The following is a 56,565-nucleotide window of genomic DNA, read 5'->3' as shown; positions in this document are numbered from 1 at the left end:
AGACGCGGGTTTCCAGTTCCATGCGCGGCACGACCGCCGGCGACGCTTCCATCAGCGACTGCAGGATCTTCAGCGCCGTCGGGTTGAGCTGCAGCAGCTTGCCGCCGCGATGCACTTCCAGCGTATCGAGGTTGTATTCGAGGTCGGCCACGGTCAGCACGCGCGGCTGCGCGGCCTTGCCGCGGCGGACCAGTACGGCCAGGCGTGCTTCGACTTCCTGCAGGGCGAAGGGCTTGACCAGGTAGTCGTCGGCGCCGGAGTCGAAACCGGCCAGTTTGTGCTCGAGCGAATCGCGCGCGGTCAGCATCAGCACCGGCGTCTGCTTGCGGCCGTCGGCGCGCAGCTTGCGGCAGACCTCGAGGCCGTCCATGCCGGGCAGGTTCAGGTCGAGCACGATGGCGTCGAAATCGTTCACGACCGCGAGGTGCAGGCCGGTGATGCCGTCGGCCGCGTAGTCCACGGTGTGCCCGCGGTCCTCAAGGTAGTCGCCGAGGTTGGCGGCGATGTCGCGATTGTCTTCGACGACCAGGATTCGCATGGGCATGACGTCTCGGGAGTTGGACGTTCGATTCTGCCAGACGAGATTCGTTCCGGCGAAAGAAATCAGGCGCGCAAAAAGAAAAGGACCCGGCAAGACGCCATTGGGGAGACGCCTTGACCGGGTCGAAGTTTGCTACTGCCCCGATTGCCGTAATCCGCGGATTTCCACGAGGAGGAGGCCACGGATCAGGCCTGATCAGCCTAGGGGCCGAGAGATTAAAAGTCCGTTAATTTCAGGCAAGAAGGCGGTTATTTTTTCGCCCGTTTTCGGGGGGGCCGGCTAAGCCCTTGTTTCGCCGAAACCCGTTCAGCTATGTGAACAATTATGGCCCCGGCGACGTCCACCCCCGTGGTCGTTTCGATGCCCTCCAGGCCGGGGAAGAGTTGACCTCCAGGACCAGCGGACCCTTGCGCGAACGCAGCAGATCCACGCCCGCGACTTCCAGTCCCATCACTTTCGCCGCACGCAAAGCGGTGTCGCGTTCGGCCTTCGTCAAGCGGATGCGACTGGCCTGTCCGCCGCGATGCAGGTTCGAACGGAACTCGCCCGGTTCGGCCTGGCGCCGCATCGCCGCGACGACGCGATCGCCGACCACGAAGCAGCGAATGTCGGCGCCTTCGGCTTCGGCGACGAATTCCTGCACGAGGAAATTCGCGTACAGGCCACGGAAGGCTTCGACCACGCTGCGCGAAGCCGACAAGCGTTCGGCCAATACGACGCCGGCGCCCTGCGAACCTTCGTTGAGCTTGATGACGTGCGGCGGCTTGCCGAGCAGGGACAGCAGGTCGGCCGTGTCGTCGGGATTGTCGCCGGACACGGTCGTCGGCAGGCAGATGCCCTGGCCGGCCAGCAACTGGTGGCAACGCAGCTTGTCGCGCGCGCGCAGGATGGCGTCGGACGAGTTCGGCGTGTAGGCGCCCATCAGCTCGAACTGGCGCAGCACCGCCGTGCCGTACCGCGTGATCGAGGCGCCGATGCGCGGCAGCACCGCATCCTGGGGACCGAGCACCTTGCCCTTGTAGTTGAGCTGGAACTGCCGCGGCGCGATCTTCATGTAGCAGCGCAGCGGGTCGAGCACGCGCACGGTGTGGCCACGCTCGCGCGCCGCCTGCACCAGGCGCTGGGTCGAGTAGAGCTTGGCGTTGCGCGACAGGATCGCGAGCTTCATGGCGCCGCCCTAAGGTGAAAGAGCCAGCGTCGCGAGAATCGCGGTCGCTGGCTCCGTGGATGGAGCGGGTGATGGGAATCGAACCCACGCTAGCAGCTTGGGAAGCTGCAGTTCTACCATTGAACTACACCCGCATGACCGGATTATGCCGGCCGCCCCGGGACCCCGCAACGCGATAAAATCGCCGCATGCAGATCCTCCTCAACGGCGAAAATCGCGACCTCCCCTCCCCCCTGACGGTGTCCGGCCTGCTGGTGGCGATCGGCCTCGGCGAAAAGCGCGTGGCCGTCGAGGTGAACCGCGAAGTCGTGCCGCGCAGCCGGCATGAATCGCGCACGCTGGCCGAGGGCGACCGGGTCGAGATCATCCAGGCGATAGGCGGGGGCTGAAACCTGGTTGATGGTGTGTGGTTCGTGGTTGGTAGTGGAGCGATCGGACCCTGGCAGCCTCCCATCAACCACCAACGACGAACCACCAACCTGCTCAAAGGCTTATCAGCCCCGCGCAATCGCGCCATAATTGCGCAATGAATCGTTCCGTCCTTTCCGACGACCCGTTGATCATCGCGGGCAAGACCTATCGTTCCCGCCTGCTGACCGGTACCGGAAAGTTCAAGGATTTCGAAGAAACCCGCCTGGCCACCGAAGCGGCCGGGGCCGAGATCGTCACCGTCGCGCTGCGCCGGATGAACCTCGGCCAGAACCCAGACGAGCCCAACTTGCTCGACGTGCTGCCGCCCGATCGTTACACCCTGCTGCCGAACACGGCCGGCTGTTACAACGCCGACGATGCGGTGCGCACCTGCCAACTGGCGCGCGAACTGCTGGACGGCCACAAGCTGGTCAAGCTCGAAGTGCTCGGCGATCCGCGCACGCTGTTCCCCGATGTCGTGCAGACGTTGGCGGCGGCCGAGACGCTGGTGAAGGACGGTTTCGACGTGATGGTGTACACCTCGGACGATCCGATCCTGGCCAAGCGCCTGGAACAGATCGGCTGCGTGGCGGTGATGCCGCTGGCCGCGCCGATCGGTTCGGGCCTTGGCGTGCAGAATCGCTGGAACCTGCTCGAGATCGTCGACAACGCGAAAGTACCGATCCTGGTCGATGCCGGTGTCGGCACCGCGTCGGACGCGGCCATCGCGATGGAGCTCGGCTGCGACGGCGTGCTGATGAACACCGCCATCGCCGGCGCGAAGAATCCGATCCTGATGGCCAGCGCAATGCGCAAGGCGATCGAAGCCGGGCGCGAGGCCTTCCTCGCCGGGCGCATCCCGAAAAAACGCAACGCCAACGCCTCATCGCCGATCGACGGCCTGTTCTTCTGATCGATGAACGAAGAACGCGCCCCCCCGCCGCAGGACGAATCACCGACGCGGCGGCGCGCGATCCGTAGTTTCGTCCTGCGTCAGGGCCGTCAGACCGACGCGCAGAAGCGCGCCTTCGTCGAGCACTGGCCGAGGTTCGGGGTCGACTACCGCGGTGAGCGGCGCGACTTCGAACAGGTATTCGGGCGGTCGAACCCACTCGTCATGGAAATTGGTTTCGGCAACGGCGAACAACTGCTGTTCGCCGCCGAACATGAGCCCGGGAAAGATTTCCTCGGCATCGAGGTGCACGGCCCCGGCGTCGGCCGTCTGCTCAACGGCCTGGCCGAACTCGACGCAGGCAACGTGCGCGTGTACCAGCGCGATGCGGTCGAAGTGCTGAAACACGAAGTGGCGGATGGCGCCCTGGCCGAGGCACGGATCTATTTCCCCGACCCCTGGCACAAGAAACGGCATCACAAGCGCCGCCTGGTCCAGCCCGAATTCGTCGGCCTGCTCTGCGAGCGGCTGGCGGTCGGCGGTCGCCTGCACCTGGCGACCGACTGGGAGAACTACGCCGAACACATGTGGGACGTGCTCGACGCCGAGCCGCGACTGCGCAATGTCGCCGGCGCGCGCGGCAGCGTGCCCCGTCCCGAATGGCGACGGCAGACGCATTTCGAAACCCGCGGCCAGAAACTCGGCCACGGCGTCTGGGACCTGATCTACCAACGGCAGTGAGGTAAGCCCGCGCGCGATGGAAACCGGCCTGACACTGACTCGCGAGATGATCGTCGTGCTCGGCCTGATGGGCTTCACCATCGCGATGTTCATGTTCGAGCGACTGCGCGCCGACGTGACCGCCTTCGTCGTGTTGATCGCGCTCGGCCTGTTCGGACTGGTCGCACCGGACGAACTGTTCTCCGGCTTCTCCGGCAACGCGACCATCTGCGTGATCGCCACGATGATCCTCAGCGCCGGCCTCGACCGCACCGGCGCCTTGAATCGCCTCGCGGCCTGGATCCTGCGCCGCTCCAAGGGCGACGAGGAGCGCATGGTCGGCATCGCCTCGCTGGTGTCCGGCGTCGTTTCGTCGACGATGCAGAATCCCTCCGTGGTGACATTGTTCCTGCCGGTGGCCTCGCGATTGTCGGCGCGCACCGGCGTGGCGCTGGGTCGCCTGCTGATGCCGATCGCCGCCGCGGTGGTGATGGGCGGCTGCCTGACCATGGTGGGCAGCTCGCCGCTGATCCTGCTCAACGACTTGATGGCCTCGGCCAATCGCAACCTGCCCTCGGGCGTGGCGACCCTGCATTCGTTCAACATGTTCGCGCCCTTCCCGATCGGCGTGGCCCTGTTGTTGCTGTCGTTGGCCTACTTCCGCTGGTACGGCGGCAAGCGCCTGCTCGGCAGCGACGAGAAGAACGTGACGCCGGCGCGCACCGAGAGTTACTTCGCCAGCGCCTACGGCATCCAGGGCGATGTGTTCGAACTCACCGTCACCGCCGACAGCCCGTTGGTCGGCATGTCGATCGGCGAAGCCGAAGCGCAGTCCGGCGCACCGCTCTTCCTCGCGCTGCAGACCGGCAACGATGCGCGCCTGTCGCCACCGGCCGACCAAATGATCTGGGTCGGCAGCGTGATCGGCGCGCTCGGCCCGCGCGAACAGGTGGAGGACTATGCGAAGCAGAACGGCCTGCGCCTGTCGGCGCGCCTGCGTCGCTTCGCCGACCTGTTCGATCCCAACCGCGCCGGCATTTCCGAAGCGGTGATTCCGCCGACCTCCACCTTCATCGGCCATGCGCAGGCCGAACTGCGCCTGCGCAAGCGTTACGGCATCAGCCTGCTGGCGATCAATCGCGACCGCCATGTCTATCGCGAAGACATCCGCCAGTTGCCGCTCAAGGCCGGCGACATGCTGGTGCTGCACAGCGACTGGCAGGACCTGACGCAGGCGGCGAAGGACAAGAACTTCGTCGTCGTCACCGACTATCCGAAAGGCGAGCAGCGCCCGCACAAGTTTCGCCTGGCGATGGCGATCTTCGCGCTGGCGCTGACCCTCGCGCTGACGGCGGAATTGCCGGCGACGCTGGCCCTGATGGCGGGTGCCGCCGGCATGCTGATCACCGGCGTGCTGAACATGGACGAGGCTTATGGCGCCATCAACTGGAAGACCGTCTTCGTGATGGCCTGCCTGCTGCCGCTGGGTTGGGCGATGGACAGCACCGGAACGGCCGCCTGGCTGGCGCAGCAGGCGCTGGAGATCTTGCCCGACGCCGTCCCCATCTTCGTGCTGCAACTGCTGGTCGCCCTGCTCGCGACCGGCTTCAGCCTCGTCATCAGCCAGGTCGGCGCGACGGTGGTGACGGTGCCGATGGCGATCAACATCGCCGTCGCCGCCGGCGCCGATCCCGCCGCGTTCGCATTGATCGCGGCCTTGTCGGCCTCGAACAATTTCGTGACCTTGTCGAATCCCGTGCTGCCGATCATCACCGGCCCGGCCGGATACACGGTGAAGGACCTGTGGCGCATCGGCGGCCCTTTGAGCCTGGCCTACCTGCTGGTGGTGCTGGTGATGGCGAACCTGCTGATCTGGTGGCAGCGCTTCAGCTTCTCTTCGCTCTGGCAGTAACGATCAGTCGCCGCTCGCCGCACCCTGCGCACTGCCGAAGTGCAGCGCGCCTTCCGCACCGATGCGCACCGGCACCGCACGCAGGCTCGCCCCGCGACACGGACCGCCGACGCACTCACCCTCCTCCAACTCGAAACTCGCGCCATGCGCGGCGCAGACCAGCAGCCCGTCGCTGAGCAAAAAACGACCAGGCGCATAGTCCAGCCGGCGTCCGGCATGCGGGCAGATATTCAACCAGGCCTGCACGGAGGCACCGCGTCGACGCAGGATGATCGACTCCATTTCGCCGTCGATCTCGGCATTTATGCTGGTGATCGCACCGTCCTCGAGATCCCCGAGCAGGGTTAACGAACTGCTTACACTTTCGCTGTCCGGCATGGCCATACTCCCTTCCCCGGGTAGTTTGACAGAGCCACATGCCGATCTTCATGCACCGCCTTTTCGCCTTCCGTCCGCACAAGCCGCGTAATCCGCTGCTGCGTCTGGGGCTGGGCCTGCTGGGCGTGGCGCTGCTGGCATTGTTCATCGTCTTCGGACTGTTCATCGGCCTGGGCATGCTGTTGTTCGCCGCGGTGCGTCGCCTGATGCGTCCGCATGCGCCCGCAGCCGCCGCGCCGGTCGATCCCTCCGTGATCGAAGGCGAATACCAGGTCGTTCGCAAGCAGCCTTCGCTTTCGCTGCGCTGATCGATCCACAGTGCGCCTCGCGCGCACGTTCAACTCATTCACGCCCCTCGCTAGACTAGGCGTCTTCCGCTTTTCGGGATCGCCATGAGCGCCTACGTCCTGCCCGTTCCGCCCGTCGCCAGCCTGCGCATCGAAGGCCGCGACGAGCGTTTCCCCGTGCATCGCATCTATTGCGTCGGCCGCAATTTCGCCGAACACGCGAAGGAAATGGGCGCCGAAGTCTCGCGCGGCACACCGGTGTTCTTCATGAAGCCGGCCGATGCGGTCGTGCCCGATGGCGGCGACGTGCCCTATCCGACGGCGACGCAGGACCTGCACCACGAGGTCGAACTGGTCGTCGCGCTGGGCGCGGGCAGCGATGACATCGTGCCGATCGATCGGGCGTCAGCGATGATCTTCGGCCATGGCGTCGGCCTGGACCTGACGCGGCGCGATCTGCAGGCGCAGGCCAAGGAAAAGCGCCTGCCCTGGGACATCTCCAAGGGCTTCGATCATTCCGCGCCGGTCAGCGCGCTCGTGCCGCTCGCCGGCCGCGCGCATCCGGGCGGCGGCGATCTGCTCTGGCTCGAGATCAACGGGGAACGCCGCCAGCAGGCACCGCTGTCCGAGATGGTCTTCGCGGTCGCCGACATCATTCACGAACTCTCGAAACTCTTCGCACTCAGGCCCGGCGACCTGATCTTCATGGGCACCCCTGCGGGCGTCGCGGCGCTGAAACCGGGCGATGCCTTCCGCGCCGGCGTGGACGGACTGACCGAGTTCTCGGGCCGCATCGTCGGCTGAGAGCTTGCGGTAAAGTCTGCCTTGGGGGTCCGCCAACCTGGGAGAGTCGCATGGGCATGGTTTCGGAGTTCAAGGAATTCGCGATGCGCGGCAACGTCATCGACCTCGCCGTCGGCGTGGTCATCGGCGGCGCTTTCGGCAAGATCGTTTCCGCGTTGGTGGACAAGGTCATCATGCCGCCGCTGGGCCTGCTGATCGGCGGCGTGGATTTCTCCGCCTGGGCGATCACCCTCAAGGCCGCCTCGGTCGATGCCGCCGGCAAGGAAGTCCCGGCCGTCGCGATCGGCATCGGCGACTTCCTCAACGCGCTGGTGCAGTTCGTCATCGTCGCCTTCGCGATCTTCCTGATGATCAAGGCGCTCAACGCCGCGCAACGCAAGAAGGAAGCCGCCCCGGCGCCGCCGCCGGAGCCGAGCGAGGAAGTGAAACTGCTGACCGAAATCCGCGACGCGCTCAAAGCGCGCTGAGTGACCGATTTCGATCCCGCGCAGGGGCTGCGCCGGCACATCAGGGCCGGCTTCGTCTTCATCGCGATCGGCCTGTTCCCGATCTGGGTGGGCTGGCACATCGTCGACCTCGCGCTAGGCACTTGGAAGGCGGGCGCCACGCGCGCCGACGTGCTGCGCATCGAACCGGCCAATGCCGAAAAGAATCTGCCCGAAGGCGTATGGCTGCGTTTCACCGACGAAGCGGGCGAGACGAAGACCGAGTTGCTGTATCCGGACGAGGACGATCCGCCGGAAACGCGCCAGGTCGGCGCAAGACCGTGGATCTGGTACGTCAGCGGGCGACCGAACATGACGCAATTCACCCAGGGCGAAGTGATGGTGCGCTGGATCTTCGGCAGCATCGGCCTCCCGCCGATCCTGGGCGGACTCGGTCTGTGGTTCTGGGCATGGCGTACGCATGCGATGCGCAAACGCGCCTTGGCTTCATGGCCGCGGCAGGAAGCCAGTCTGCCGCGAGTGGAGTTCAGTCGCCTGGACCAGATCGTGCCCTCGCCGGTGCGTCGATGGCGACTCGCTGCCCGGGTCTTCCACGAAGCCGCGTGGCACGACGTGCATAGCGCCTACGTGATGAGCCTGCAGGTACCCGAGTTTGCGCCCGAAGCGAAACTCGTCGTGCTGGTGGATCCGGCGAACCCACGCCGCCACTGGCTGCCGATCCCGGCGGGCATCCCGCTGAAGTGACGACCAGCATACGTTCCCGAGCGACCCCAGCGGCTAAACTCGACCGTTGAATGCGACGCCCTTCCCTGGAGTTTCCATGCGCCACGCTCTGCTTGCCTCGTTGATCCTCGCCGCCCTGCCATCGTTCGCGGCCGCCCAGGCTTTCGACTCCGCCGCACTCGCCGACGCGGCGAAGCTGCGAACGCAGGCCGACAGCGACAGTGGCGCCTACGGGCTGGTCGAATCCTTGACCACGGAAGTGGGGCCGCGCATGGCCGGTTCGCCGGCTTTCGATCGCGCGGTCGAATGGGCGCAGGGAAAATTCAAATCGCTCGGTTACGACCGCGTGTATCTCGAACCGGTGACCTATCCGGTCTGGCGCCGTGGCCACGAGCGCGCCGAAGTGCTGGGCCCGTTCCCGCAGCGATTGATCATCACCGCGTTGGGCGGAAGCGTCGGCACCGGCGGCAAGCCGCTCGATGCCGAGGTCGTCGAATTCGCCACGCTCGATGCGTTGAAAGCGGCGCCGGACGGTAGCCTGAAAGGCAAGATCGCCTACATCAGCAATCGCATGGAGCGTTTCAAGGACGGGCATGGTTATGGCCCGGCCGTCGCCGCGCGCGGCGGCGGCGCCAATGAAGCGTCGAAGAAAGGCGCGGTCGCCGTGGTCATCCGCTCGATCGGCACCGATTCCGACCGCATGCCGCATACCGGCATGATGCGTTATGCCGAGGGCGTGGCGAAGATCCCGGCGGCGGCGCTGTCGAATCCCGACGCCGACCTGTTGTCGAACATGATCCGTCGCGGCAAGCCGGTGAAGATCCGCCTCGACATCGATGCCGGCCTCGATGGGCAGAAGAGCACCTATAACGTCATCGGCGAAATCCGCGGACGCGAACTGCCCGACGAGGTCGTCGTGATCGGCGGCCACCTCGATTCCTGGGATCTCGGCACCGGCGCGATCGACGATGGCGCCGGCGTCGCCATCACGATGGCGGCGGGCGCATTGATCGGCAAACTCGATCGCGCGCCGCGTCGCACGATCCGCGTGATCGCCTTCGCCAACGAAGAACAGGGCCTGTTCGGCGGCCGTGCCTACGCCCAGGCGCATGCCGCGCAGGTCGACGCGCACCAGGTGGGCGCCGAAAGCGATTTCGGCGCGGGCCGCATCTATGCCTTCAGCGCCGGCGTCGATCCGGCGGCGCGCGCGACGGTGGACGAGATCGCCAAGCAGCTGCAGCCGCTCGGCATCGAATACCGCGTCGACAAGGGCGGCGCTGGCCCGGATATCGGGCCGATGGCGAAGCTGGGCATGCCCTGGGCGCAGTTGGCGCAGGACGGCACCGACTATTTCGACTACCACCACACCGCGAACGACACGCTCGACAAGATCGAGCCGAAGGCGATGGACCAGCAGGCCGCGGCGTATGCGGTATTCGCCTATCTGTCGGCGGAGAGCGCTGCCGATTTCGGGCGCAGCCCGAATGGCGAAGGCCAGGAATAACCCTCTTCGGCGCTGCGCGCGACGCTCAGGCGGTCTTTTCGATCCAGAAGCTGCCGCCGCCGAAGGCGGCGCCGGACGGAAGCGCCAGTGCCGCGCGTACCTCGTCCGGGAATCGGTGGAAGGCGTAGCTGCAACCGAAGACGACGCGGAATGCCGTGCTGTGCATCAACAACGCACGCAACAGGTACTGCTCGTTCCAGCTCCGGTTGTCCGCGATGGCCCAGTCCTGCGGGTAGTCGTTCGGCAGGAAGATGTCGTGCACGTGGATGCGCACGCCCGCCGTCAGTCGCGGCAGCACCTCGAAGTAGAGATGGTTGACGTCGCTGCCGGTCTTGGCGACATGCGAGGAGTCGATGAACAGCACGTCTCCCGCCTCGAGGCGGGCGAACTCTTCCATCGGCACGTCCTGCACGCGCCGCACCAGCAGGCGCGCGATGCCCGGCACGGCAGCTTGCAGGAAGGGCCGGGGATACGGTTCGATGCAGCTGATCTCGCAGGCGCCCCCCAGGAATCGTCGGTTCACATCCGCCATCAGCAAGGACGAATAACCCGAGCCGACCTCGATCACGCGGCGCGGGCGCCATTCGTGCAACAGGGCGAACAGGGCACGCGCGTCGAGCCAGCTGAACTGCGAATTGCGCGTGTAGAACGAGGACAGCGTATCGCTGTCGGGCAACGTCTCCGGATAGTCGTAGGCCGGCAGCAGCCGAGGCATGACGTCCTGCAGCACATGCAAGTGCGAAGCATCGTCGAAATCGATGCCGACGATCGTCGGGGCGCCCGGCCAGACGCGCAACCGATCCTGCGCCAGCGCTTCCGTGTCGACGATGGGCGAATAGAAATGCCCGGGTGGAAAAGGCAGCTTCATCCCGCGTCGCGTTGACGCAACCACTCGCCGAGGCAGACGGCCGTCGCCGATGCGACGTTCAGGCTTTCGACCCGACCGCTGCCCGGAATACCGAGCTTCAGTGCGGCCGCATCGGACATATCGGCGCCGACGCCGATCTGCTCGGCACCCATCACCAGCACGAGGCGCTCCGGCAGTTGCAACGAATACAGCGAGCGCCCGCCGCGCACGACGGTGGCGGCGAGTTCGAAGCCGGCCGATTTCAGCTGCGCGATCGCGTTGTCGCTGCGTCCCAATCGCACCATCGGCACCTGCTCGGCACCGCCTTCGGCCACGCGCGCCGCCGCACCGGACACGGCGAGCTCGGAGTGTTTCGGCAGCAATACGCCAGCGGCGCCGAAATGCGCGGCGCTGCGCAGGATGGCGCCGAGGTTATGCGGATTGCCGACGCCGTCGAGCCAGAGCGCGATCGCCGGCCCGCGCGGCAGTTCGCGCAACCACGCCGACAGCGACTGCTCTTCGCGCGGCATCGCGCTGAAGCAAACGCCTTCGTGGTGCGCGCTGCCGCTGAGCTTTTCCAGATCGAGATCTTCGACGATCGTATAGCCGAGGCGATGCTTCACGCAGAAGGCGAGCACGCCCTTCAGTTTCGGGATGCGCGATTCGAGCAACCAGACTTTGCGGATATCCTGCGGCCGCTGCGCGAACAGCGCCAGGCAGGCGTTGAGCCCGTAGACGCGTTGCTCTCGGGCCGAATGCGATTCGGACTGCGCCGCGTCCAGGCGCTCGCGCAGGGGCGCGCGTTCGCGGGCAGGCGGCGACGCCGGACGCGCCGAACGATCGCGCTCGCGCTCGCGTTCGCGCTTGTCGCGTGGCGCGGCAGGGCCGCGGTACAGGGATTCGCCACGCGGCGGCTTGCGGTCGGACATCGGCGGACTCCGTCAAAGCGCAGAGTATAGGGCGCTGGCGAGCCCGCCGCCCCGGCTCAGCCCCCGTGGGCGCTGTCGACCGAGGCCACGTCCTGGTCGAGTTTCTCCAGCATGCGCGTGCGTTCTTCCGGCGCCTTCGTGTAACGCGCCAGCAGCAGGTAGAAAGCCGGCACCACGAACAAGGACAACAGCGTCGACAGCAGCACGCCGAATACCACGACCACACCGATGGCCTGCCGACTGGCCGAACCCGCGCCGCTGGCGAACATCAGCGGCAGGGCGCCGGTCACCGTCGCGACCGAGGTCATCAGGATGGGCCTTAGGCGGGTGGCGGCGGCATCGAGGATGGCGTCGCGCAACCCCAGGCCTTCGTCGCGTCGCTGGTTGGCGAATTCGACGATCAGGATGCCATTCTTCGCCGCCAGGCCGACCAGCATCACGATGCCGATCTGACTGAAGAGATTGATGCTGTTGCCGGTCAGTTTCAGGCCGAGCAAGGCGCCGAGCACGGCCAGCGGCACCGTCAGCATGATCACCAGCGGATGCAGGAAGCTCTCGAACTGCGCCGCCAGCACCAGGAAAACGATCAGCAGGGCCATGCTGAAAGTGAAGATCGCGGCACCGCCGGCGGCGAGATATTCGCGCGACTGCCCGCCGAACTGGATCTGCGCGGTTTCCGGCAGCTCTTCGCGGGCGGCCTGGCGCGCGAACTCGATCGCTTCGCCGAGCGGATAGCCGTCGGCCAGCCGCGCCGAGACGGTGATCGAACGCAGGCGGTTGAAGCGGTTCAGCGTGCCGGGCTCGGCGAGCTCGTTGATGCGTACCAGGCTCGACAAGGGAACGAGCCGGTCGTCGCGGGCGCGCACATACAGATTCTCGAGATCGTCCAGTCCGGCGCGATCGGCGCGATCGGCCTGCACCAACACGTCGTACTCCTTGCCTTCCTCGACGAAAGTGGTGACCTGGCTGGACCCGAACATCGTCTGCAGCGTATTGCCGATCTCGGTGACCGAGACGCCGAGGTCGGCGGCGCGATCGCGATCGATCACGACGCGGATCTGCGGCCGCGTTTCCTTGTAGTCGGAATCGACGCCGGACAGGCCCTTGTTCTTCTCGAAACGGGCCTGCAGTCGATCGCGCCATTCGACAAGCTGCGCGTAATCGGGACCACCGAGCACGACCTGCAACGGCTGGCCACCGCCGCGCACGAGGCCCTGGCGCACGTTCGGAATCGCGCGCACGCCGGGGATCTTCGCCAGATCGCGGGAGACCTGCTCGACGACTTCGCCGGTCGTCTGCTCGCGATCGTCCCAGTGCTTCAGGATGACGATGGCCTGGCCGTTCTGCATCTCGCCGCCGCCGCCGAAACCGCCGGGCACGCGCGAGTTGATCATCTGCACCGGCTTGTCGCCGCCTTCGTACTTGCCCAGCGCCCGCTCGACCTGCGCCATCTGCTTGACGGTGTAGTCGTAGCTGCCGCCTTCCGGACCGTTGGCCATCACGAAGAAGGCGCCACGGTCTTCGGTCGGCGCCAGTTCGCGCGGTGTCGTCGTGAACAGGAAAGCGCTGGCCGCGAATGCGATCAGCATCACCAGGCCGAACAGCCAGCCCTGGCCGACGCGACGCGCCAGCGTCCGCTTGTAGCCATCGGCCAGCGCATTGAATCGCCGGTCCACCCAGGCGTTGAAACCGGTGGCCTCGCGCTTGTGCGGTTTCAGCAGCAGCGAGCACATCATCGGCGTCAGGCTCAGCGCGACGAAGGCCGAGATCGCCACGGCGCCCGCCAGCACGACGGCGAGCTCGCGGAACAAACGACCGTTGTTGCCTTCCTGGAAGGCCATCGGCACGAAGACGGCGATCAGCACCGCCGTCGTCGCGATCACCGCGAACGCGACCTGGCGCGTACCGCGCAGGGCCGCCAACGGGGCCGGCTCGCCCAGATCGGTGCGGCGCTGGCCGTTCTCCAGCACGACGATGGCATCGTCGACGACCAGACCGATCGACAACACCAGCGCCAGCAGGGTCAGCAGGTTGATCGAGTAGTCGAAGACCCACAGGGCGATGAAGGCCGCGACCACGCAGACGGGCACGGTGACGGCAGGAATGAGCGCAGCGCGGGCACTGCCGAGGAACAGCCAGATCACCACCAGGACGAGCACGATGGCTTCGGCCAGGGTCTTGTAGACCTCGTCCACGGCGACGTCGATATATTCGGTCGAGTCGTAGGTGATGCCCATCTTCATGCCTTGCGGCAGGGTCTGGTTCACCTTCTCGATTTCTTCCTTGACGGCGCGGGCGACGTCGAGGCTGTTCGCGGTCGAGGTCTTGACGATGCCGAGGCCGAGCATGGCTTCGCCGTTGCCGCGGAAATAGCTGCGGCGCTCGGCCGAGTCCAGCGCCACGCGCGCGACTTCGCCCAGGCGGACCACATGGCCGTCGTCGCCGCGCGACAGCGGCAGTTGGGCGAACTGGTCGGCATCGCGGAATCCGCGCTCGATGCGCACGATGAACTCGCGATCGGTCGATTCGAGGCTGCCGCCCGGCAGCTCGACGTTCTCGCGGCGCAAAGCCGCCGTGATGTCGGCGATGGTCAGGTTGCGCGCGGCCAGCGCGGCCGGGTTCGGCCAGATGCGCATGGCATACGTCTGGCCACCGCCGAGATTGACCTGGGAAACGCCGTCGATGCTGGAGAAGCGGTCGACGAGGTAACGGTCGGCGTAGTCGGTCAGGGCGAGCGGATCGAGCTTGGGCGCGATCACGTTCGCCCACAAGATCACGTCGGAGTCCGAATCGGCCTTCGCCACCTGCGGCGTGTCCACGTCTTCGGGCAGACGATCGATCACGCGACTCACCGCATCGCGCACGTCGTTCGCTGCGCTTTCGATGTCGCGGCTCAGCGAGAATTCGATGTTGAGGCTGGAGCGGCCGTTGCGGCTGTTCGAGGTCAGCAGGTCCACGCCCTCGATACCGCTGACGGCGTCTTCCAGTACCTGGGTGATGCGCGTTTCGACGACCGAAGCCGAGGCGCCGGTATAGGTCGTCGTGATCGACACGACCGGCGGATCGATGTTCGGCAGTTCGCGCAGGGGCAGGCGCGTGAACGCGATCGTGCCGAGCACGATTAGCATCAGGCTCACGACGGTGGCGAAGACCGGGCGACGGATCGACAGATCGGAAATCACCACGGCTCAGGCCCCCGCGGCCGGCTTGGCGTCGGCGGCGGGCTTCGCATCCTCCGCCTTGGCTTCCTCGATCTGGCTACCGCCGCGCAGTTTCACCGTGCCTTCGACAACGATGCGATCGCCGGCCTTGACGCCCTCGAGGATCTCGACGGCACCGGGTTTGCGCTGACCGATGCGCACCGCAACCTGTTCGACCTTGTTGTCGGCGCCGACAACGAACAGGAAGGCCTGCTGGCCGACTTGCTGCAGGGCGATCTCGGGCACCTGCAGGGCCGTTCGGCCCGGCAATGCGACGCTGACGCGCAACAGCATGCCCGGACGCAGGCGGCCGTCGGGGTTGGCGATTTCGGCGCGGACGGTAATGGCGCGACTCACCGGATCGATGCGCGGATCGAGCGAACCGATGCGCCCGGAGAACGTCTCGTCGGCGTAAGCGTCGGTCCTGGCGCTGATGTCCTGTCCCACGGTGAGCGCCGGCAGGAATCGCTCGGGCACGGAGAAATCGAGTTCCATCGTCGACAGATCGTCGAGCGTGGTAATCACCGTACCCGGCGTGACCAGCGAGCCGGGGCTGACCTGGCGCAGGCCGAGCGTGCCGGCGAAGGGCGCCACGATCGCGTGATCCGACAGCTGTGCGCGCATCTGGTCGAGACGCGCTTTCGATGCATCGCGCGCCGCGCGCTGCATGTCGAACTGGCTGGCGGCGATCAGCTGGCGCTTGGCCAGGTCCTGCTGGCGTTCGAACAGTCGCTGCGCCTCGGCGTACTGCGCCTGCGCTTCGGCCAGCTCGGCGCGCTGCGCCTTGCCCGACAGCACGACCAATGGCTGGCCGGCGCGCACCATCTCGCCGCTGTCGAACTTCACCTGTTCGACGGTTTCGCTCACTTTGGCCGTGATCGTGATCGACTCGCGTGCACGCGCGGTGCCGAGCGCATCGATGCTGTCCTGCCACTGCGAAGGCTGCAGCACGCTCGTCGTGACGACCGCCGGCGGGCCGCCGCCGCCCTTCTGTTCGCTGGCGCCGCACGCCGCCAGCAGCATGGCCATCGCGGATGCCAACATGATTCCCTGCAAACGCATCAGTCCGATTCCTTCAGCTTGTTGTGGCGACCATCGCAGAACGGGGCATGTTGGCTGGCCTTGCAGACGCAAAGCCAGGCCCGTTCGTCACGCCTGGCGGTGAATCTCATCGGCTCGATGCCGGTGCCCCGATGGGACCCGTCGCAGAACGGCTGAGTTCCGCTGCGCCCGCAGGCGCACCACAGATACTCCCGTCCCTTTTCCAGGGCGACCACGACGGGTTGCTTGGTCATGCGCGGCACTCGCAGCATTCTCGGCAATGAATCCAGTTTATGTCAGGCGGATGTCGCTGGCATGTCGTCAGTGATCCGGCGGCGGCGCGGGACCTGTCGGCACGGACCGGCCGGCACGCAGGAAATACACCAGCGGCAGGGCCGCCACGGTCAGCAGCATAAGCAGCCAGAAATCGTTGACGTAGGCGATCGTGGCGGCCTGCCGGCTGATCTCGGCATTCAACGCCACTGCACCGGTCGCCGTCGCCGGATCCCAGGCGCCGGGCAAAATGCCCTGTTCCGCCCCGTACATGGGCACGCGCGCCGCGATCTCGGCATGGTTGATCTGGGTGGAACGGGCCAGCATGGTCATCACCGCCGAAATGCCGATGCTCGAGCCGATGTTGCGCACCAGGCTGAAAAGCCCGGCCGCTTCGGTGCGCTGGTTCGCCGGCAGCGTCGAGTAAGCCACGCTCGATATCGGCACGAAGACGAGACCGAGGCCGAGCCCCTGCATCACGCCGATCCAGACCACGTCGAAACGCGAAACCTGCACGCCGAACTGCGTCATGAAATGCAGCGAGCCCGCGGTCAGCAGCATGCCGATGGCGATCGGCCAGCGCGCGTCGATCCGCCCGATCAGGCGCCCGACCAGCATCATGCCGAGCATGGTGCCGATGCCGCGCGGCGCCAGCAGCAGGCCGATGTCGAACACCGGGTAGTGCATCAACTGGCTCAGATAGGGCGGTAACAGGGCGAGCGTCGAGAACAGCACGATGCCGATCACGAAGATCAATAAACAGCCGACGGCGAAATTGGTGTTGCGCCACAGGCCGAAGTCGAGCATCGCGTCGTCGCGGCTGCGCCAATGCAGCAGGTAGAGATAGGCGCCGAGAAAGGCGAGCGCGGCTTCGATCTGTATCTCGATCGAACCGAACCAGTCCTCCGACTGGCCGCGATCGAGCGCGAGCTGCAAGGCGCCGATGCCGAGCGCGAGCAGCCCGAAACCGGTCCAGTCGAACCGGCGCGCGCGCGTCTCTTCCTTCGGCACGCTGGCCAGGATGCCGAACAGCGCGAGAATGCCCACCGGCACGTTGATCAGGAAGACCCAGCGCCAGCTGAAGTCTTCGGTCAGCCAGCCGCCCAGCGGTGGGCCCAGGATAGGCCCGACCATGATGCCCATGCCCCAGAGCGCCATCGCGGCGCCGTGTTTTTCGCGCGGGAAGACATCGAGCAGCAACGATTGCGAGATCGGCACGAGGGCCGCGCCGAACACGCCTTGCATCACGCGGAACAGCACCATTTCGCCGATGCCGGTGGCGATGCCGCAAAGCACCGAGGCGATGGTGAAACCGCCGACGGCCAGCACCAGCAACCGCCGCCGGCCGAGCGTCGAAGCGAGCCAGCCGGTGACCGGCGTCAAAATCGCCGCTGCGACGATATACGAAGTCAGTACCCAGGCGACCTGGTCCTGCGTCGCCGACAGCGAGCCCTGCATGTCGGGCAGGGCCACGTTCGCGATCGTCGTGTCGATCGCCTGCATCAGCGTGGCCAGCATGATCGAACCGATCAGCAGGCCGCGCCGCGCCGAAGCGCGTTCGCCGAATTCCTGCATGTCCGTCGCGGCCGCCGTCATCGCGAGTGCTCCGGCAGGCTCAGTGCGCGACAGTCGCCGTCGCGCTCGGCGCGGTACCGGTCAACTCGACCTTGACTTCCGCGCTCATGCCCGCGCGCAACACCGGCGCATCGCTCGGCGACGTGACGATGTCCAGGCGTACGGGAATGCGTTGCACGACCTTCACCCAATTGCCGGTCGCATTCTGCGGCGGCAACACGCTGAACTCGGAACCCGAGGCCGGGCTGATCGAAGCGACGCGCGCCCGCCAGCGAAATCCGGGATAGCTGTCGATGCGGATCTCGGCGTCCTGGCCGACGCGCATGCGCGCCAGGTCCGTTTCCTTGAAGTTGGCTTCGATCCAGACCGGCGCCGTCGCGACCAGCGGCATCGCGGCCTGGCCGATGTTGAGGTATTCGCCAGCTTGCAGATCGTGATTGCCGACGACGCCGTCGATCGGCGCGCGCACCTCGGCATGCGCCAGGTCTAGTCGTGCGCGATCGCGCTCGGCCAGTGCCTCGCGATAGTCCGGCAGTTTCTCCAGCGGCGAATCCAGTCCGCCACCGAGGCTGGAGCGCGCCTTGTCGCGCGCGGCCCGCGCGCTGTCGCGCTGCGCGCGGGCGTTGGCGAGCGCATGCCCGGCGTCGTCGAGGGCTTTCTGCGCCACCAGTTCGCGTGCGCGCAGCTCCTTCTGTCGCGCGTACTCCTGCTCGGCCCAATGCAGCGTCTCTTCGGCGGCGCGCAGCGAGGCGTCCGCTTCCTGCACGCCGGCCTTGCTGGCGCCGGATTCGTCCGCGACCTTGTCCAGGCGCGCTTCGGCTTCGGCCAATGCGATGCGCAGCGGTTCGGCATCGAGGCGGAACAGCAACTGGCCCTTGCGCACGAACTGATTCTGGCCGACCGATACGTCGACCACGCGGCCTCCGACCTGACTGGAGATCATCACGCGATCCGCTTTCACGTAGGCGTTGTCGGTCTCGACGGCGCGGCGGCTGAGCGCCCATTCGCCGGCGAACAACGCGATCACCAAAGCTGGGCCGGCGATCCAGAGCCAGCGCGGCACACGGCGTTTCGCGGCAGGCGGCGGCGCGCCGGTATTGTTCTCGGTGGGTTGGCGACTGGTCACGGCTGCGTCTTCCTTCGCGCCTGCTGGCGCGCACGGTCCTCGCGATCGAGTTCGGCGAGGTTGTTCTTGACGGCGACGAGCAAACGCATGACGCGCTCGAAATCCTCGTCGCTCACATCGGCGGTGGCTTCGTCGCGCAGGGTGGCGGCGATGCGTTTCATCTTCCCCATCACGTCGTCCGAGCGCGCCGTCAGGTGTAGGCGCCAGCAGCGGCGATCGGCGGGGTCGGCACGACGCTCGACGAAGCCCGCCTGCACGAGACGGTCGACGACGCGGCCGACGGCCATCGGTTCCATCTCGAGGTCTTCGGCCAGTTCGGCCTGCGTCAGGCCCTGCGCGCGCTGGATACGGCTGAGCGCGCGCCACTGGGCGCGGGTCAGGTCCAGATGGGCGGCGCGTCGGTCGAATACCCGGCGGAACAAACGGGTGATATCCGCGACGGTGTAGCCGAAGGCGGACTTGTCGAGGGCGGGGTCGGTAGCCATAGCCGAGAATATAATATCTTAGGATACTAATTTCAAGCCATGGCCTGAATCCGGCCCGAATGGCAGACTCGGGGCTGCTTCGAAGGCGGCCCATGAACAAGGCATCCGGCAGCGACCCCACCCTGGCCCTGATCGGCGCGAACGCGCTGACGCTGGCCTTCGCGCTGGCCCTGGACTGGTCGGCGGGCATGTTGCTGTGGCCGTACTTCCTGCAAAACCTGGTCATCGGCTGGTACGCGACCAAACGCATGGGCGCCTTGCGTCGCTTCAGCACCGAAGGCTTCACCTCGAACGACCAGCCGGTGCCGGAGAACCGGGAGGGAAAACGATCGACGGTGAACTTCTTCGTCCTGCACTTCGGTCTTTTCCATCTGTTCTACCTGGTGTTCCTGTGCGCGATGGCGCCGTTCAGGGGCATGCTGGACTTCCTGTTGATCCTGGCCGGCGGCGTGTCCTTCGTGTTCGCGCAGCGCAAGACCTGCGCGGCGCAGATCGAAGCCGATGCGCAAGGACGACCGAACCTCGGCGCGATGATGTTCATGCCCTACATGCGCGTACTGCCGATTCATATCGCCATCGCTTTCGGCGCGATCGCGCTCGGCACTGCCGGGACCATCGGATTCGTCGTACTCAAGACGCTGGCGGACATCGGGCTGGATCGCATCGATCGGCGCATCGCCGAACAGGCGATCGCCGACGCCTGAGGCGGCAAGAAAAAACGCCGGCTTTCGCCGGCGTTCTTCCTGTTCAACGATGGGCAGCGACGATCAGGCGGCCTTGGTCCACTTGCCCAGCGCCGCAAGACCATTGTCCTTGGCGCGCGCATAGACGGTCTTCTGCGCGGCAGCGATGTTGCTGGCGATATCCTGCGACCACAGCTTCAGCGCCGCCGACTGCATCGCGCGGCCGTAGCTGAAACTCAGCGGCCAGGGCTTGGCGCCCATCTGGTTCATCGCATTCAGATGCGCGGTGGCCGCTTCGTCGCTCTGACCGCCGGACAGGAAAACGATGCCCGGCAAGGTCGCCGGCACGGTGCTCTTCAGGCAGCGCAGCGTCATCTCGGCGACTTCCTCGACACTGGCCTGTTCCGGGCAGTCCTTGCCGGAGATGACCATGGACGCCTTCAGGATGGTGCCTTCGAGCATGACGTTATGGTCGTACAGCGAAGCGAACAGCGAACGCAGCACGACCTCGGTGACTTCGTAGCAGGTATCGATATCGTGGTCGCCGTCCATGATCACTTCGGGCTCGACCATCGGCACGATGCCCGCTTCCTGGCAGAGCGCGGCGTAACGCGCCAGCGCATGGCTGTTGGCCTCGATGCCGGTGCCGGAGGGCATGTCTTCGCCGATGTTGATGACCGCGCGCCACTTGGCGAAACGGGCGCCGAGCTGGGCGTACTCCTTCAGGCGGTCGCGCAGGCCGTCGAGACCTTCGGTGACGACTTCACCCGGGAAACCGGCCAGGGGCTGCGGGCCCTTGTCGACCTTGATGCCGGGGATGATGCCGTTGCGTCGCATCACCTCGGCGAAGGGCACGCCGTCGCGCGTCTTCTGGCGCAGCGTTTCGTCGTACAGGATCGCGCCCGAGATGTAGTCGCTCAGCTGCGGCGTGGTCAGCAGCAATTCGCGATAGGCACGACGATTCTCTTCCGTGCACTCGATGCCGACGCCGTCGAAACGCTTCTTGATGGTGGTATTGGACTCATCGATGGCGATGATGCCCTTGCCCGCGGCCACCATGGCCTGGGCGGTTTCGGCGAGTTGGTCGATGCTCATGGGGCGGATTCCGGACAAGGGGACAAGACCCGGAATTATACCGTGCGCGACCCCGCCCCGCCCTCAGTCGCACCAGCCCGCGTGCCGGGTACAGCCGTCGGGGATTTGCCAGGGATACTGCTGGCGGTTGTGCTCGAGCTGGCCCTTGCCGAGGTTGCCGCGCCGGTAATTGCGGCCGTAGGCCTGCTCGACGTAGGAACGCAGGTCGCCCACATCGCACCGGGCGCGCACCGCCGCTGCGTCGCCGCCGGCATCGGCCAGGAATACGAAGCTGGCATGGGTGTAGACCGGCCGGCGCTTGCCGTTGCTGTCGGCGGCCTGGAAGCGCCAGCTCTGCACGGCCGCGGCCGAATGGCGCATGTATTCGTCCAGTCGCCCGGTATCGGCGCTCCAGCCGCGCAGCAAGGCGAAGGAGGACGTCGCGCCGTTGCGATCGACCAGGAAGCCGAGGTTCACGCAGGTGTCGACGGCGTCCCCCGGCGGAGCAGGCGGGGCGGCGAGCTTGCCGATCGGCTGCCAGCGCTGCAGCGCCTCCCCGGTAGGAAGTATGTCGACATCGGCGGCGCCCGCCGCACCGGCGAGCAGGAAGATCGGCAACAGGGCGCGTAGGGGCATGGCGGCGTTCCGGGACGGCCAGCTTCCCGCTTTACGCCGACCGGGACGATCGCGCCACCGCGGCGGGACGAATGCCGTCGACCGTGGGACGAACGCGCTCAGAGCACGCCGAGGCCTTCGGCGGCGCCGTCCGTGCCCACCTGCAACAGGCGCAGCGTATTGGTCGCGCCGTGCAACTCCATGTGGTCGCCGCTGGTGATCAGCACGCGATCGCCGTTGGCGAGCAGGCCGAGGTCGTGCAGGCGCTTGATGGCGCTGCGCGCCGCTTCGCGGGTGCTCTGGCCCATGGAATCGAAATCCACCGGATAGACGTCGCGCATGAGTGCCATGCGGCGCCGGGCGCCGGCGTGGCGGGACAGGCCATAGATCGGCGCGGCCGAGCGGAAACGCGACAGGTAGCGGCAGGTCCCGCCCGATTCGGTGAGGGCGATGATGGCGCGCACGCGGATGTGCTCGGCGATGAACATGCCCGCCATGGCGATGGCCTGGTCGGCTGCCTGCAGGTTGCGCGGCGCTTTCTCGAAATCGGTGTCGTGGTCGAACTGGCGTTCGGCGCCGAGGCAGATGCGCACCATCGCCTCGACCGCTTTCACCGGATACTGGCCCGACGCCGTTTCGGCCGAAAGCATCACGGCGTCGGTGCCGTCGATCACCGCGTTGGCGACATCGAGCACTTCCGCCCGCGTCGGGATCGGGTTGTCCACCATCGACTGCAGCATCTGCGTCGCGGTGATCACCACGCGATTGTGTTCGAGCGCGGTGCGGATGATCTTTTTCTGCAGGCCCGGCAGTTCGGCGTCGCCGATTTCCACGCCGAGGTCGCCACGCGCCACCATCAGGGCATCGGAGGCCTCGGCGATCTCGTCGAGGCGATCGATGGCTTCGGCGCGCTCGATCTTGGCCACCAGCGCCGCATCGCTGCCGGCGGCCCGGGCGAGCCGTCGAGCCTCGTCCATGTCGGCGGCCGAACGGCAGAAGGACACGGCGAGGAAATCCACTTCGAGTTTCGCGGCGATGACGATGTGCTCGCGATCCTGCGCGGTCAGCGCGCCCAGCGACAAGCCGCCGCCGAGGCGATTGAGTCCCTTGCGATCGGACAGCACGCCATCGGTCAGCACTTCCGTCCCGATGGTGTCGCCGGCCACCTTCAATACCTTCAGCGCGATCAAGCCATCGTCGAGCAGCAGGGTATCGCCGACGCCCACGTCGTTCACCAGGCCGAGATAACTGACGCCGACGCGACTGGAATCGCCCGGCGCCGCATCGGCGCGGCAGACCAGGTCGAAGGCTTGCCCCGCCTTCAGCGCGACCTTGCCCTCGGCGAATTTCTCGATGCGGATCTTCGGACCCTGCAGGTCGGCGAGGATGCCGACTTCGCGGCCCTGTCGTTCGGCGGCGGCACGCACGTGTTCGACGCGTTTGGCGTGATGCGCGGCATCGCCGTGGGAAAAGTTCAGGCGTACGACATTGACGCCGGCGCGGATCAGATCGTCGAGCACGCCGGGACCATCGGTGGCCGGCCCGAGTGTGGCGAGAATCTTGGTACGTCGAAGATCGAATGCCATGCGCGCGTTTCCCTTGAATCGGGACAAGCTACCACAGCCGCGCGACGATCGGACTAACGGAAAAGCCCGATCAATTGCCCTGTCTCGTGGACAATGCGCGTGGCACCGGCCGCGCGCAGTTCATCCTCGCCGCCGAAACCCCAGGCGACGCCGACGCTGTTCATGCCATGGCTGTTGGCGCCTTCCATGTCCATGCGCCTGTCACCGATCATCCAGCAGTCGCCGGCCGACACGCGCAGGCGCTCGAGCGCGACGGCGATGAGCTCCGGCTTGTGGCTGATGCTGCCGTCCGCGGTCGCGCCAGAAACGGTTTCGAAAAGATGGCCGAAAGGCAGATGATCGATGATGCGACGCGCATGCGGTTCGTTCTTCGCCGTCACCACGGCGAGACGATGACCGTCGCGATGCAGGGATTCGATCGCCGCACCGATGCCCGGATAGATCTCGTGTTCGGCCCAACCATGCAGGTCGAAGCGTTCGCGATACAACTCGACGGCCTGTTCGGTGCGCACAGGGTCGTTCAATAGCGGCCCGAAGCTGTCGCGCAACGACGGTCCGATCCACAGTCGCAACTCCCGTTGCGGCGGCACCGGTTCGCCGAGCTTTTCCAGCGCATACGCGACGCAGCGGGTGATGCCGACGGCCGAATCGATCAAGGTACCGTCGAGGTCGAAGAACAGGATGGACATCCGCTCAGGACTTCGCCGGCTCGATGTAGGGCTTGCGCTGCCGATACAACTCGAGACGCTCGCGCATGCCCGCCAGGCTCTCGTCGCCATCGCCGAACTCGAGCCGCAGCTTGATGACGAGCTCCTGCAACTGCACGGCCCGCGCGTAGTCGCCGTTCGCCGCGTGGCAGGCGGCGATCGTGTCGATCGTGCTGGAGTCGTTGTCTTCGGCCTTGCCCAGCTTGGCGGCGACCTTGAGCCCCTCGGCAGGATTGCGCATGTCGTCGAACGAGGACGTGCACAGAACCCAGGCGAAATTGTTCATCGCCATCTCGCTATCGGGCTGATCGATCGCCTTTCGCCACAGGGCGATCGATTCGGCGCGCTTCGCGGCGTCCGGCTTGCCGTAGTACAACCGGAACGCATTGGAGTCGAGTACGAGCGGGGCGCCGCCGGCGACGCCCTTGCGGAACCATTCTTCGCCCTCCGCCTCGCGACCCGGGCCGAAACGCCCTTCGAGCAAGCCGTTGGCCAGCAAGACCAGCGATTCGGCGTCGCCACGCTGGGCATCACGCTCAAGCAGGCGCAATGCCGCGTCCGTATCGCCCTTGTCATTGCGCTCCAGGTAGTACCCGGCGAGGTCGCGGCGCGCGGGTGCGTAGTCGGAACTCTCGTCCAGTTCGCGATAGACCCGGACGGCCAACTCCTTGTCGCCCTGCCATCCGTCCATCGTCCTCAAATGCATGCCGGCGAACCGGCGCGCGCCTTCCAAATCGCCGTACATCGCCGCGCTGCGATACCACTCGGCCGCGTCGGCCCATTTCTTTTCGCCGCCCGCATCGTCGCCCAGCGACAGCATCGATCCGCTTCTGCCGCCGGCCGCCGCCTCGCGCCACCAGCGCCGCCCCTCCACTTTGTCTTTCGGAGTCTGGTCCTGACCGAAGTACAACGCATCGCCGAGCAGATCTTGCGAGTATTCGTCGCCGTCTTCGGCCGCCATCTTCAGCCAGGGCAAATAGGCTGCGGAATCGTCGCGAAAATAGGTCTCCCGGCCGAGCAACCAGGCTCCGGCGCGATAGCCGCCACGCACGGCGCGGACCAGGGGCTCCATCTCGGCGTCGGTCAGATGACGATCCTCGCGCGAATCGCGCAGACGCTCGAGCTTGAGCGCCAGTGCCGCATGGTTGCCGGCCGCGCTCGCCGCGTCCAAGCGCTTGAGCAGTTCGGGTGGGAAGGCGTCGTCATGCCGACCGATCCAGAAGCGCGCATAGGTGTAAGCCGCGCGCCCACCGCCCAGCTGCTTTTCGGCTGCGTCCAGCAAGGCCATCGCCGAGGCTTCGCTCTTCGGAACGCCAATGCCATCGGCGTGGATCAACGCCAGCAACAGCATCGGATAAGCGTGCTTCGCCTCGGCGGAAGGCAGCAGGGCGTCGACCAACCCCTCGCCGCAACCGGGATAGGGGGATTCGGCGCAGGCTTCCATCCACGCATTGGCCGCCTGGAACCCGCCGCGCTCGGCGACCGGTCGCAGACGCGCGACCTTTTCCTGCGCCGTTTTCAGGTCGCCCGATTCCTGCGCCGCCAGGAAATCGATGCCCGGCACCTGGTTGCTGCGCGCCATCTGCTTGAGGAGTTCTTGAGCCATGTCTCGGCGGAAGGACGGAAACAAGGCACCCGGTTTGTCGCGCGACAGGCGCACCATCGTATCGAGGTAGTCGAAACGCAGATGACGTTCCAGCTTCGCCTGCGGGTCCCAGACCGCGATATGCGCGACCTGGCGGCCGGCGCCGGCCTCGATGTACTGGTAGCGGAACTCGAATCCACCGGCCTGCATGAAGGCGTTGATATCGGCCCCGACCACGACGCGGATCGGGCGACCATTCCACTCGTCCGACGAATACGACAACGCGTGCCGCACGAGCGCACCGAAACGCTTGAATCCCTCCTCTGCCGCCGCCTGGTCGCCGCGCGCTTCCGCGCAAACGTAAGCCGCATGCTGCAGGGCGAAGCTCACCGGAACCTGGGCGACCGATTTCTCCAGCGCCTCACGCTGATCTTCGCAGGCCGTAGTGTCGATCGTTCCGTCCGCCCCGCGCAGCTTGGACAACACGCCGAATGCTGCCGTCGTCTCGTCCACCTTCGCGCTTGCAAGAAACGCCTGCCATTGCGCCGCCACCGGATCCGGCGCTCCATCGGCGGCGACTGCCGCCGTGGCGGCAACGAGGGCCAGCGCGGCCAGCGCGGAAGACATGCAACGATTCATCGCGAACCTCCTTTCGATCCGTCATCCATGGCGTCCCGCAGCAAGTCGCGCAAGCGGCGGTCGCGGTCCTGGTTGCGCACCGGCACCGGCAGCCCGAGGTGCAGGCTGGTACCGAGGGCGTTCTTGATGTCGCGCAACTTGACCAGGTAACGGCCGACGGCCTGCGCGCCGACGTGGTCCTCGCGCACCTCCAGCCGGTGCACGAGGGAAACCACGTTGCCTTGTTGCGACAGGGTGCGGTCGTAGAAAACAGGTGCGCCGTCGATGGCGACGCGTTCGGGCAAGTCGGACAACACCCATTGATCGGGAAGCTCGATGCGGATCTCGTGCCGGAGGTTGGTGCGCGCCGACAAGCCCATCGGCTCGTCGCGCGACATCGCTTCCGGCAACTCGGCGTCCTTGGCCAGGGCTTCGGCGTAGAAATCGATCGTCCGCGCATTGCCGCCGGACTTGCCCCAGGGATCGGCCAACAAGTAGTGCTCGGTAAAAATCAGCGTGTCGGCGGCATCGTCCTCGCGCGACGTCATCGGTGCCGCTACCGTCACCTGTCCATAGCGCCTGCGATAGTACTCGGTGAATTCTTCCGACGTCTTGTCCAGACGCTTGGCGCGCAGCCGCTGGCGCGCTGTCATCGCGCGGAAACCGCTGTACCGCGTCTCGATGTAGAGATTCACCTTCTTGCCGTCCTTGTCGGGCACGAAACGCTCGACCACCACCAGACTGTTGCTCGCCTCCCCGGGCGCTTCGACCGGCACCAGCGCGGACGCGCCGGCGAGGACCGGCAGGGCCATGCCGTAGGGCGGCAGGTCGCGCTTGAGCAGAGGGCCGCGCTGCTCTGACATGGTCGGATCGAGCCACAACGTGTGCTTGCCGATGCGCGCCCGAACGATCACGTGGTTGAACGCGGTGGCCGCCGGCAGCCAGTCGGCGACGCCGCGGCCCAGCGAGGTCGATACCAGCGCCGGCTCGGCGTCGATGCCCAGCCGTCGCAGCAGGATCGTCGTCAGGTAGGTCTTGTCCTTGCAGTCGCCGTAACGCCGCGACCAGGTCAGCGCGGGCGGATTGGGTCGATGCGTGTTCTCGCCCATTTCCGCGCCGAAATAACGCACCTCGTCCTGCACCAGTCGCAGGACCGCTTCCGCCTGTTGGTATCGGTCGGGCAACTTCGCCCATTCCTGCAGCTTCGCCTCGAGATCGGCGGGCAGCGCCGCGGTCTCCGGATAAAGCGGCAACGCCCAGTCGACGATATCGGCCCATGAGCGCTTAGCTCCGATCTGCACGAGCGGATAGGGGTCGTACCAGACGGGATAGTCGCCGCGGTCCTGGATCGCCTTCGTATAAGGCACGTCGAAGGCAACCTCAAGGGCATCGGCGGTACGAACCTGCTTGACGTCGGCATCGGATTCGAAGCGCTGGATGGCCGGATTGGCTTGCGGATCGAACAACACGCGGCCATGGCTTTCCAGGATCGGATCGATCCAGCCGATGCGGAAGGACTGTGCCGTGTTGCCGGCCATGATCGGGTTGCTGCCGTCGATCGTGTAGGAAATGCGCACCACGTCGCGCGGGCGAATGTCTTCGAGCACGATCAGCGCGGTCACGCTGCCGTCGGCCATGTTCTCCTCGAAGCCAGTCTCGCGTCGCGCCAGGGAAACGTTTTCGGCGTTCAGTCGGTTCTGCCAGCGGCCATCGCGCCGCAATTCGACGCGATGCAGCGTCAGCGACTGATACAGCGGAACGAAGTCGGTGTCGAACTTCGCGGCATTGTCCACCGTGGCGGCGCTGAGCGGCTCGTACACGCGGTCGACAAACACGGTTTCGCGTCCGGCACGGAGATCAACCTGCTTGTCGAGCAACCAATTGCGCCAGCGATCGGCCGTGCCGATCTCGCCGCCGCCGGGCCAACTGGCCGCCACCTCGCGCACCTCGACGAACCCGGGCGCGGGCCCGACCAGGAAACTGAATTCGCCGCGCTGGTGCTTGACCGCTTGCGCATCGGCCGATGCGGCGAACAGCGATGAAGACAACGCCAACAGCAACAACAGGATCGAACGACCAAGGCCTTGCATCAACTTTCCGCTCCGCGCTTTTTCAATGCCGCCACCGCAGGCAGCTCCTTGCCTTCGCAGAATTCGAGGAAGGCGCCACCGCCGGTGGAGATGTAGCTGATGCCCGATTCGACGCCATACTTGTCCACGGCCGCCAGCGTGTCGCCGCCACCGGCGATCGAGAACGCATCGGAGGCGGCGATGGCTTTCGCCAGCGCCTCGGTACCCTTGCCGAACGCATCGAACTCGAACACGCCGACCGGCCCGTTCCAGATGACGCTGCCGGCCCTGGCGATCATGTTCGCGTAGCGCGCGGCGGTTTGCGGGCCGATGTCGAGGATCATGTCGTCGGCCGCGACTTCCGAGACGGATTTCACCGTAGCCGGCGCATCGGCGGCGAACGCCGGCGCCACCACCACGTCGTCCGGGATCGGGATATCGGCGCCGCGCGCCTTGGCGTCGGCCAGGATCTTGCGCGCGATGTCGAGCAGGTCGTTCTCGCACAGCGACTTGCCCACCGGGTGCCCCATCGCGGCGATGAAGGTATTGGCGATGCCGCCACCGACGATCAACTGGTCGACCTTGCCGACGAGATTGCCCAGCAATTCGAGTTTGGTGCTGACCTTGCTGCCGGCGACGATCGCCAGCAAGGGGCGCGCCGGGTTTTCCAGCGCTTTGGCCAGCGCGTCGAGTTCGGCCATCAGCAGCGGGCCGCCGCAGGCGAGTTTGGCGAAACGGATGGCGCCATGCGTGGACGCCTGCGCGCGATGCGCGGTGCCGAAGGCATCCATGACGAAGACATCGCACAGTGCGGCGTACTTCTTCGACAGGGCCTCGTCGTCCTTGCCCTCACCGACGTTCATGCGGCAATTTTCCAGCAGCACGACGTCGCCCGGCGAAACCTGCACGCCATCGACCCAGTCCTTCACCAGCGGCACGTCGCGACCCAGCAACTCGGACAGTCGCGCAGCGACCGGCGCCAACGAATCCTCCTCGCTCCAGACGCCTTCCTTCGGTCGGCCCAGGTGCGAGGTCACCATCACTGCCGCGCCCTTTTTCATCGCCAGGCGAATCGTTGGCAGGGCCGCCTTGATGCGTTGATCGGAGGTCACGCGACCGTCCTTGACCGGCACATTGAGGTCTTCGCGGATCAGCACGCGCTTGCCGGCCAAGTCGAGGTCGGTCATGCGGAGGATGGTCATGGGAGCTCCGGGAGCGGGAAAAGCGTCATTTTCCCCTGTCCGGCACCCCGCCGACAAACCGGGGGCTGCGTCACAGGAGCGCGCAAACCGCCCGACGCCCGAATGGCGCGACCGGGCGGCAGCGGTTCAGGCGCCGGCGCCCGTCGGCGCGTCCCCTTCGTGCAATGCGCTGCCGTCGCTCCAGGCGCTGTCGCCTTCGACGTAGTGCTCCTGCTTCCAGATCGGCGTCGAATGTTTCACCGCCTCGATGGCCAGCCGGCAGGCGCGGAAAGCCTCGTCGCGATGCGGCGACCCGGCGGCCACGATCACGGCCAGGTCGCCGATGACCAGGCGTCCGTGCGCATGCGCGATGTAGAGCTTCAGGCGCGGACCGAACTGCGACTCCGCCTGCGCGGCGATCTCGGCGAATCGCGCCAACACCAACGGGGCGTAAGCGTCGTAGCTGATGCCGGTAACGGCTCGGCCCTGATTGTGGTCGCGCACGCGCCCGACAAACAGCGCGATTCCGCCGAAGGCGGGATCGGCGACGAACTCCTGTGCCGCCGCCGGATCGAGCGGAGATACGGCGCGGTCGACGAGCAGAAAGCGATGCGCTTCCATCTCAACCCCCGCTGACCGGGGGCAGGATGGCCATGCGCCCGTCGGGCGGCAAGGGCTCGGCATCGCGCAGCACCTGCGTAGGGGTGGCGAATGCGCAGCGCTGCAGAAGGCCCGGTGCGATGCCCGGCCAATTCGCCGCTGCATGCGTCGCCACAGCGCGGCGCAAGTCCGCGACGCAGGCGCCGTCCACTTCGAGAACAAGACGATCGTGCGGCTCGACGCCACGCAGTGCGCCGAACAGTTCCAGTTCAATGCGCATTCGTTCCTCCTTGCGGGCGATCCGCCGTCAATACGATGCCCTCGCCTTCCAGGCCGAAGACGTCGATCGACATGCCCGCCGGCAGCGCTTCCGCCGCGACGGGCAATACGGCCCAGGCGTTGGCGGCGATCAGAGACTGGATGCGGAACGATTCCTGCCCCTGCAGCAGCCGGACGCGCGCGACGCCACTGGCGTCGAGGAATACGCGCGCCTTTTGCAGCATCGTGAAACCCGCCTTCTTGCGCGCGGGTTCGGCCAGCGGCAGGCGAATCGAAGATTCCGGCGCGCGGCCCTGGCGGGCGCGTAACCAGGGTTCGATGAAGAAACGCAACCCCACCGCGCCGGAAATGGGATTCCCCGGCAACCCGAAATAGGCGCTGCCATCCGGCAAGCGGGCATGCAGCAGAGGTTTTCCCGGCCGCATCGCGATCTTGTGGAAGACCAGCTCGGCGCCGATGGAGCGCAAGGCCTCCGGTACGAAATCATGCCGCCCCATGGAAACGGCACCGGTGCTGACCACCAGGCGCGCGCCGGCATCCTGTGCGCGTCGTAACGCCGCGAGAAATGCCGCCGCCTCGTCCGCGACGGTTTCGCGGTGCGCGAGCACGGCGCCGATATCCGCCAGACGCTGCGCGAGATAAGGGCCGTTGCTGTTGCGGATCTGGCCGGGCCGCAAGGCCTGCGCCGGATCGTCGACGAGTTCGGCGCCGGTGCAGATCAGCGCCGCCGGCAACCGTGCGCGCACTCCGATCTCGGCCACGCCCATCGCCGCCAGCAGCATGCGCGCGGACGCATCCAGCACCGTACCCGCGGGCAAGACAGGCTGCCCCGCAGACACGTCGCTGCCGCGCCGTCGGACGTGCGCGCCCGGCTCGACCGCCGACAGCAGCGCGATGCGGGTCGGACGACCTTGCCCATCGCACGAAAGCACGCGCGCCTGTTCCACCGGCAATACGGCATCGAGTCCGGGCGGCATCGGCGCGCCGGTCATGATCTCGCAAGCCCCCCTGGCTTCGCTGCCATCATCGCCAGCGGCGATCGAGGCGACGATGTCGAACTCGCACCCGATGGGCATCGGTTCCGCGCCGACCGGCAATGCGAAACCATCCATCGCGCTGTTGTCGAAAGGCGGTAGGTCGCTCGGGCTATGCAGGTCTTCACCCAACACGCGGCCGCAGCAGTCCGCCAGGCCAACGCGCTCGGACGGCAATGGCTGCGCTCCCGCTAGCGCCAGGCGCCTGGCTTCGTCGAATCCGATCATCCCGGCATTGTAGCTGCGCAGGCACGGGTCACGCGGCGACTTGACGCCAGCATCGGCGCCGTCATGATCATCCCATGCAGGCCAAACTGATTCGCGCGTTCTGGTTGGGAGCGGGATTCCTGTCGCTGGCGCTCGGCGCCATCGGCATTTTCCTGCCCCTGCTGCCGACGGTGCCCTTCGTCCTGCTGGCTGCCTACTGTTTCAGTCGCGGCAGCCGGCGCTGGGAACGCTGGATGCTCGAACACCCGAAACTCGGACCCATCATCAAGGATTGGCGGGCGCATCATGCCGTGCCATTGCGCGCCAAGCAGTTGGCCACCGTGATGATGGCCGGCAGTTCGGCCGGCGCGTGGTGGTTGCTGCCGCCACGCGTGGGCTGGATTCCCGGCGCCTGCTGCCTGCTGGTGGCGATCTGGCTCTGGTCCCTGCCCACGCGCGAGAAGATCGTCCGGAAGGAATGAACCGCCATTGGGCGCATCCTGCGCCCATGCCAGAATGCGGCATGGCCGACACCCCGACCGCTCGCCGACTGCCCGTGCTGGAAAGCGCGCGCCTGCGCCTGCGCGCTTTCCGCGACGACGACGCCGACGACTTGTTCGCCATCTACAGCGACCCGCGCGTGATGCGCTACTGGAGCTTCGACGCTTGGACCGAGCGTCGGCAGGCGGAGGAGAAACTGGCGTTGATCGCCAAGCAGATGCGCGAAACCGACGTGCATCCCTGGGCGATGGCGGACAGGCAGGACGACCGCCTGATCGGCGGCGTGACCTTGTTCGCGATCGATCAGGTGAATCGGCGCGGCGAAATCGGCTACAACCTGCATCCTGATCGACAGGGGCGGGGCCTGGCCCGGGAAGCGGTCCGGCTCGCGCTCGCTTACGCCTTCGAACGATTGGGGCTCGAACGCATCGAGGCCGACATCGATCCGCGCAACGAGGCTTCCTGCCGTTTGGTCGAGAAGCTCGGCTTCGTTCGCGAAGGGCTGCTGCGCGGCCGTTGGCGCGTCGCCGGCGAGGTCTGCGATACCGCGTTGTACGGCCTGCTGCGCGAGGAGTACGCGACGTGAACGCGAACGAGGCGATCGATGCCGCGATCGAGGCGCTGCGCCGCGGCGAAGTCATCGGCTTGCCGACAGAAACGGTCTACGGCCTCGCGGCCGACGCGGGCAATACGGCAGCGGTGCTGCGCATTTTCGCCATCAAGGGGCGTCCTGCCGACCATCCGCTGATCGTGCATATCGCCGAGGCCGAAGCGCTGGCGCACTGGGCGCTCAATGTCCCGGCGACGGCGCATCGCCTCGCGGAAGCGTTCTGGCCCGGCCCGCTGACGCTGATCCTGCGCAAACAGGCGTCCGTTCCGGATGTCGTGACCGGCGGACAGGACACGGTGGGCCTGCGCTGCCCCGCGCACCCCTTGGCGCGCGATCTGCTGCGTCGTTTCGGCGGCGGGCTCGCCGCACCCTCGGCGAACCGCTTCGGACGCATCTCACCGACCTCGGCGCAACACGTGCGCGACGAATTCGGCGCCGCCGTACCCCTGGTGCTCGACGGCGGCGACAGCGATGTCGGCATCGAAAGCACGATTGTCGATTTGTCCGGCGAAACGCCGCGGATCCTGCGCCCGGGCGGCATCTCCCGCGAGCAGATCGAACAGGTCATCGGACCGGTCGCGGTCGGCAGCGGTGCGCACAGTCCGCGGGCCTCGGGCACGCTGGAAGCGCATTACGCGCCGCGCACGCCGATGTTGCTGCTCGCGCGCGACGCGCTTGAACGCGAGGCGGGTCAGCAGCGCGCGTTCGGCAAACGCGTCGGGCTGCTGGCAATCGGGGCACTGCCCGAAGACGGCGATGGCCTGGTCCTGCCCGTCGACGCGCGCGCTTATGCGCATGGCCTGTATGCGGCGCTGCGATTGCTGGATGCACGGGGAGACAACCTGCTGCTGGTCGAGCGCCCGCCCGATACGGAAGCCTGGTTGGCCGTGCACGACCGCCTGCGCCGCGCGGCCGCCGGCGCGAGTCCGGACGACGACGCGCCATGACGGCGAGCGCGCCCGCCGAGCAGGTCTCGTCGGCGATCGCGCGCTGGATCTCGGTCCTGCCCGACGCCCTGACCTCGCTCGCCTACCTGGTCACCTGGTTCTCGCCGCTGCTGTGGAAACACGATGCGGTGAACTTCCTGATGCTGGTGATGCTGCTCGAATTCCTCGTCGTGCATTCGGGCGCCTTCATCGGCGCGGTCGTGCTCTCCGACAAAGCCAGTCGCCGCTACAAGACCGTGGCCATGCTCGGCTTCGGGGCCTTCTACATGTTGTTCGCCGGCGCGTTCTCGCTCGCCTTCGACAGCTGGTGGCCGGTGCTGACTTTCGGCTGGCTGATGTTGGCGAAGTTCGCGCTGATCTGGCTCGCGCCCGTGCCGAAAACGGAGGAAGCGCAACGACAGATGACCCTGTGGGCGTTTTCGGTGGCCGCCTACCTGGCCGCGGTGTTCATGGGCGTCATCCTGCCGCTGCCGCGATTCGGTCTCGGCGCCGAGCTCGTTGCGCAACTGCAGTTGCCGGGCAGCGGCCTGTGGATCGAGAAGCCGCATACCGTCATCGCCGGCGGCTTCGTCTACTTCGGCCTGCTGGCTTGGATGAAATGGAAGTACCGGCCCGAGTGGGCCAGGAACTTGCCCGCGGGTCGTCGTTCCTGATGCGATCGGCGAAGACCGCGGCGACCGAAACGCCGGTGGCGATCGGCTATTGGGCCGCCCTGCCCGACATCTGCACGGCACTGGCTTTCGCGCTGGTCTGGGCCTCGCCGCTGCGCTTCGGACCGTTCTCGGTCAAGACGGCGATGCTGACCATGCTGCTGGAATTCTTCCTGATCCACGCCACCGGATTCTTCACCGTTTTCGCCAACACGCCGGATGCTTCGCGTCTCAAGCGCATCGGCAGCCTGCTCGGCCTGTCCTCGTTCTACGTCCTGATGATCGGCGCATTCTGCATGGGTTTCGGCACGTGGTGGCCCCTGCTCGGTTTCCTCTGGTTGCTGATCGGCAAGATCCTCTGGGTACGCGCGCATCCGGTCGTGGACCCGGACGACACGATGTTCTGGCAGATGGCCGCCTGGGCGGGATCGGTCGTGGCTTATCTGTTCGGTTGCTTCGCGACGATCGTTCCCGATATTCCGCGCTGGGGCATGACCGAAGCGCTGCAACCGCGCTTCGGACTCACCGGCGGTGGCGTCTGGATCGACGAGCCGCATCGTGTCGTGGCGTTCGGCGTCGTCTATTTCGGCGCGCTGGCGGCCGGCAAACTGCTCGCCGCCGCCATCGTGCAATGGCGTTCGCGGCGCTGAAGCGCGACGATACGATCCAGCTCGCCCAGAAGAAAAACCCCGGCCGGAGCCGGGGTTTCGTTCGAACCGAATCTGCGAACGCTTACTTCGCGGCCATCAAGGCCAGCGTCGTGTCGAGCATGCGGTTGGAGAAGCCCCATTCGTTGTCGTACCACGAGCAGACCTTGACCAGCGTGCCTTCCATGACCTGGGTCAGGGTGCTGTCGTAGACCGAGCTGCGCGGGTCGTGGTTGAAGTCGACCGAGACCAGCGGCTTGTCGTTGAAGCCGAGAATGCCCTTCAGCGCGCCTTCGCTGGCTTCGCGGATGGCGGCGTCGATCTCGGCCTTGCTGGTCTCGCGCTTGGCGACGAAGCTCAGGTCGACGACCGAAACGTTAATCGTCGGCACGCGCATCGAGAAACCGGTCAGCTTGCCGTTGAGCTCCGGCAGCACCAGGCCGACCGCGGCGGCGGCGCCGGTCTTGGTCGGGATCTGCGACATGGTCGCGCTGCGGGCGCGGCGCAGGTCGGAGTGATAGACGTCGGTCAGCACCTGATCGTTCGTGTAGGCGTGGATGGTGGTCATCAGGCCATGCACGATGCCGATCTTCTCGTGCAGCACCTTGGCCAGCGGCGCCAGGCAGTTGGTGGTGCAGGAGGCGTTCGAGATGACGGTGTCGGATGCCTTCAAGGTCTGGTGGTTGACGCCGAACACGATCGTGTTGTCGACGTCGTTGCCGCCCGGCGCCGAGATCACGACCTTCTTCGCGCCCGCCGCGATGTGCGCGCCGGCCTTCGCCTTGGAGGTGAACAGGCCGGTGCACTCGAACACCACGTCCACGCCCAGCTCGCCCCAGGGCAGCTTGGCCGGATCGCGCTCGGCGCAGACCTTGATGCGGTCGCCGTTGACGACCAGATGGTCCCCATCCACCACGACCTCGCCGTTGAAGCGGCCATGCGCCGTGTCGTAGCGGGTCAGGTGCGCATTCGTCTCGGCATCGCCGAGGTCGTTGATCGCGACGATGCGGATCTCGTTCGTGCGGCCCGACTCGTACAGCGCGCGGAGGACATTGCGGCCGATGCGGCCATAACCATTGATCGCGACCTTGATCGCCATGAGTAGCTCCCGGGAGGACGGAAAGCGGCTATTTTATCGCCTGGAGCCCCTCTGGCGACAGACCCCGGACGCACGCATGCCCTTGATCCGTCGTGGCATTTCCATGTTCTTGTTGCTCCTGACGCCTGCCCTGGCCTGCGCCTGGGGCAAGGACGGGCACCGGATCGTCGGTGAACTGGCCCAACGCCAGCTCAAACCCGCCGCCCAGGCCGAGGTTTCGCGGCTGCTGGCGGGCGAGCCCGAGCCGAGCCTCGCGGGCATCGCCAATTGGGCCGACGAACTGCGCGAGCAGGACCCGGAGCGCACGCAACCGAGTTCGAAGTGGCACTACGTCAATTTCCCGCGCAACGATTGCAACTACACGCCGCCTCGCGACTGCCCGGACGGCAACTGCGCGGTGAACGCGATCAACCGCCAGTTCCTGATCCTGTCCGACAAGGCGCGCAGCGATACCGAGCGACGCGAAGCGCTGAAATTCCTCGTGCATATCGTCGGCGACGTGCACCAGCCGTTCCATGCCGGCTATCGCGACGATCGCGGCGGCAACAACTACCAGATCCAGTACGCCGGCGAAGGCACCGACCTGCATCACATCTGGGATCGCAGCCTGATCAAGTCGCGAGGTTTGACGCCCGGCGAATACGTGCTGGCGCTGGAGAAACAGGAGCCCCTGCCCTACGACCGCACGCGGATGTCCGACCGCCCCGCCGTCGACTGGGTGACCGAATCCTGCAAGCTGGTGCAGCAGGGCGTGCTGTACCCGCCCAAGCATTCGATCGGCGAAGCCTATATCGCAAAGCACCGTCCGCTGGCAGAACAGCGACTGCGCCAGGCCGGCGCGCGCCTGGCCGACATGATCAACTACGCCCTGGCCCGATAAGGCACGCGAGGGAATCGCCATGTCCGTGATCGTGCAAGCTTTCTTCCATCAGGACAGCAATACCTGGTCCTACCTGGTGTCCGATCCGGCGACGAAACACGCGCTGGTGATCGACCCGGTGCTCGACTACGACCCGAAATCAGGCCGCACCGGCACCAGCTCGATCGGCAAGATCGCCGATGCCATCGCCGAGGGCGGGCTGCGGCTGCAATGGATACTGGAAACCCATGCGCATGCCGATCACCTCAGTGCCGCGCCATGGCTGCAGGCGCGATGCGGCGGCCGTGTCGGCATCGGCGAGGGCATCCGGCTCGTGCAAGCGGCCTTCAAGCCGATCTTCAACCTGGAGGCGGACTTCGCTACCGACGGCTCGCAGTTCGATCACCTGTTCGCCGATGGCGAGGCTTTCGCGCTCGGCACGATCGAAGCCCGCGTGATCGCGGTGCCCGGCCACACCAGCGACAGCGTCGCCTACCTGGTCGGCGACGCGCTATTCGTCGGGGATTCCATCTTCATGCCCGATGGCGGTACCGCCCGCTGCGATTTCCCGGGCGGCGACGCCGCGATGCTCTACCGCTCGATCCAGCGTCTGCTGCAACTGCCCGATGCGACGCGATTGTTCGTTTGCCACGATTACGGCCCCGGAGGCCGGGCGGTTGCCCACGAGACCACGATCGGCGAACAACGCCGCGCCAACATCCATGTGCGCGACGGCGTCGACGAGGCTTCTTTCGTGGCCATGCGGGAAGCACGCGATGCCGGCCTCGCGGTACCGGTACTGATGCTGCCGGCCGTGCAGGTGAATATTCGCGCCGGCCGCCTGCCGCCACCCGACGAGAACGGCGTGCGTTACCTGAAGATCCCGCTGGACGCCCTGTGACGCCGCGCGAACTCGCCTCGCTGGACGAGGCCATCGCGGAGATCCTGCGCCATACCGGCGGACGGCTGCGCGTGGCCGCTCCGTTGGGCATCGGCAAGCCGCATCGCTTGCTCAACGCGATCTACGACGCCGTCGCCGATCATGCCGATCGCTCCCTGCAGGTCTACACGGCGCTTTCGCTGACTCCACCCTCGGCCGGCAGCGACCTGGAGCGCCGCTTCCTGCAGCCTTTCGTCGACCGTCATTTCGGCGAGGACTTCCCGCGGCTGAAGTACGCGTTGGCGCAACGCGCCGACGCCTTGCCGCCGAACGTGCGGGTGGAGGAGTTCTACCTGCAATCCGGCGCACAGCTCGATTCGGCGCAATCGCAGCAGGACTACGCCAGCCTGAACTACACCCATGTCGCCCGTACCGTCGCTGCGCACGGCATCAACGTGCTGGTGCAGAAGGTGGCGCGCGAGCCCGGCGGTTCGCGCCTGAGCCTGAGCAGCAATCCGGACCTGACGTTCGATCTTCTCGACGAAATCGCCGGTCTCGGCAAGCCCCGCCCGTTGATGGTGGCCGAAATCGATCCGCAGTTGCCGTGGTTGGGCGGCAGCGCCCGCACGCCGGATGGTTTTTTCGATCTCGTGATCGACCTGCCGGGCCCCGCACCCAAGCTTTTCGCCCTGCCCCGGCAACCGGTCAGCGACGCCGACTACGCCATCGGCTTGCGTGCCAGCGCCCTCGTGCGCGACGGCGGTACCCTGCAGATCGGCATCGGCTCGCTCTCCGATGCGATCTGCCATGGGCTAATACTTCGCCACACGCGCAACGAGGAGTATCGGCTGCTGCTCGCGGCGCTCGCACCCGGCTTCGCCGAGAGCGAGCTGGTGCATCGCGTCGGCGGCACCGAACCTTTCCGTCTCGGCTTGTACGGCGCCAGCGAACTGGTCAACGACGGCTTCATGCGCCTCGCACAGGCGGGCATCCTGCGGCGGCGCGTGCTGGACGATGCCGAAGCGATGCGACGCATCGCGGACAACGAGGCGACGGAAGAGGATCGCCAACGTCTCGACATGGAAGGGCGCTGGCTGGATGGCGGCTTCTATCTGGGCTCGAACGAACTGTACGAATGGCTGCGTTCGCTGCCGGACAACCAGCGTCGCGGCATCGGCATGACGCGCATTTCGCACATCAACGAGCTCTACGGCGGCAACGAGGCGCTCGAGCGCCTGCAGCGTCGCGATGCCCGTTTCTTCAACAGTTGCATGATGATGACCGCGCTGGGCGCGGCGGTGTCGGATGCGCTCGCCGACGGCCGCGTGGTGTCCGGCGTCGGCGGCCAATACAACTTCGTGGCGATGGCGCATGCCCTGCGCGATGGCCGCTCGATACTGATGTTCCGCGCCGTGCGCGAGGCGCGTGGCGTCGCCGCTTCCAGCGTGCTGTGGAACTACGGGCATTGCACGATCCCCCGGCATCTGCGCGACATCGCCATCACCGAATACGGCGCCGCGGACCTGCGCGGCGCCAGCGACAGCGAATGCGTACAGCGCATGCTTTCCGTGTGCGACGCGCGTTTCCAGGGGCAACTGCTGTCGCGGGCGAAAGCGGCGAAGAAGTTGCCGGCGGCGTTCGGTCTCGCGAAACGGCTGGCGACGAACACGCCCGAACGCCTGGCCGCGACCTTGCGACCCTACCGGCAGATGGGCCTGTTGCCCGATTACCCGCTGGGCAGCGACTTCACCGACACCGAGCAGCGCCTGGTACGAGCCCTGGGTTGGCTGAAATCAGCGACATCGACCCGCCGCGGCAAACTGCGTACGGCGATCTCCGCGCTGCTGCACGGCCGCAGCCGCGACGCGCAGGCCATGGCGCGCATGCAGCTGGCTTCGCCCAAGGGACTCGGCGAAAGACTGAGCGCGCGCCTGGTCGGACTCGCGCTGTCGAAGACTTCCGCGTAGGGACTGATGGCCCGTGATAGGTGGTTGATGGTGCTGCAAACCAGCAACCAACGACTACAAACCACCCACCATCAACCGTTTCAGGCCAGCGCTTTCGCCGCTGCTACCACGGCATCGGCGGTAATGCCGAAATGCGGATACAAATGTTCTGCCGGCGCCGACGCGCCGAAGCTGTCGATGCCGATCACCGCGCCCTCGAGGCCGACGTACTTGCGCCAGAAATCGGTGACGCCCGCCTCGACGGCGACGCGCTTGCGGCACGACGACGGCAGTACCGATTCGCGGTATTCCGCGGGCTGCCGATCGAAACGATTGCTCGATGGCATCGACACGACACGCGCGCGCAAGCCTTCGCTTTCCAGGCGCTTGGCGGCCTGCATCGCCAGATCGACTTCGGAACCCGTGCCGATGAGCAGGATGTCCTTGCCGGGCTCGAAACCGCTCGCCGGTTCATGCAGCACGTAAGCGCCGCGAGCGATGTCGCCAAGCTGCTTCGCATCGCGTGCCTGGTGCGCCAGGTTCTGACGGCTGAATACCAGGCAGGTCGGTCCATCACGGCGTTCGACGGCGCGCTGCCACGCGGCCGCGGATTCCACCGCATCGCAGGGGCGCCAGACTTCGTTGTTCGGGATGTAGCGCAGCGAGGCGAGGTGCTCGACCGGTTGGTGCGTCGGGCCGTCTTCGCCCAGGCCGATCGAATCGTGCGTGAAGACATGCACGACATTGGCCGGGATCAGGGCCGACATGCGCAGCGCATTGCGCGAATAGTCGGAGAACACCAGGAAGGTGGCGTCGTAGGGCAGGAAGCCGCCATGCAAGGCCAAGCCGTTGCAGATCGCGCTCATGCCGAACTCGCGCACGCCGAAATAGACGTAGTTGGCGTTGGCGTCGTTCGAGGTCACCGACTTGCTGCCCTTCCACAGCGTCAGGTTCGAATGCGCCAGGTCGGCCGAGCCGCCGATCAGTTCCGGCAACAAGGGGCCGAAAGCCTCCAAGGCCATCTGCGAAGCCTTGCGCGAGGCAACGACCGGTCCGTCGGCCTGCAGCTTTTCGAGATAGGCCTGCGCGGCCTCGGCGAAGCCTTCGGGCAACTCGCCGCTCAGGCGACGCGTCAATTCGGCGGCTTGCGTCGGATACTGCCCGGCGTAGGCGTCGAACAAGGCGTTCCATTCCGTTTCGCGCGAAGCCGTGCCGTTCTTGCGCCAGCCCTCGTAGATCGCGGCGGGAATCTCGAAGGGCGTATGCGGCCAGCCCAGTTGTGTGCGCGCGGCGGCGATCTCGTCCTTGCCCAGCGGCGCGCCATGCGCCGATTCCTTGCCCTGTTTCGTGGGCGCGCCGAAGCCGATGACGGTGCGGCAGCAGATCAGCGTCGGCTTGTTCGTTTCGGCCACCGCCGTCTTGATCGCCTGCTGGATTTCCACCGCATCGTGGCCGTCGACCTTGCGGATGACCTGCCAGCCATAGGCTTCGAAGCGCGCGGCGGTGTCGTCGGTGAACCAGCCATCGGTGTTGCCGTCGATCGAGATGTGGTTGTCGTCCCAGAAGCAGATCAGCTTGCCCAGGCCCCAGGTGCCGGCGAGCGAGGCGGCCTCGTGCGAGATGCCTTCCATCAGGCAGCCGTCGCCGAGAAAAACCCAGGTGCGGTGGTCGATGAGGTCGAAGCCTTCGCGATTGAAACGCTGCGCGAGGAGCTTTTCCGCCAGCGCGAAACCCACGGCATTCGCGAGGCCTTGCCCGAGCGGGCCGGTCGTCGTCTCGACGCCCGGCGTTTCGTGGCGCTCGGGATGGCCGGCGGTCTTCGAGTGCAACTGACGGAAACGCTTGATCTCGTCCATCGGCAGGTCGTAACCGGCCAGATGCAGCAGCGCGTACTGCAGCATGGAGCCGTGACCGTTCGATAGCACGAAGCGGTCGCGGTTGGCCCAATGCGGGTTGTTCGGGTTGTGCCGGAGGAAATCGTTCCAGAGCACCTCGGCAATATCGGCCATGCCCATCGGCATGCCGGGATGACCGGACTTGGCCTGCTCGACGGCATCGGCAGCGAGGAAACGGACGGCGTTCGCGAGATCGCGACGGGAAGGCTGGCTCATGGGCGGCTCGGGAATGGCGACGGGCTGCCCGGCGGGCCGGGCAGCCTATTGTCCCAAACTCGTCCGGCGCTGTCGCCGTTGCGATGTCCCCCCGGCCTTGTTAGGCCTGGCGGCGGTCGAACTCAGGCCGCGGCGGCATCCGACGGCAGCGAGGCGTCGCTCTCGCCGCGGCTGACCACCACCGCACCCACGAGGTCGCCGGTGACGTTGACCGTGGTCCGGCACATATCCAGAAAACGGTCGACGCCGAGGATCAGGCCGATGCCTTCGGGTGGGACGCCGACCATGCCGCAGATCAGCGCGACGACCGGCAGCGAGCCGGCCGGCACGCCGGCCGTGCCTATGCCGCCGAGGATGCAGACGAACATCACCATCAGCTGCTGGCCGAGGTCGAGCTCGATGCCGAAGAACTGCGCCAGGAACAGTACGGTGACGCCTTCGAACAGGGCCGTGCCGTTCTGGTTCGCCGTGGCGCCGACGGTCAGCACGAAGCGCGAAACGCGGCGCGGCAGATTGAGTTTGTCGTCGGCGACGCGCAGCGCCGTCGGCAAGGTGGCATTCGACGAAGCGGTCGCGAAGGCCATCAGCATCGCTTCCTGCGAACCGCGGAAGAAACGCAGCGGCGACCAGCCGCCGAATACGCGCAGCAGCACGGGATACACGACGAACATGTGCAGGCCCAGCGCCAGCACGACCACGCCGGCGTACTGGCCGAGGCGCAGCAGCAGGTCCCATCCGAACACCGCCGCGAGATTGAACATCAGACAGGCGACCGCGTAAGGCGCGGCGCGGATGACGCCGTTGATCAGCGTCATCGACACATCGAACAGGCCTTCGATCGCCTGCTGCAGGCGCTTGGCCGATTCGGTCCGCGTCAGCACCAGGCCGACGCCCAGCGCGACGGCGAAGAACATCACCGCCAGCACATCGAAATCGGCGGCGGACTTGATGACGTTGCGCGGCACGATGCCGATCAGCATCTGCATGCCGGTGGCCGAACTCTTGCTCGAGGCGATGATCTCCTGCGCGCTGCCGGATTTCTCGGCTATCAACTGCTGCGCCAGCTGCGGGTCCATGCCGGCGCCAGGCTTGAAGGCGTTGACCAGCACCAGCCCGATCAGGACCGCCATCGCCGATACGCTGACGGTATACAGCAGCGTCTTCCAGCCGACCCGGCCCAGGGCGCGGATATCGCCCATTTCCGCCACGCCCATGACCAGGGCCGAGAAAAGCAGTGGCAACACCAGCATGAACAACAGCGCCAGGAAGATCTTGCCGATGGGTTCGGTGACGTAGGCGATGAAGCCGGGCAGCCAGGCCGCATCGCCGGCGAAGAAGTGCGCGATCAGGCCGAAGCCCGTGCCGATCACGAAGGCCAGCAGCATCTTCAGGTGCAGCGGCATGCCGGCGTGCGATGCGCCGGCGTCGTTCTGATTGCTCATAGCGAACCCATCGGCGCTTCCGGCGCCTCGCGTGTCGGTCGGATCTCGCCCGCCTTCAAGCGAGCGAGATAGGTGTCGAGCTCGCGCTTGACCACCGGCGCAAGCAGGTACAGGCCGATGACGTTAGGTACCGCCATCAGGAAGAAGATCGAATCGGAGAAGTCCACCAGCTTGTTGAAATCCATCGTGCAGCCGACCACGATCAACGCGAGGAAGACGAACTTGTAGATCGCCTCGACGATCTTGCTCTCGCCGAACAGATAGGTCGTCGCCTTCAGGCCGTAGTACGAATAGGCGATCATCGTCGCGAACGCGAACAGGAAGACCGCGACCGCAAGCACGTTGGGGAACCAGGGCAGCACGGTCGCGAAGGCATTGGCGGTGAGTTCGACGCCGCTGGCGCTGGTGCCCGGTCCGGCCACGCCGGAGACGACGATGATCAAGGCCGTCATCGTGCACATCACGACGGTATCGATGAACGGTTCCCAGAGCGATACCAGGCCCTCGGTGATGGGTTGCTGGGTCTTGACGCCGGAATGGGCGATCGCCGCCGTGCCCACGCCCGCTTCGTTCGAGAACGCCGCGCGACGGAAGCCGACGAGCATCACGCCTACGGCGCCGCCAGCGACGCCCTCCGGCGAGAAAGCGCCGACGATGATCGAAGCGAATGCCGCCGGCAGGCGATCGTAGTGCGCGATCAGTACCACGATGCCGGCCAGCATGAAGATGGCGGCCATCAGCGGCACCAGCTTGTCGGTCACGCGGGCGATTCCGCGCAGACCGCCGATCGTCACCAGGCCCACCAGCACGGCGACCACCACGCCGAACAGCGCGGCGTGCCCGGACAAGGGACTGGCTCCGGCACCGCTGATGAAAACGAGTTGCTGGTAGGCCGCATTGGCCTGGAACATGTTGCCGGCGCCGATCGCGCCACCGATGCAGAAGATCGCGAATGCCGCCCCCAACAGCTTTCCCAGCGGCGCCAGGGCCGGATAGTGTTCGGCGATGCCTTTGCGCAGGTAGTACATCGGCCCACCGGACACGGTGCCGTCCGGATTCTGGTTGCGATACATCACGCCGAGCGTGCACTCGCAGAACTTCGCCGACATGCCGATGATGCCCGCGAAGATCATCCAGAACGTCGCGCCCGGACCACCCAGCGCGACCGCCAGCGCGACGCCGGAGATATTGCCGAGGCCGACCGTGCCGGACAGCGCGGTGGCCAGCGCCTGGAAATGGCTCACTTCGCCCGGCCCGCGCGGGTCGCTGTAGTCGCCGCGGATGATGCGGAAGCCCTGCACGAATCCGCGTACGTTGATGAAGCGGAAATAGAAGGTGCAGAAGATCGACGCCGCGATCAGCCAGAACAGTATCCAGGGAATCTGCAGGTCGCCGACCGGGATCGGAAACAGGACGATCTTGGCGACGACGGCCGCGAAAGGTTCCATCGCGCGCGATATGCGTTCATCGATTCCCGGCGGCGTTGCCGCTGCTGCAAGCGCGGCGAGGAGGACTTGGCTCATGCAGGGGGCTCCGGGAATCCGCTGGCAAGCATACACCAGCGCTTCCGCGGCGACGGTCATTGCCTGGCCAGCAGCTCCTCGATGGTCTGCGGCTTACCGATCAGATAACCCTGGGCATAGTCGCAATCGAGACGACGCAAGGCATCGAGCATCTCCTGCGTCTCGATGCCCTCGACGACGATGTCGGCTTCGATCGCCTTGCCCATGCGTACGATGGCTTCGACGATCGCCATCGAGCGGGGATCGACGAGCATGCTGCGGGTGAACGCCTGGTCGACCTTCATCGTGTCGAAGGCGAGCTTGTGCAGGTGCGTCAAGTGCGAATAACCGGTGCCGAAGTCGTCGAGCGCGACCTGGATGCCGTGTTGATGGCAGAGCGCGATCACGCCGGCGACGAGTTCATAGTTCAACGCCTGGCTCTCGGTGATCTCCACCTTCAGGCTGTTGCGCGGCAAGCCCGCCTTATCCACGCGTTCCACGATGCGTTCGATGAGTTCGGGCTGGCCGAGCTGGCGCGCCGAGACATTGACGGCGATGAAAGGCTGCGGATCGGCACCGGCGGCGATGAAACGACTCACCGCCTTGCAGGCGGCGTCGAAGACGTACTCGCCGATCGGCACGATCAACGAGGTCTCTTCGGCCAATGCGACGAATTCGGCCGGCGAAATCGGACCGCGCTCGGGATGCGTCCAACGCACCAGTGCCTCGTAACCGGCGATCTTGCCGCTGCGCACGTGCAACAGGGGCTGATAGCGCACGTCGAGCCCTTCGTTGTTCAGGGCTTCGCGCAGCTGCGACTCCAGGCGGATCTTGCTGACGCCGAGCTGCTCGGAGGGGGTTTCGCCGGAACTCGGCTCGTGGCGCTTGCCTTGCAGCGCTGCCAGGGCGCCGCGGTAGCGCTTGAGCTGCCCTTCCAGCAGGGAGCGGATGATCGGATCGGTCTCGGCCAGGCGCTCGCTGATCTGCGTGCGATCGATCGGGATTAGCACGCTCTCGCTGATGGCGGTGGCGGTGGCGGTGCGCGGCGCGTCGTCGATCACCGCCATCTCGCCGAGCAGATCGCCCGACCCGAGATGGCTCAAGACCACCCTCTGCCCGTGTTGCAGGGCGCTGACTTCCACTTGTCCCTGTTCGATCAGGAACGCCGTCGTGGGTTCGTCGCCTTCGTGGAAGAGCACATCACCCGCTTTGAGCGTGATTCGCATGGAAAGCCCCCTGACTCGCCACTACCCGGAAAAAACACGGGGCCGCATCGCGGCCCCGTGCTATCGCTACAACCGACTGTTCAGCGCCGCGCGGTCTGCAGCACGCGTGGCGTCACGAAGATGAGCAGCTCGGCCTTCGTGTGGCCGCGCTCGCGCTTCTTGAACAGATTGCCGAGGAAGGGCACGTCGCCGAGCCACGGCACCTTGTTCACGTCGTCGCGCGACTTGAACTCGTACACGCCGCCCACCACGACCGTATTGCCGTTGTCGACCAGCACCGCCGTGCTGACTTCGCGACGGCTCAGGGACGGCACGCCGCCGGCCTCGATCGCCTTCACGTCGTCCTTCTTGATCGCCAGGGTCAGGTAGACGCGGCCGTCCTGGGTGATCGTCGGGGTGACTTTCAGCTCGAGCAGCGCTTCCTTGAACTGCGCCTGCTGAGTCTGGCCGTTGTTGTTGTTGGTGGTGGTGACGTAACCGATTTCGTCGCCCTGCTTGATGATCGCTTCGCGCTGGTTGCTGGTGATCACGCGCGGGTTGGACAGGATCTCGCCGCGGCCCTCCGTCTCCAGGGCGGACAGCTCGAGATCGAGCTGCGAGCTGCTGCGCAGGATGCTCAGGTTGAACACACCTGCGGCGCCAGCGATCGGCAGATTGATGTCGAAGCCCGAGGTCGTGGTGTTGCCGTTGGAGTTCGGATGCGTATCGGTCAGGCCGATGCGGGCGCCGAGGTCGCGGGCGAAGTTCTCGTCGGCCACGACGACGCGGGCTTCGATCAGCACCTGGTCGACCGGGCGATCGAGCAGCGCCAGCAGCTGCTTGACCTCGTCGATCTTCTTCGGGATGTCGGTGACGATCAGCGTGTTCGTGCGCGTATCGAACGTCACCGAACCGCGCGGCGACAGGATGCCGCGACTCCGGTTCTCGCCAGCGCCGCCGCTGCTACCAGCGGCTTTTTTGGCGTCCGTCAGCAGCTCGGCCAGGTCGGAAGCGTTGCCGTAGTTGACCGGAATGTACTCGGTAACGGTTTCGGCACGCAGTTCGAGGCCGATGCGGGCGTCTTCGCGAGCCTGCTCGTAGTCGGACAACTCCTTCTGCGGCGCGACCCATACGACATTGCCGTCCTTGCGCTTATCCAGCGACTTGGCGCGCAGGATGATGTCCAGCGCCTGGTCCCAGGGCACATTGATCAGGCGCAGGGTCAGGTTGCCGCCGACGGAATCGGAAACGACCACGTTCAAGCCGGACTCTTCCGCGATCAACTGCAGGACGGTACGGACGGGCACGTCTTGGAAGTTGAAGGTGACGGCCTTGCCGGTATAGCGCTGCGTGCCGAGCACGCTGCCGCCGATGGCACCCGCCGAACGCATGGCGCCGCCGGGAGCGCCGGCGATCACGCTGCCGCGCTTGGGCGAGATTTCTACGATGTATTCCTTGCCCGTCTGGTAGGCCATGCTCTCGAAAGAGCCGTTGGTGTTGATCACCAGTCGCGTCCCGCCGGCGTTCGACTTCGGCTCGAGCGTCGTCACCGGGGTAGCGAAGTCGGCGACGCTGAGGGCCTTGCGCAGGTTTTCGGGCAGGTTGGCGTTGCCGATGTCCACCACGATGCGCGAACCCTCGTTGCGCATGTCGGTGGCAGCGCCATCGCCGTCGAACCGCATGATGACCCGGCCAGCGCCGTTGTCGCCGCGCCGGAAATCGATGTTGGCGACATTCAGCGTGCTGACCATGCGCTTTGCGGGGTCGCCGTTGTTCGCCATGGCCGTGCCGGCGCTTGCGGCGGGGCTACCCGCATCGACCGTCAGCACCAGCAGGTTGCCGGCGCTGCGCGTCGTGTAACCGGCCGGGCGGAACAGGTCCACCACCACCCGGGTTCGGCCCGCCGCTTCCGCCGCGGACACGGCCGAGGTTGCGCCGGTTCCTACCACGACACGGCGGGTCGCCATGCCGTTGGTGGTGCCGGGCAGGTCGATGGCGATGCGTGGCGGGCTATCGGTGGTGAACGCCTGCACATCTCCGACCGGGCCGGAGAACTGCAGCGTGATATCCACCTTGCCGCCGGGCGCCGCCGCATAGCGGACGTCCTGCAGCACGTTGGAGGCCAGCGCGTAGCCGCTGACGGCCATGAGCGCCAGGGTCGCCGCGCCCGTTCGGAGGGCGTGCAAGAGCCCCTTGCTTTCGCCGATCTGCTTCATTGCGGTCATCGTGCTATCCCCCAATCAATTGTCATCTAGGGCAATCTTGGCTTGGCGTTCAAGCCAGCCACCCGCCCCGTCAGGTACCAGTTCGACCAGCTCGATGCGGTCCTCGTAGATCCCGATGATCCGGCCGTCGTTCTGACCCATGTAGTTGCCGACGCGCATGCGATAAGTCACGCGATCCGGCGCCATCACCAGGCCAATCTGGCCTCCCCCTGTTCCGATCGTGCCGACCATGTCGAGGGCGTCGAGCGGGAACGCTTCCAACGCTTCCTTGCGACGGTCGGGGTCGGGCCCCTTGCCGTTCCCGTCGTTACGGTCGGGCTCGGGCAGGCTGAACGGATCGCGCAGCCCCACCGGCGTGTATTCGAAAGTCTCGAACTGCTTCATCACCGGCAGCGGATCCAGCGGCGGTGCGGGGCGCGCCCTGACCTCGTCGACCCAGGCTTCGACCTCGCGGGTGCTGCTCGTGCAGCCCGCCAGTGCCGTTGCCGCGGCGAGCGCGAGCGTCAGGTTGCGCAGATGCTTGCTCTGGCCAGCGCTCATTTCTTGCCCCCTTTGGCCGCCAGTTCGGCTTCCGCAGCTTCCTCTTCGTCAAGATAACGATAGGTCTTGACCGTACCTTCCAGTACCAGCGAGTTGTCGCCGCCGCGCGGGCGCAGCGAGATATCGTGCATGGTCATGATGACCACGCGCGGCAGCGAGGCCACGCCGCTGACGAAAGCGCCGAACTGGTGGTAGGTGCCCACCATGCGCAGCTCGATCGGCTTCTCGGCGTAGAACTCCTTGGGCGATTCGCGACCGGGGCGGAACAATTCGTTGGTGATGCCGGAGGCCAGCGCCGTCTGCGAAACGTCGACGATCAGATCGGGCATTTCGTTCTTGCTCGGCAACTGACGCAGCATCTGCTGCAGCATCAGCTCCATCTGCGCCAGCTGCTGCTTGAGCGGTTCTAGATTGGCCGCGCGCCCCTGCTTCTCTTCGAATTCGCTGCGCAGGGATTTCTCGGTCCGCTCGAGCGCTTCGAGTTCTTCGCGCTGCGGCGAAACCACGAAGTACCAGACCGCACCGACGATCAGCACGATGAGAATCAGGCAGGCACCCAACTTGACCGGCAAGGGCCAGCTGGCCGGATTGCTGGTGTCGAGATTACGGAGATCGATCTTGTTGCTCATTTCGCTTCCCCTCCCGTCGGGGCGGCGGGCGACTGGCTCTCAGCCGCCGGCGTCGCGGTCGGAGCCGGCGCCGTGGCAGGAGCGGCCGCAGCCGGTGCCGTCGTGGCGGGCGCCGTGCCGTCCGCGGGCGCGGCGGTAGCGGCCGCCGCAGCCTCGTCGGCGGCCTTGGCCGCCTGATCGCTGGGATTCTTCAGCGAGACCTTCAGTGTGAACTCGTAGGGCAGGCCCTTGTCGCCGCTCTTGGCCTCGATGATCGACAGGTCGGACTTGCCCATCCAGCCCGAGGCGTCGAGGTTGCGCATGTAGCTGCTCACGCGTGCGTTCGATTGCGCGCGCCCCTCGAGCGTCAGCGTCTGGCCGCTCTGCTTGATGGCGGTGATGCGCGTGCCATCGGCGATCGTGCGGGCGAGTTCATCGAACAGGTGCACCATCTGCGATCGGCTCGCCTGCAGTTCCTCGATGACTTCCTTGCGCCGCAGCAGGCGTTCCTTCTTCTTGTCCAGTTCCTTGATCTCGGCAATCTGCTTGTCGACGACCTTGATCTGCTCGCTGAGATAGTTGTTGCGGTTCTTCTGCCCCTCGATCTGCCCGCTGTAGTACAGCCAGATCATCAGGCTGATCAGGGCGCCGGCAAGGGCCGCCATGCCCAGCATGGAGTAGAACTCCTGCAGGCGCTGCTTGCGCCGCTCGGCGCGCCACGGCAATAGATTGATTCTGGCCATCAGTCGAAGCTCCTCAGGGCCAGGCCGCAGGCGATCATCAGCGCCGGGGCGTCCTGGGCGAGGGCGTGCGCCTGCACCTTGGGACCGAGCGCCATGTTCGCAAGCGGGTTGGCGATCACGGTCGGCACGCCGATCTGCTCTTCGACCATGCCGGCGATGCCGGCGATCGAGGCGCAGCCGCCGGCCAGCACGACCTGGTCGACCTTGTTGAAATCGCTACCGGCATAGAAGAACTGCAACAGGCGGCTGACCTGCTGCACCAGCGCTTCCTTGAACGGATCGAGCACTTCGACCTCGTAGCTTTCCGGCAGCCCGCCCTGGCGCTTGGCCTGGCCGGCTTCTTCGTAGCTGAGGCCGTAACGACGCATCACCTCGTCGGTGAGTTGCTTGCCGCCGAACACCTGCTCGCGCGTGTAGATGCTGCGCTGACTGCGCAGCACGTTGAGCGTGGTCATGGTCGCGCCGATATCGACCAGCGCGACGATCGCGTCGCGCGGCACCGACAACTGGTCGGCGACCAGCTTGAAGGCGTTTTCCATCGCGAAGACTTCGACGTCGATCACTTTCGCGGGGATGCCGCCCAGTTCGAGAGCCGACTGCCGGATATCGACGTTCTCCTGGCGGGACGCCGCCAGCAGCACCTGGACCATGTCCGGGCTATTCGCGACCGGCCCCAATACTTCGAAGTCGAGCGCGACTTCCTCGATCGGGTACGGAATGTAGTTGGAGGCTTCGACCTGGACCTGGTCTTCCATCGAGTCCTGGTCGAGATCGCCCTGCATCGGGATGATCTTGGTGATCACCGACGAGCCGGAGACCGCAGCCGCGGCGTGTTTGACGCGCGTGCCGGATCGGCTGACCGCGCGCTTGATGGCTTCGCCCACCGCCTCGACTTCGACGATGTTCTTTTCCACCACGGCATTGGGAGGCAGCGGTTCGACGGCGTAATGCTCGACCCGGTAGCGCCCACCGCTTTCGGTGAGTTGCAGCAGCTTGACCGCCGTGGAGCTGATGTCCACGCCGACCAGCGGTGTCTTGGTAGTTCCGAAAAGACCCACGGTTTCTCCCCTTGCCACGGGCGCTTACACGCTATTTGTGCGCCGTTACATTAAATAACGAAATTTTCCGAAATGGCAATGCCCCCCACCGATTTCGGCCGCCCTCCCCCCGGCAAGCGATCCCTAAGCCCTTATTCCTACGCGCTTTTGCCCTCTCTCCGGCCGCTCCGCACGGTTCTTCCCCAGCCTCGTTCTATACTCCCGGTCCCGCCCGAAGTAAACGAGTAGAGGCCCTGGATGGCCGGAATCCGTCGCTGGCTGCGCCGCCTGATGTACCTGGCCCTGGTCTTCCTGGCCCTGGGCGCGGTCGCCATAGGCGTCGTCTATCGGCTGGTCGCCCCCCGCCTGCCCGATGTCCAGGAGCTGCGCCACGTGGCCATGCAAGTGCCGCTGAGCGTGTATTCGCGCGACGAAAAGCTGATCGCGCAGTTCGGCGAAACCCGCCGCTATCCGGTAAAGATCCAGCAGATTCCGCTGCACGTGAAGCAGGCCTTCATCGCGATCGAAGACGCCCGCTTCTACAAGCATCAGGGCCTGGATTTCAAAGGGATCGCGCGCGCCGTCTGGCTGATCCTGACCACCGACATGAAACGCGTGCCGGGCGGCAGCACCATCACCCAGCAGGTCGCACGCGGCTTCTACCTGAGCACGGAGTACAGCTACAGCCGCAAGCTCATGGAAATGGCGCTGGCGCTGAAGATCGAGCGCACGCTCACCAAGGACGAAATCCTCGAGCTGTACCTCAACAAGATCTTCTTCGGCAATCGTTCCTATGGCGTGGCCGCTGCGGCCGAGTATTACTACGGCAAGACGCTGGACCAGCTGAGCCTCGACGAAGCCGCTTCGCTGGCGGCCTTGCCGAAGTTCCCGTCCAGCGGCAATCCGATCATCAATCCCGAGCGGGCGCTGATCCGCCGCAACTACGTGCTGCAGCGCATGCGCGAAGTCGGCTTCATCACGCCGGCGCAGGAACAGCAGGCCCGGGCCGTGCCCGGCCACGCCAGCCCGCATGAGCCCAAGGTCGAACTCAATGCGCCCTACCTGGCCGAGATGGTGCGCCAGAGCATGCAGGCCCGCTACGGCGAAGAGTCGGAGACCTCGGGCTTTCGCGTCTACACGACCGTCGCCAGTGCGGACCAGCTCGCCGCCGAGAGGGCCGTGCGCGACGGCCTGATGGAATACGACCACCGGCATGGCTGGCGTGGCCCAGAAGCGCAGCTGGCGCTCGCACCGAACGAGGATGAGGCCGCATTGCGCGCGCGCCTGAAGGCTTATTCGCTGGTGCCCGGCTTGCCGGCGGCCCTGGTCACCCAGGTCGGCGCCAACGGCGCCGACGTGATCCTGCGCAGCGGCGAGCGGCTTTCCCTGGACGCTGCGGCGACCCGCTGGACGGGCAAGAGCCCATCGGTCCTGCTCAAGCGCGGCGACGTGGTCCGCGTGCTGACCATCGAGCCGCAAGCCAAACCGGCAAAACCGGGAGAGGCCGCCAAACCGGAGTCCAAGCCGGCCGACAAGGGCGCCGTGCGCTACGAGGTCGCGCAACTGCCCAAGGCCGAGGCGGCCCTGGTGTCGTTGCAGCCGGAAGACGGCGCCTTGCGCGCGCTCGTCGGCGGCCTGAGCTTCTGGCGCAGCAGTTTCAATCGCGCCACCCAGGCACAGCGCCAACCGGGCTCGAGCTTCAAGCCTTTCGTCTATGCGGCGGCCTTCGAACGCGGCTACACGCCGGCCAGCATCGTGCTCGACGCGCCCGTCGTGTTCAAGGATCGCAAGGGTCATGTCTGGCGTCCGCAGAACGACAACGCGACCTTCGCCGGTCCGATGCGCCTGCGCGAAGCGATGGTGCAATCGCGCAATCTGGTGTCGGTGCGCCTGCTCGACGCCATCGGCGTGGATTTCGCCCGCAAGTACATCACGCAATTCGGCTTCGAGCTGAAGAGCCTGCCGCCCAACCTGTCGATGTCGCTCGGTACGGCGTCGCTGACGCCGATGTCGGTCGCGCGCGGTTACACCGTGTTCGCGAACGGTGGTTTCCTGGTCGAGCCCTACTTCATCGCCCGTATCGTCGATCGCAACGGCGTCGCGATTTCGGTGGCCCATCCGCGCCGCGCCTGTCGCGCCTGCGGCGAACGCCTGAGCACCGAGCAAAACAGCAGCGTGATCGTGGACGGCTTCGACTTCAGCGCTGCCGGCCCACGCGCCAAGCCCGCCGCCGACCCCGCCGCCAAGCCGGTCGCGACGGACCCCGCGTTCGTCGGTCCGCCGGAACTGGCGCTGGCGCCGCGCGCGATCGACGAGCGCACCGCATTCCTCACCAGTTCGCTGATGAAGGATGTCGTACTGCGCGGTACCGCGACGGCGGCCAAGGTGCTCGAGCGCGCCGACATCGGCGGCAAGACCGGATCGACCAACAACCATCGCGACGCCTGGTTCTCGGGCTTCGGCGGCGACCTCGTCACGACGGTCTGGGTCGGGCGCGACAACTTCGAATCGCTCGGCTACCGCGAGTACGGCGGCAAGGCGGCGTTGCCGATCTGGATCAACTACATGCGCAGCGCCTTGAAAGAGGTTCCGGTACTGGAAGCCGTGCCACCGACGGGATTGTTGACCGTCTACATCAGCCCCAGCACCGGCCGCCTGTTGCCGGAAGGCACGCCCGGCGCGCTGAAGGACTACATGAAGCAGGAAGATTACGACCGCACGCTGACCAGCGGCTTCCATACCGAAGACAGCGCGCAGGAAGAAGAGTCCTTCGACATTTTCTGATGCGGACTGCGGTTTCGCCGGCGTCGCGCGAAAAAGGAAACGCCCCGCGATGCGGGGCGTTTTTCTTGCATCCGTTCCAGGCGGATCAGCGCTTGTCGATCGACACGTACTCGCGGCGATCGGCGCCGGTGTAGATCTGGCGCGGACGACCGATCTTGTTCTCCGGATCGTTCTGCTGCTCGAGCCAGTGGCTGATCCAGCCGGCGGTGCGGGCGATGGCGAACATCACGGTGAACATCTCGGTCGGGATCTTCAGCGCCTTGTAGATGATGCCGGAATAGAAATCGACGTTCGGGTAGAGCTTGCGCTGGATGAAGTAGTCGTCCTTCAGCGCCGCCTCTTCCAGGCGCATCGCCACTTCCAGCAGCGGATCGTTCACGCCGAGGTCGGCCAGCACCTTGTGGCACATCTCACGGATGATGGTCGCGCGCGGATCGAAATTCTTGTAGACGCGATGTCCGAAGCCCATCAGGCGGAAACCGGAATTCTTGTCCTTGGCCTTTTCCACGGCCCTGCCCACGTCTTCGGGACGGCCGATCTCGTTGAGCATCTGCAGCACGGCCTCGTTGGCGCCGCCATGCGCCGGCCCCCACAACGCAGCCACGCCGGCGGCGACGCAAACGTAGGGGTTTGCGCCGGTCGAGCCGACCAGACGCACGGTCGACGTCGAGGCGTTCTGTTCGTGGTCGGCATGCAGGATGAACAACAGATCGAGCGCCTTGGCGGCGACGGGGTTCAGCTCGAGCGGCTCGCTCGGCACTTCGAACATCATGTGCAGGAAGCGGTCGACGTATTCGAGGCTGTTGCGCGGATAACGGATCGGCCACCCGATCGAATAACGATGGCAGGCCGCCGCGATCGTCGGCACCTTGGCCAGCAGGCGGATCGCCGCGAGACGCCGCTGCTCCGGGTCTTCCAGGTTCAGGTCGCCGTGATAGAAGGCGGCCAACGAACCGAGCATGCCGGTCATCATCGCCATCGGATGCGCGTCGTGGCGGAAGCCGTACAGGAAGGTGCGGAACGCCTCGTGCATCATCGTGTGATGCGTGACTTCGTGCTCGAACTTGGCGAACTCGTCCTTGTTCGGCAGTTCGCCGTTCATCAGCAAGTAGCTGACTTCGAGGAAGCTGGACTGCTTGGCCAACTGCTCGATCGGATAGCCGCGGTACATCAGCACGCCGGCATCGCCATCGATGTAGGTGATGGCGCTACGGCAGCTGGCCGTCGACATGAAGCCGGGGTCGTAGGTGAACTGCCCGGTTTCCTTGTAGAGCTTGCCGATGTCGATGCACGGCGGGCCGAGGGTGCCACTGTTGACGGGCAGTTCGACGTTCTTATCGCCGGCGTTCAACATCACGCTCTTGTTCGCAGTCACGGCAGGCTCCTTGCAATCGGGCGGGCCGGCTGGCGGCGCCGCTGGAATCGTCCAGTCGCTGGGCCGGAAGGCCGCAGCCAAGCGGCAATTATCGCATAGGAGCTTTAGGCGAGTGAGTCTAGAAATCGCCGGAAGTCCGACGCGGCGCGCAGAAACGACGACGGCCGCCGAGGCGGCCGTCGCTGCTGCGCTGGCGTGCGGGTCGCCCCGCGGCGATTACTTCGCGTAGCGCTTGCGGAACTTGTCGACGCGGCCGCCGGTGTCGACGACCTTCTGCTTGCCCGTGTAGAACGGGTGCGAAGCCGAGGAAATTTCCACCTTGATCAGCGGATATTCCTTGCCGTCTTCCCACTTCACGGTTTCCTTGCTGGCCAGCGTGGAGCGGGTCAGGATGGCGAAGCTGGCGGTGACGTCCTGGAACACGACGTCGCGGTAGTTCGGATGGATATCGGCTTTCATGGGAAAGGCCCGGGAATCTTTAGGGAAAGACGACCATTCTAGCGGGCGTACGGGCCTGCGCGCAAGCCGCCCGGCGACTCAGGCGCCCAGGGCCCCACGGATCCTGGCCTCGAACGCGGCCTGGTCGTAGCTCAGGGCGATGCGGGCATTGGCGGCCTGGTCATTTCGCCCGGCCCAATCCACGACGGTGGCCCCGCGCGACAGCCTGCCCTCGGTTTCGATGGCGACGTGCCGTGTTTCGGCCTGGGCAATGCCCTCCGGCGCCAATGCGACGGCCATGGCCAGGGCGTCGGCCGAATGCCAGTGCAGGCCGCGCTTGCCTTCGGACCAGGCCCGCGTCTTCAGCGAAATGCTGTCGTAGAACCGGGCGCGATGGTCGCCACCGGTCAGCCAGGCGGCGAAATCGGTGTGCAGGAAGCCGTGCCGCAGCACCGCTTCCCAGTCCGCCAGGTCGAATTGCGGGAAGGCGCGGAAAACGACTGCCGCCGCTTCGGGGTCGAAACCGATGTTGAACTCCGCCGGCACCGAAGTGTTGCCCTGCCCGGTCACCGCGCCGCCCATGATCACCAAGCGCCCGACGTGTTCGGGCAGTTCGGGGTCCAGGCGCACGGCCAGCGCGAGATTGGTCAGTGGCCCCAGGGCGACCAGCAGCAGCTTCCCGGAATGCTCGCGCGCCAACCGGATGATCGCCATCGCGGCGTGTTCCGATTCCGCCCGCTTCGCCGCCGGCGCGTAACCGGTATCGCCGAAGCCGTCCAGACCATGCACATAGGCGGCATCTTCGGCCTCGTGCACCAACGGCACCGGGCAGCCGGCGAAGACCGGCACGTCGACGCCGGCCACTTCGCAAAGCTTCAGCGCGTTGGCGACGGTGTGACGCAGGCCGACATTGCCG

The 56,565-nt window shown here is 66.2% G+C and carries 52 protein-coding genes, 1 tRNA gene and 1 pseudogene (1 of these 54 only partly in view); 19 read left to right on the top strand and 35 right to left on the bottom strand.

Annotated elements, in window-relative coordinates:
• The 3 genes and pseudogenes from QM707_RS02265 to QM707_RS02255 form a co-directional block, all read right to left on the bottom strand.
• Nucleotides 1–538, bottom strand: partial view of a response regulator transcription factor gene (locus QM707_RS02265; RefSeq protein WP_415000513.1) — the 5' portion only. The gene continues 143 nt to the left of window position 1, outside the view; only the first 538 of its 681 coding nucleotides appear in the window; the start codon lies at nucleotides 536–538; its stop codon lies beyond the left edge, outside the window.
• 251 nt (nucleotides 539–789) lie between these two features.
• Nucleotides 790–1,709: pseudogene (gene rimK, locus QM707_RS02260) on the bottom strand (30S ribosomal protein S6--L-glutamate ligase).
• A gap of 60 nt (nucleotides 1,710–1,769) precedes the next feature.
• Nucleotides 1,770–1,843 (bottom strand) — tRNA-Gly (locus QM707_RS02255).
• A 54-nt stretch (nucleotides 1,844–1,897) separates the two neighbouring features.
• On the opposite strand from QM707_RS02255, the gene thiS reads away from it, so the two are divergent.
• From thiS to QM707_RS02235, 4 genes are all read left to right on the top strand, one after another.
• The gene (gene thiS / locus QM707_RS02250) at nucleotides 1,898–2,098 is read left to right on the top strand and encodes a sulfur carrier protein ThiS (RefSeq protein WP_415000252.1); all 201 of its coding nucleotides are present in this window, start codon (nucleotides 1,898–1,900) and stop codon (nucleotides 2,096–2,098) included.
• Between the two features lie 137 nt (nucleotides 2,099–2,235).
• A complete protein-coding gene (locus tag QM707_RS02245) occupies nucleotides 2,236–3,033 on the top strand; it encodes a thiazole synthase (protein WP_415000251.1) in 798 nt (265 codons plus the stop codon).
• Between the two features lie 3 nt (nucleotides 3,034–3,036).
• Nucleotides 3,037–3,753, top strand: coding sequence for a tRNA (guanosine(46)-N7)-methyltransferase TrmB (gene trmB, locus QM707_RS02240; protein WP_415000250.1), 717 nt, complete (start codon nucleotides 3,037–3,039; stop codon nucleotides 3,751–3,753).
• Nucleotides 3,754–3,769: 16 nt separating this feature from the next.
• Nucleotides 3,770–5,644 (top strand): SLC13 family permease, encoded by a 1,875-nt coding sequence (locus QM707_RS02235; RefSeq protein WP_415000249.1) that lies wholly within the window; start codon nucleotides 3,770–3,772, stop codon nucleotides 5,642–5,644.
• Between the two features lie 3 nt (nucleotides 5,645–5,647).
• Here the strand turns inward: QM707_RS02235 and QM707_RS02230 are convergent, their stop codons facing one another.
• On the bottom strand, nucleotides 5,648–6,022 hold the full coding sequence (locus QM707_RS02230) for a Rieske (2Fe-2S) protein (protein ID WP_415000248.1): 375 nt from the start codon (nucleotides 6,020–6,022) through the stop codon (nucleotides 5,648–5,650).
• A gap of 50 nt (nucleotides 6,023–6,072) precedes the next feature.
• On the opposite strand from QM707_RS02230, the gene QM707_RS02225 reads away from it, so the two are divergent.
• From QM707_RS02225 to QM707_RS02205, 5 genes are all read left to right on the top strand, one after another.
• A complete protein-coding gene (locus QM707_RS02225) occupies nucleotides 6,073–6,330 on the top strand; it encodes a hypothetical protein (RefSeq protein ID WP_415000247.1) in 258 nt (85 codons plus the stop codon).
• Nucleotides 6,331–6,414: 84 nt separating this feature from the next.
• Nucleotides 6,415–7,113 carry a fumarylacetoacetate hydrolase family protein gene (locus tag QM707_RS02220; protein WP_415000246.1) on the top strand — a complete coding sequence of 233 codons (699 nt, stop codon included), beginning with the start codon at nucleotides 6,415–6,417 and terminating at the stop codon, nucleotides 7,111–7,113.
• 50 nt (nucleotides 7,114–7,163) lie between these two features.
• Nucleotides 7,164–7,580, top strand: coding sequence for a large-conductance mechanosensitive channel protein MscL (gene mscL / locus QM707_RS02215; protein WP_415000245.1), 417 nt, complete (start codon nucleotides 7,164–7,166; stop codon nucleotides 7,578–7,580).
• The gene (locus QM707_RS02210; RefSeq protein ID WP_415000244.1) at nucleotides 7,581–8,303 is read left to right on the top strand and encodes a hypothetical protein; all 723 of its coding nucleotides are present in this window, start codon (nucleotides 7,581–7,583) and stop codon (nucleotides 8,301–8,303) included.
• 76 nt (nucleotides 8,304–8,379) lie between these two features.
• On the top strand, nucleotides 8,380–9,786 hold the full coding sequence (locus QM707_RS02205; RefSeq protein ID WP_415000243.1) for a M28 family peptidase: 1,407 nt from the start codon (nucleotides 8,380–8,382) through the stop codon (nucleotides 9,784–9,786).
• Between the two features lie 25 nt (nucleotides 9,787–9,811).
• On the opposite strand, the gene QM707_RS02200 is transcribed toward QM707_RS02205, so the two are convergent.
• The 8 genes from QM707_RS02200 to QM707_RS02165 form a co-directional block, all read right to left on the bottom strand.
• Nucleotides 9,812–10,654: a class I SAM-dependent methyltransferase gene (locus QM707_RS02200; RefSeq protein WP_415000242.1), complete on the bottom strand. Its 843-nt coding sequence runs from the start codon at nucleotides 10,652–10,654 to the stop codon at nucleotides 9,812–9,814.
• Complete coding sequence (locus QM707_RS02195; protein WP_415000241.1) at nucleotides 10,651–11,562, bottom strand: TrmH family RNA methyltransferase; 912 nt, start codon at nucleotides 11,560–11,562, stop codon at nucleotides 10,651–10,653. The genes QM707_RS02200 and QM707_RS02195 overlap by 4 nt, the downstream gene beginning before the upstream one ends.
• 56 nt (nucleotides 11,563–11,618) lie before the next feature.
• On the bottom strand, nucleotides 11,619–14,747 hold the full coding sequence (locus QM707_RS02190; protein ID WP_415000240.1) for an efflux RND transporter permease subunit: 3,129 nt from the start codon (nucleotides 14,745–14,747) through the stop codon (nucleotides 11,619–11,621).
• A gap of 3 nt (nucleotides 14,748–14,750) precedes the next feature.
• Nucleotides 14,751–15,824, bottom strand: a complete 1,074-nt coding sequence (locus QM707_RS02185) for an efflux RND transporter periplasmic adaptor subunit (protein ID WP_415000239.1) — start codon at nucleotides 15,822–15,824, stop codon at nucleotides 14,751–14,753.
• Entirely contained in the window at nucleotides 15,824–16,057 is a 234-nt protein-coding gene (locus tag QM707_RS02180; RefSeq protein ID WP_415000238.1) for a CDGSH iron-sulfur domain-containing protein, read from the bottom strand. The genes QM707_RS02185 and QM707_RS02180 overlap by 1 nt, the downstream gene beginning before the upstream one ends.
• A 67-nt stretch (nucleotides 16,058–16,124) precedes the next feature.
• Nucleotides 16,125–17,672: a DHA2 family efflux MFS transporter permease subunit gene (locus QM707_RS02175; RefSeq protein WP_415000237.1), complete on the bottom strand. Its 1,548-nt coding sequence runs from the start codon at nucleotides 17,670–17,672 to the stop codon at nucleotides 16,125–16,127.
• 19 nt (nucleotides 17,673–17,691) lie between these two features.
• Nucleotides 17,692–18,777: an HlyD family secretion protein gene (locus tag QM707_RS02170; RefSeq protein WP_415000236.1), complete on the bottom strand. Its 1,086-nt coding sequence runs from the start codon at nucleotides 18,775–18,777 to the stop codon at nucleotides 17,692–17,694.
• Nucleotides 18,774–19,262, bottom strand: coding sequence for a MarR family winged helix-turn-helix transcriptional regulator (locus tag QM707_RS02165; RefSeq protein WP_415000235.1), 489 nt, complete (start codon nucleotides 19,260–19,262; stop codon nucleotides 18,774–18,776). The genes QM707_RS02170 and QM707_RS02165 overlap by 4 nt, the downstream gene beginning before the upstream one ends.
• 92 nt (nucleotides 19,263–19,354) lie before the next feature.
• On the opposite strand from QM707_RS02165, the gene QM707_RS02160 reads away from it, so the two are divergent.
• Nucleotides 19,355–19,966 carry a DUF6498-containing protein gene (locus QM707_RS02160; protein WP_415000234.1) on the top strand — a complete coding sequence of 204 codons (612 nt, stop codon included), beginning with the start codon at nucleotides 19,355–19,357 and terminating at the stop codon, nucleotides 19,964–19,966.
• 63 nt (nucleotides 19,967–20,029) lie between these two features.
• Here the strand turns inward: QM707_RS02160 and QM707_RS02155 are convergent, their stop codons facing one another.
• From QM707_RS02155 to QM707_RS02110, 10 genes are all read right to left on the bottom strand, one after another.
• Nucleotides 20,030–21,040 (bottom strand): class I fructose-bisphosphate aldolase, encoded by a 1,011-nt coding sequence (locus QM707_RS02155; protein ID WP_415000233.1) that lies wholly within the window; start codon nucleotides 21,038–21,040, stop codon nucleotides 20,030–20,032.
• Between the two features lie 63 nt (nucleotides 21,041–21,103).
• Nucleotides 21,104–21,655 (bottom strand): hypothetical protein, encoded by a 552-nt coding sequence (locus QM707_RS02150; protein WP_415000232.1) that lies wholly within the window; start codon nucleotides 21,653–21,655, stop codon nucleotides 21,104–21,106.
• 98 nt (nucleotides 21,656–21,753) lie between these two features.
• Nucleotides 21,754–23,220, bottom strand: coding sequence for a pyruvate kinase (gene pyk / locus QM707_RS02145; protein WP_415000231.1), 1,467 nt, complete (start codon nucleotides 23,218–23,220; stop codon nucleotides 21,754–21,756).
• 53 nt (nucleotides 23,221–23,273) lie between these two features.
• On the bottom strand, nucleotides 23,274–23,909 hold the full coding sequence (locus tag QM707_RS02140) for an HAD hydrolase-like protein (RefSeq protein ID WP_415000230.1): 636 nt from the start codon (nucleotides 23,907–23,909) through the stop codon (nucleotides 23,274–23,276).
• A 4-nt stretch (nucleotides 23,910–23,913) separates the two neighbouring features.
• Nucleotides 23,914–26,151 (bottom strand): tetratricopeptide repeat protein, encoded by a 2,238-nt coding sequence (locus QM707_RS02135; RefSeq protein WP_415000229.1) that lies wholly within the window; start codon nucleotides 26,149–26,151, stop codon nucleotides 23,914–23,916.
• Nucleotides 26,148–28,220: a DUF3857 domain-containing transglutaminase family protein gene (locus QM707_RS02130; RefSeq protein WP_415000228.1), complete on the bottom strand. Its 2,073-nt coding sequence runs from the start codon at nucleotides 28,218–28,220 to the stop codon at nucleotides 26,148–26,150. The genes QM707_RS02135 and QM707_RS02130 overlap by 4 nt, the downstream gene beginning before the upstream one ends.
• On the bottom strand, nucleotides 28,220–29,401 hold the full coding sequence (locus tag QM707_RS02125; RefSeq protein WP_415000227.1) for a phosphoglycerate kinase: 1,182 nt from the start codon (nucleotides 29,399–29,401) through the stop codon (nucleotides 28,220–28,222). Before QM707_RS02125 ends, QM707_RS02130 begins: the two co-directional genes overlap by 1 nt.
• A gap of 126 nt (nucleotides 29,402–29,527) precedes the next feature.
• Nucleotides 29,528–30,001 carry a molybdenum cofactor biosynthesis protein MoaE gene (locus tag QM707_RS02120; RefSeq protein ID WP_415000226.1) on the bottom strand — a complete coding sequence of 158 codons (474 nt, stop codon included), beginning with the start codon at nucleotides 29,999–30,001 and terminating at the stop codon, nucleotides 29,528–29,530.
• A gap of 1 nt (nucleotide 30,002) precedes the next feature.
• Nucleotides 30,003–30,260 (bottom strand): MoaD/ThiS family protein, encoded by a 258-nt coding sequence (locus QM707_RS02115; RefSeq protein ID WP_415000225.1) that lies wholly within the window; start codon nucleotides 30,258–30,260, stop codon nucleotides 30,003–30,005.
• Nucleotides 30,250–31,521, bottom strand: coding sequence for a molybdopterin molybdotransferase MoeA (locus QM707_RS02110; RefSeq protein ID WP_415000224.1), 1,272 nt, complete (start codon nucleotides 31,519–31,521; stop codon nucleotides 30,250–30,252). The genes QM707_RS02115 and QM707_RS02110 overlap by 11 nt, the downstream gene beginning before the upstream one ends.
• 74 nt (nucleotides 31,522–31,595) lie before the next feature.
• On the opposite strand from QM707_RS02110, the gene QM707_RS02105 reads away from it, so the two are divergent.
• The 5 genes from QM707_RS02105 to QM707_RS02085 are packed head-to-tail and all read left to right on the top strand — an operon-like array spanning nucleotide 31,596 to nucleotide 34,858.
• Nucleotides 31,596–31,982 (top strand): YbaN family protein, encoded by a 387-nt coding sequence (locus QM707_RS02105; RefSeq protein WP_415000223.1) that lies wholly within the window; start codon nucleotides 31,596–31,598, stop codon nucleotides 31,980–31,982.
• A gap of 41 nt (nucleotides 31,983–32,023) precedes the next feature.
• Nucleotides 32,024–32,587, top strand: coding sequence for a GNAT family N-acetyltransferase (locus tag QM707_RS02100; RefSeq protein ID WP_415000222.1), 564 nt, complete (start codon nucleotides 32,024–32,026; stop codon nucleotides 32,585–32,587).
• Nucleotides 32,584–33,558 (top strand): L-threonylcarbamoyladenylate synthase, encoded by a 975-nt coding sequence (locus QM707_RS02095; protein ID WP_415000221.1) that lies wholly within the window; start codon nucleotides 32,584–32,586, stop codon nucleotides 33,556–33,558. Before QM707_RS02100 ends, QM707_RS02095 begins: the two co-directional genes overlap by 4 nt.
• Nucleotides 33,555–34,211 carry a hypothetical protein gene (locus QM707_RS02090; RefSeq protein ID WP_415000220.1) on the top strand — a complete coding sequence of 219 codons (657 nt, stop codon included), beginning with the start codon at nucleotides 33,555–33,557 and terminating at the stop codon, nucleotides 34,209–34,211. The genes QM707_RS02095 and QM707_RS02090 overlap by 4 nt, the downstream gene beginning before the upstream one ends.
• On the top strand, nucleotides 34,211–34,858 hold the full coding sequence (locus tag QM707_RS02085; protein ID WP_415000219.1) for a hypothetical protein: 648 nt from the start codon (nucleotides 34,211–34,213) through the stop codon (nucleotides 34,856–34,858). The genes QM707_RS02090 and QM707_RS02085 overlap by 1 nt, the downstream gene beginning before the upstream one ends.
• An 82-nt stretch (nucleotides 34,859–34,940) precedes the next feature.
• On the opposite strand, the gene gap is transcribed toward QM707_RS02085, so the two are convergent.
• Nucleotides 34,941–35,954: a type I glyceraldehyde-3-phosphate dehydrogenase gene (gene gap, locus QM707_RS02080; RefSeq protein ID WP_415000218.1), complete on the bottom strand. Its 1,014-nt coding sequence runs from the start codon at nucleotides 35,952–35,954 to the stop codon at nucleotides 34,941–34,943.
• A gap of 76 nt (nucleotides 35,955–36,030) precedes the next feature.
• Here gap and QM707_RS02075 point away from each other — a divergent pair, with 76 nt between their 5' ends.
• The 3 genes from QM707_RS02075 to QM707_RS02065 are packed head-to-tail and all read left to right on the top strand — an operon-like array spanning nucleotide 36,031 to nucleotide 39,660.
• Complete coding sequence (locus QM707_RS02075) at nucleotides 36,031–36,834, top strand: S1/P1 nuclease (protein WP_415000217.1); 804 nt, start codon at nucleotides 36,031–36,033, stop codon at nucleotides 36,832–36,834.
• Nucleotides 36,835–36,853: 19 nt separating this feature from the next.
• A complete protein-coding gene (locus QM707_RS02070) occupies nucleotides 36,854–37,714 on the top strand; it encodes an MBL fold metallo-hydrolase (RefSeq protein WP_415000216.1) in 861 nt (286 codons plus the stop codon).
• A complete protein-coding gene (locus QM707_RS02065) occupies nucleotides 37,711–39,660 on the top strand; it encodes an acetyl-CoA hydrolase/transferase C-terminal domain-containing protein (protein ID WP_415000215.1) in 1,950 nt (649 codons plus the stop codon). Before QM707_RS02070 ends, QM707_RS02065 begins: the two co-directional genes overlap by 4 nt.
• An 80-nt stretch (nucleotides 39,661–39,740) precedes the next feature.
• On the opposite strand, the gene tkt is transcribed toward QM707_RS02065, so the two are convergent.
• The 9 genes from tkt to QM707_RS02020 all read right to left on the bottom strand — a co-directional run bounded on the left by tkt (nucleotide 39,741) and on the right by QM707_RS02020 (nucleotide 51,073).
• A complete protein-coding gene (tkt, locus tag QM707_RS02060) occupies nucleotides 39,741–41,750 on the bottom strand; it encodes a transketolase (RefSeq protein ID WP_415000214.1) in 2,010 nt (669 codons plus the stop codon).
• Nucleotides 41,751–41,872: 122 nt separating this feature from the next.
• Entirely contained in the window at nucleotides 41,873–43,192 is a 1,320-nt protein-coding gene (locus QM707_RS02055; protein WP_415000213.1) for a dicarboxylate/amino acid:cation symporter, read from the bottom strand.
• A complete protein-coding gene (locus QM707_RS02050) occupies nucleotides 43,189–44,715 on the bottom strand; it encodes an alanine/glycine:cation symporter family protein (RefSeq protein ID WP_415000212.1) in 1,527 nt (508 codons plus the stop codon). The genes QM707_RS02055 and QM707_RS02050 overlap by 4 nt, the downstream gene beginning before the upstream one ends.
• A gap of 56 nt (nucleotides 44,716–44,771) precedes the next feature.
• Nucleotides 44,772–45,920, bottom strand: coding sequence for an EAL domain-containing protein (locus QM707_RS02045; protein WP_415000211.1), 1,149 nt, complete (start codon nucleotides 45,918–45,920; stop codon nucleotides 44,772–44,774).
• A gap of 80 nt (nucleotides 45,921–46,000) precedes the next feature.
• Nucleotides 46,001–48,124: a type IV pilus secretin PilQ gene (gene pilQ / locus QM707_RS02040; protein WP_415000210.1), complete on the bottom strand. Its 2,124-nt coding sequence runs from the start codon at nucleotides 48,122–48,124 to the stop codon at nucleotides 46,001–46,003.
• A 15-nt stretch (nucleotides 48,125–48,139) separates the two neighbouring features.
• Nucleotides 48,140–48,664 carry a pilus assembly protein PilP gene (locus QM707_RS02035; RefSeq protein ID WP_415000209.1) on the bottom strand — a complete coding sequence of 175 codons (525 nt, stop codon included), beginning with the start codon at nucleotides 48,662–48,664 and terminating at the stop codon, nucleotides 48,140–48,142.
• Nucleotides 48,661–49,293 carry a type 4a pilus biogenesis protein PilO gene (locus QM707_RS02030; protein ID WP_415000208.1) on the bottom strand — a complete coding sequence of 211 codons (633 nt, stop codon included), beginning with the start codon at nucleotides 49,291–49,293 and terminating at the stop codon, nucleotides 48,661–48,663. Before QM707_RS02030 ends, QM707_RS02035 begins: the two co-directional genes overlap by 4 nt.
• Entirely contained in the window at nucleotides 49,290–50,015 is a 726-nt protein-coding gene (locus QM707_RS02025) for a PilN domain-containing protein (protein ID WP_415000207.1), read from the bottom strand. Before QM707_RS02025 ends, QM707_RS02030 begins: the two co-directional genes overlap by 4 nt.
• Nucleotides 50,015–51,073 carry a pilus assembly protein PilM gene (locus QM707_RS02020; protein ID WP_415000206.1) on the bottom strand — a complete coding sequence of 353 codons (1,059 nt, stop codon included), beginning with the start codon at nucleotides 51,071–51,073 and terminating at the stop codon, nucleotides 50,015–50,017. Before QM707_RS02020 ends, QM707_RS02025 begins: the two co-directional genes overlap by 1 nt.
• 237 nt (nucleotides 51,074–51,310) lie before the next feature.
• Here QM707_RS02020 and QM707_RS02015 point away from each other — a divergent pair, with 237 nt between their 5' ends.
• On the top strand, nucleotides 51,311–53,836 hold the full coding sequence (locus QM707_RS02015; RefSeq protein ID WP_415000205.1) for a penicillin-binding protein 1A: 2,526 nt from the start codon (nucleotides 51,311–51,313) through the stop codon (nucleotides 53,834–53,836).
• Between the two features lie 85 nt (nucleotides 53,837–53,921).
• Here QM707_RS02015 and QM707_RS02010 read toward each other — a convergent pair whose 3' ends face one another.
• The 3 genes from QM707_RS02010 to QM707_RS02000 all read right to left on the bottom strand — a co-directional run.
• A complete protein-coding gene (locus tag QM707_RS02010) occupies nucleotides 53,922–55,190 on the bottom strand; it encodes a citrate synthase (RefSeq protein WP_415000512.1) in 1,269 nt (422 codons plus the stop codon).
• 237 nt (nucleotides 55,191–55,427) lie between these two features.
• Nucleotides 55,428–55,670 carry a type B 50S ribosomal protein L31 gene (locus QM707_RS02005; protein ID WP_415000204.1) on the bottom strand — a complete coding sequence of 81 codons (243 nt, stop codon included), beginning with the start codon at nucleotides 55,668–55,670 and terminating at the stop codon, nucleotides 55,428–55,430.
• A gap of 78 nt (nucleotides 55,671–55,748) precedes the next feature.
• A partial coding sequence (locus QM707_RS02000; protein WP_415000203.1) for a nucleoside hydrolase occupies nucleotides 55,749–56,565 on the bottom strand: 817 nt, incomplete at its 5' end.

The organism is Arenimonas sp. (genome assembly GCF_047602345.1).
Lineage (GTDB): Bacteria > Pseudomonadota > Gammaproteobacteria > Xanthomonadales > Xanthomonadaceae > Arenimonas.
This window is presented reverse-complemented; position numbering and strand designations above follow the sequence as displayed.

Bases quoted from the DNA above. Each gene is read 5' to 3' on its own strand.
- QM707_RS02055 (WP_415000213.1), bottom strand. From the start codon at position 43,192: ATGAGCAATCAGAACGACGCCGGCGCATCGCACGCCGGCATGCCGCTG.
- pilQ (WP_415000210.1), bottom strand. From the start codon at position 48,124: ATGACCGCAATGAAGCAGATCGGCGAAAGCAAGGGGCTCTTGCACGCC.
- QM707_RS02245 (WP_415000251.1), top strand. From the start codon at position 2,236: ATGAATCGTTCCGTCCTTTCCGACGACCCGTTGATCATCGCGGGCAAG.
- QM707_RS02135 (WP_415000229.1), bottom strand. From the start codon at position 26,151: ATGAATCGTTGCATGTCTTCCGCGCTGGCCGCGCTGGCCCTCGTTGCC.
- QM707_RS02180 (WP_415000238.1), bottom strand. From the start codon at position 16,057: ATGACCAAGCAACCCGTCGTGGTCGCCCTGGAAAAGGGACGGGAGTAT.
- QM707_RS02160 (WP_415000234.1), top strand. From the start codon at position 19,355: ATGAACAAGGCATCCGGCAGCGACCCCACCCTGGCCCTGATCGGCGCG.
- QM707_RS02200 (WP_415000242.1), bottom strand. From the start codon at position 10,654: ATGAAGCTGCCTTTTCCACCCGGGCATTTCTATTCGCCCATCGTCGAC.
- QM707_RS02120 (WP_415000226.1), bottom strand. From the start codon at position 30,001: ATGGAAGCGCATCGCTTTCTGCTCGTCGACCGCGCCGTATCTCCGCTC.
- QM707_RS02035 (WP_415000209.1), bottom strand. From the start codon at position 48,664: ATGAGCGCTGGCCAGAGCAAGCATCTGCGCAACCTGACGCTCGCGCTC.
- QM707_RS02235 (WP_415000249.1), top strand. From the start codon at position 3,770: ATGGAAACCGGCCTGACACTGACTCGCGAGATGATCGTCGTGCTCGGC.
- pyk (WP_415000231.1), bottom strand. From the start codon at position 23,220: ATGGCATTCGATCTTCGACGTACCAAGATTCTCGCCACACTCGGGCCG.
- QM707_RS02045 (WP_415000211.1), bottom strand. From the start codon at position 45,920: ATGCGAATCACGCTCAAAGCGGGTGATGTGCTCTTCCACGAAGGCGAC.
- QM707_RS02030 (WP_415000208.1), bottom strand. From the start codon at position 49,293: ATGAGCAACAAGATCGATCTCCGTAATCTCGACACCAGCAATCCGGCC.
- QM707_RS02195 (WP_415000241.1), bottom strand. From the start codon at position 11,562: ATGTCCGACCGCAAGCCGCCGCGTGGCGAATCCCTGTACCGCGGCCCT.
- QM707_RS02100 (WP_415000222.1), top strand. From the start codon at position 32,024: ATGGCCGACACCCCGACCGCTCGCCGACTGCCCGTGCTGGAAAGCGCG.
- QM707_RS02010 (WP_415000512.1), bottom strand. From the start codon at position 55,190: ATGTTGAACGCCGGCGATAAGAACGTCGAACTGCCCGTCAACAGTGGC.
- gap (WP_415000218.1), bottom strand. From the start codon at position 35,954: ATGGCGATCAAGGTCGCGATCAATGGTTATGGCCGCATCGGCCGCAAT.
- QM707_RS02220 (WP_415000246.1), top strand. From the start codon at position 6,415: ATGAGCGCCTACGTCCTGCCCGTTCCGCCCGTCGCCAGCCTGCGCATC.
- QM707_RS02175 (WP_415000237.1), bottom strand. From the start codon at position 17,672: ATGACGGCGGCCGCGACGGACATGCAGGAATTCGGCGAACGCGCTTCG.
- QM707_RS02125 (WP_415000227.1), bottom strand. From the start codon at position 29,401: ATGACCATCCTCCGCATGACCGACCTCGACTTGGCCGGCAAGCGCGTG.
- QM707_RS02115 (WP_415000225.1), bottom strand. From the start codon at position 30,260: ATGCGCATTGAACTGGAACTGTTCGGCGCACTGCGTGGCGTCGAGCCG.
- QM707_RS02150 (WP_415000232.1), bottom strand. From the start codon at position 21,655: ATGCCCCTACGCGCCCTGTTGCCGATCTTCCTGCTCGCCGGTGCGGCG.
- QM707_RS02110 (WP_415000224.1), bottom strand. From the start codon at position 31,521: ATGATCGGATTCGACGAAGCCAGGCGCCTGGCGCTAGCGGGAGCGCAG.
- QM707_RS02085 (WP_415000219.1), top strand. From the start codon at position 34,211: ATGCGATCGGCGAAGACCGCGGCGACCGAAACGCCGGTGGCGATCGGC.
- QM707_RS02140 (WP_415000230.1), bottom strand. From the start codon at position 23,909: ATGTCCATCCTGTTCTTCGACCTCGACGGTACCTTGATCGATTCGGCC.
- tkt (WP_415000214.1), bottom strand. From the start codon at position 41,750: ATGAGCCAGCCTTCCCGTCGCGATCTCGCGAACGCCGTCCGTTTCCTC.
- QM707_RS02165 (WP_415000235.1), bottom strand. From the start codon at position 19,262: ATGGCTACCGACCCCGCCCTCGACAAGTCCGCCTTCGGCTACACCGTC.
- QM707_RS02025 (WP_415000207.1), bottom strand. From the start codon at position 50,015: ATGGCCAGAATCAATCTATTGCCGTGGCGCGCCGAGCGGCGCAAGCAG.
- QM707_RS02005 (WP_415000204.1), bottom strand. From the start codon at position 55,670: ATGAAAGCCGATATCCATCCGAACTACCGCGACGTCGTGTTCCAGGAC.
- mscL (WP_415000245.1), top strand. From the start codon at position 7,164: ATGGGCATGGTTTCGGAGTTCAAGGAATTCGCGATGCGCGGCAACGTC.
- QM707_RS02105 (WP_415000223.1), top strand. From the start codon at position 31,596: ATGCAGGCCAAACTGATTCGCGCGTTCTGGTTGGGAGCGGGATTCCTG.
- QM707_RS02130 (WP_415000228.1), bottom strand. From the start codon at position 28,220: ATGCAAGGCCTTGGTCGTTCGATCCTGTTGTTGCTGTTGGCGTTGTCT.
- QM707_RS02070 (WP_415000216.1), top strand. From the start codon at position 36,854: ATGTCCGTGATCGTGCAAGCTTTCTTCCATCAGGACAGCAATACCTGG.
- trmB (WP_415000250.1), top strand. From the start codon at position 3,037: ATGAACGAAGAACGCGCCCCCCCGCCGCAGGACGAATCACCGACGCGG.
- QM707_RS02090 (WP_415000220.1), top strand. From the start codon at position 33,555: ATGACGGCGAGCGCGCCCGCCGAGCAGGTCTCGTCGGCGATCGCGCGC.
- QM707_RS02075 (WP_415000217.1), top strand. From the start codon at position 36,031: ATGCCCTTGATCCGTCGTGGCATTTCCATGTTCTTGTTGCTCCTGACG.
- QM707_RS02050 (WP_415000212.1), bottom strand. From the start codon at position 44,715: ATGAGCCAAGTCCTCCTCGCCGCGCTTGCAGCAGCGGCAACGCCGCCG.
- QM707_RS02185 (WP_415000239.1), bottom strand. From the start codon at position 15,824: ATGCGTTTGCAGGGAATCATGTTGGCATCCGCGATGGCCATGCTGCTG.
- QM707_RS02015 (WP_415000205.1), top strand. From the start codon at position 51,311: ATGGCCGGAATCCGTCGCTGGCTGCGCCGCCTGATGTACCTGGCCCTG.
- QM707_RS02225 (WP_415000247.1), top strand. From the start codon at position 6,073: ATGCACCGCCTTTTCGCCTTCCGTCCGCACAAGCCGCGTAATCCGCTG.
- QM707_RS02230 (WP_415000248.1), bottom strand. From the start codon at position 6,022: ATGCCGGACAGCGAAAGTGTAAGCAGTTCGTTAACCCTGCTCGGGGAT.
- thiS (WP_415000252.1), top strand. From the start codon at position 1,898: ATGCAGATCCTCCTCAACGGCGAAAATCGCGACCTCCCCTCCCCCCTG.
- QM707_RS02155 (WP_415000233.1), bottom strand. From the start codon at position 21,040: ATGAGCATCGACCAACTCGCCGAAACCGCCCAGGCCATGGTGGCCGCG.
- QM707_RS02205 (WP_415000243.1), top strand. From the start codon at position 8,380: ATGCGCCACGCTCTGCTTGCCTCGTTGATCCTCGCCGCCCTGCCATCG.